59 protein-coding genes and 1 tRNA gene (1 of these 60 running past the window's edge) are annotated in these 55876 nt (G+C 63.8%); 20 read left to right on the forward strand and 40 right to left on the reverse strand.

All coding sequences use genetic code 11. From position 1 onward, the window contains the following. The 3 genes from U3648_RS10910 to U3648_RS10920 all read right to left on the reverse strand — a co-directional run. Window positions 1–31, reverse strand: partial view of an ABC-F family ATP-binding cassette domain-containing protein gene (locus U3648_RS10910; protein ID WP_420859262.1) — the beginning only. 1781 nt of this gene lie to the left of the window's left edge; the window shows 31 of its 1812 coding nt (coding positions 1–31); the start codon lies at window positions 29–31; the stop codon falls past the left edge of the window. Between the two features lie 42 nt (window positions 32–73). Beyond that, entirely contained in the window at window positions 74–763 is a 690-nt protein-coding gene (locus tag U3648_RS10915; protein ID WP_420859263.1) for a GNAT family N-acetyltransferase, read from the reverse strand. Window positions 764–841: 78 nt separating this feature from the next. Next, entirely contained in the window at window positions 842–1303 is a 462-nt protein-coding gene (locus U3648_RS10920; RefSeq protein ID WP_420859264.1) for an outer membrane protein assembly factor BamE, read from the reverse strand. A gap of 84 nt (window positions 1304–1387) precedes the next feature. Between U3648_RS10920 and U3648_RS10925 the strand changes: the two genes are divergently transcribed. The 9 genes from U3648_RS10925 (at window position 1388) to U3648_RS10965 (ending at window position 7766) form a co-directional block, all read left to right on the forward strand. Beyond that, window positions 1388–1918: a YceD family protein gene (locus tag U3648_RS10925; protein ID WP_420859265.1), complete on the forward strand. Its 531-nt coding sequence runs from the start codon at window positions 1388–1390 to the stop codon at window positions 1916–1918. 371 nt (window positions 1919–2289) lie between these two features. Then, on the forward strand, window positions 2290–2496 hold the full coding sequence (rpmF, locus tag U3648_RS10930) for a 50S ribosomal protein L32 (RefSeq protein ID WP_420859266.1): 207 nt from the start codon (window positions 2290–2292) through the stop codon (window positions 2494–2496). Between the two features lie 24 nt (window positions 2497–2520). Beyond that, the gene (gene plsX, locus U3648_RS10935) at window positions 2521–3663 is read left to right on the forward strand and encodes a phosphate acyltransferase PlsX (protein ID WP_420859267.1); all 1143 of its coding nucleotides are present in this window, start codon (window positions 2521–2523) and stop codon (window positions 3661–3663) included. Then, on the forward strand, window positions 3660–4631 hold the full coding sequence (locus U3648_RS10940) for a beta-ketoacyl-ACP synthase III (protein WP_420859268.1): 972 nt from the start codon (window positions 3660–3662) through the stop codon (window positions 4629–4631). Before plsX ends, U3648_RS10940 begins: the two co-directional genes overlap by 4 nt. Before the next feature lie 111 nt (window positions 4632–4742). Further along, window positions 4743–5045, forward strand: a complete 303-nt coding sequence (gene ihfA / locus U3648_RS10945; RefSeq protein ID WP_129681395.1) for an integration host factor subunit alpha — start codon at window positions 4743–4745, stop codon at window positions 5043–5045. A 10-nt stretch (window positions 5046–5055) separates the two neighbouring features. Continuing rightward, a complete protein-coding gene (locus U3648_RS10950) occupies window positions 5056–5787 on the forward strand; it encodes a MerR family transcriptional regulator (protein WP_420859269.1) in 732 nt (243 codons plus the stop codon). A 5-nt stretch (window positions 5788–5792) separates the two neighbouring features. Then, the gene (gph, locus tag U3648_RS10955) at window positions 5793–6440 is read left to right on the forward strand and encodes a phosphoglycolate phosphatase (RefSeq protein WP_420859270.1); all 648 of its coding nucleotides are present in this window, start codon (window positions 5793–5795) and stop codon (window positions 6438–6440) included. Window positions 6441–6517: 77 nt separating this feature from the next. Then, window positions 6518–6594: transfer RNA gene (locus U3648_RS10960), tRNA-Pro, on the forward strand. Between the two features lie 92 nt (window positions 6595–6686). Continuing rightward, window positions 6687–7766, forward strand: a complete 1080-nt coding sequence (locus U3648_RS10965) for a 2'-deoxycytidine 5'-triphosphate deaminase (RefSeq protein WP_420859271.1) — start codon at window positions 6687–6689, stop codon at window positions 7764–7766. A gap of 7 nt (window positions 7767–7773) precedes the next feature. Here U3648_RS10965 and scpB read toward each other — a convergent pair whose 3' ends face one another. The 7 genes from scpB to U3648_RS11000 form a co-directional block, all read right to left on the reverse strand. Beyond that, window positions 7774–8451, reverse strand: coding sequence for an SMC-Scp complex subunit ScpB (gene scpB, locus U3648_RS10970; RefSeq protein ID WP_420859272.1), 678 nt, complete (start codon window positions 8449–8451; stop codon window positions 7774–7776). Beyond that, window positions 8444–9235, reverse strand: a complete 792-nt coding sequence (locus U3648_RS10975; protein WP_420859273.1) for a segregation and condensation protein A — start codon at window positions 9233–9235, stop codon at window positions 8444–8446. The genes scpB and U3648_RS10975 overlap by 8 nt, the downstream gene beginning before the upstream one ends. A 7-nt stretch (window positions 9236–9242) precedes the next feature. Beyond that, window positions 9243–10226 (reverse strand): glycoside hydrolase family 3 N-terminal domain-containing protein, encoded by a 984-nt coding sequence (locus U3648_RS10980; RefSeq protein WP_420859393.1) that lies wholly within the window; start codon window positions 10224–10226, stop codon window positions 9243–9245. Window positions 10227–10228: 2 nt separating this feature from the next. Next, window positions 10229–11224, reverse strand: coding sequence for an SPOR domain-containing protein (locus U3648_RS10985; RefSeq protein WP_420859274.1), 996 nt, complete (start codon window positions 11222–11224; stop codon window positions 10229–10231). A gap of 81 nt (window positions 11225–11305) precedes the next feature. Beyond that, entirely contained in the window at window positions 11306–13048 is a 1743-nt protein-coding gene (gene argS, locus U3648_RS10990; protein ID WP_420859275.1) for an arginine--tRNA ligase, read from the reverse strand. Between the two features lie 272 nt (window positions 13049–13320). Next, entirely contained in the window at window positions 13321–14487 is a 1167-nt protein-coding gene (locus U3648_RS10995; protein ID WP_420859276.1) for a deoxyguanosinetriphosphate triphosphohydrolase, read from the reverse strand. A gap of 76 nt (window positions 14488–14563) precedes the next feature. Continuing rightward, entirely contained in the window at window positions 14564–15478 is a 915-nt protein-coding gene (locus tag U3648_RS11000) for a Hint domain-containing protein (protein ID WP_420859277.1), read from the reverse strand. 221 nt (window positions 15479–15699) lie between these two features. Between U3648_RS11000 and U3648_RS11005 the strand changes: the two genes are divergently transcribed. The 4 genes from U3648_RS11005 (at window position 15700) to U3648_RS11020 (ending at window position 19348) form a co-directional block, all read left to right on the forward strand. Continuing rightward, window positions 15700–16023 carry a HesB/IscA family protein gene (locus tag U3648_RS11005; protein ID WP_420859394.1) on the forward strand — a complete coding sequence of 108 codons (324 nt, stop codon included), beginning with the start codon at window positions 15700–15702 and terminating at the stop codon, window positions 16021–16023. Between the two features lie 81 nt (window positions 16024–16104). After that, entirely contained in the window at window positions 16105–17874 is a 1770-nt protein-coding gene (locus U3648_RS11010) for a tetratricopeptide repeat protein (protein ID WP_420859278.1), read from the forward strand. A gap of 22 nt (window positions 17875–17896) precedes the next feature. Continuing rightward, entirely contained in the window at window positions 17897–18700 is an 804-nt protein-coding gene (gene xth, locus U3648_RS11015) for an exodeoxyribonuclease III (RefSeq protein WP_420859279.1), read from the forward strand. 3 nt (window positions 18701–18703) lie between these two features. Continuing rightward, entirely contained in the window at window positions 18704–19348 is a 645-nt protein-coding gene (locus tag U3648_RS11020; protein ID WP_420859280.1) for a transglycosylase domain-containing protein, read from the forward strand. On the opposite strand, the gene U3648_RS11025 is transcribed toward U3648_RS11020, so the two are convergent. After that, window positions 19324–20496, reverse strand: coding sequence for an FAD-dependent monooxygenase (locus U3648_RS11025; protein WP_420859281.1), 1173 nt, complete (start codon window positions 20494–20496; stop codon window positions 19324–19326). The genes U3648_RS11020 and U3648_RS11025 overlap by 25 nt on opposite strands. A gap of 5 nt (window positions 20497–20501) precedes the next feature. Further along, window positions 20502–20924, reverse strand: coding sequence for an RNA polymerase-binding protein DksA (gene dksA, locus U3648_RS11030; RefSeq protein WP_129681426.1), 423 nt, complete (start codon window positions 20922–20924; stop codon window positions 20502–20504). 192 nt (window positions 20925–21116) lie between these two features. Between dksA and U3648_RS11035 the strand changes: the two genes are divergently transcribed. Further along, entirely contained in the window at window positions 21117–21956 is an 840-nt protein-coding gene (locus U3648_RS11035) for an AAA family ATPase (protein WP_420859282.1), read from the forward strand. 13 nt (window positions 21957–21969) lie between these two features. On the opposite strand, the gene U3648_RS11040 is transcribed toward U3648_RS11035, so the two are convergent. The 4 genes from U3648_RS11040 to U3648_RS11055 are packed head-to-tail and all read right to left on the reverse strand — an operon-like array spanning window position 21970 to window position 26213. Continuing rightward, on the reverse strand, window positions 21970–23181 hold the full coding sequence (locus U3648_RS11040) for a beta-ketoacyl-[acyl-carrier-protein] synthase family protein (RefSeq protein WP_420859283.1): 1212 nt from the start codon (window positions 23179–23181) through the stop codon (window positions 21970–21972). Continuing rightward, entirely contained in the window at window positions 23178–23435 is a 258-nt protein-coding gene (locus U3648_RS11045; protein WP_420859284.1) for an acyl carrier protein, read from the reverse strand. Before U3648_RS11045 ends, U3648_RS11040 begins: the two co-directional genes overlap by 4 nt. Before the next feature lie 39 nt (window positions 23436–23474). Next, on the reverse strand, window positions 23475–24569 hold the full coding sequence (locus tag U3648_RS11050; RefSeq protein ID WP_420859285.1) for a UDP-3-O-(3-hydroxymyristoyl)glucosamine N-acyltransferase: 1095 nt from the start codon (window positions 24567–24569) through the stop codon (window positions 23475–23477). A 30-nt stretch (window positions 24570–24599) separates the two neighbouring features. After that, window positions 24600–26213, reverse strand: a complete 1614-nt coding sequence (locus tag U3648_RS11055; RefSeq protein ID WP_420859286.1) for a L,D-transpeptidase family protein — start codon at window positions 26211–26213, stop codon at window positions 24600–24602. 319 nt (window positions 26214–26532) lie between these two features. Between U3648_RS11055 and mepK the strand changes: the two genes are divergently transcribed. Continuing rightward, window positions 26533–27099: a peptidoglycan L,D-endopeptidase MepK gene (gene mepK / locus U3648_RS11060; protein WP_420859287.1), complete on the forward strand. Its 567-nt coding sequence runs from the start codon at window positions 26533–26535 to the stop codon at window positions 27097–27099. Window positions 27100–27153: 54 nt separating this feature from the next. Here mepK and U3648_RS11065 read toward each other — a convergent pair whose 3' ends face one another. The 7 genes from U3648_RS11065 to U3648_RS11095 form a co-directional block, all read right to left on the reverse strand. Further along, on the reverse strand, window positions 27154–27369 hold the full coding sequence (locus U3648_RS11065; RefSeq protein ID WP_420859288.1) for a formate dehydrogenase subunit delta: 216 nt from the start codon (window positions 27367–27369) through the stop codon (window positions 27154–27156). Next, window positions 27359–28177 carry a formate dehydrogenase accessory sulfurtransferase FdhD gene (fdhD, locus tag U3648_RS11070; RefSeq protein WP_420859289.1) on the reverse strand — a complete coding sequence of 273 codons (819 nt, stop codon included), beginning with the start codon at window positions 28175–28177 and terminating at the stop codon, window positions 27359–27361. Before fdhD ends, U3648_RS11065 begins: the two co-directional genes overlap by 11 nt. 4 nt (window positions 28178–28181) lie before the next feature. After that, window positions 28182–31061 (reverse strand): formate dehydrogenase subunit alpha, encoded by a 2880-nt coding sequence (fdhF, locus tag U3648_RS11075; protein ID WP_420859290.1) that lies wholly within the window; start codon window positions 31059–31061, stop codon window positions 28182–28184. Beyond that, window positions 31058–31267 carry a DUF4287 domain-containing protein gene (locus U3648_RS11080; RefSeq protein WP_420859291.1) on the reverse strand — a complete coding sequence of 70 codons (210 nt, stop codon included), beginning with the start codon at window positions 31265–31267 and terminating at the stop codon, window positions 31058–31060. The genes fdhF and U3648_RS11080 overlap by 4 nt, the downstream gene beginning before the upstream one ends. Then, window positions 31264–32781, reverse strand: a complete 1518-nt coding sequence (locus tag U3648_RS11085; protein ID WP_420859292.1) for a formate dehydrogenase beta subunit — start codon at window positions 32779–32781, stop codon at window positions 31264–31266. Before U3648_RS11085 ends, U3648_RS11080 begins: the two co-directional genes overlap by 4 nt. Beyond that, a complete protein-coding gene (locus U3648_RS11090; RefSeq protein WP_420859293.1) occupies window positions 32778–33263 on the reverse strand; it encodes a formate dehydrogenase subunit gamma in 486 nt (161 codons plus the stop codon). The genes U3648_RS11085 and U3648_RS11090 overlap by 4 nt, the downstream gene beginning before the upstream one ends. A gap of 200 nt (window positions 33264–33463) precedes the next feature. Continuing rightward, on the reverse strand, window positions 33464–35719 hold the full coding sequence (locus U3648_RS11095; protein ID WP_420859294.1) for a hypothetical protein: 2256 nt from the start codon (window positions 35717–35719) through the stop codon (window positions 33464–33466). A gap of 148 nt (window positions 35720–35867) precedes the next feature. On the opposite strand from U3648_RS11095, the gene U3648_RS11100 reads away from it, so the two are divergent. Next, complete coding sequence (locus U3648_RS11100) at window positions 35868–36527, forward strand: thiamine diphosphokinase (RefSeq protein ID WP_420859295.1); 660 nt, start codon at window positions 35868–35870, stop codon at window positions 36525–36527. Here U3648_RS11100 and U3648_RS11105 read toward each other — a convergent pair. Both U3648_RS11105 and U3648_RS11110 read right to left on the reverse strand, forming a co-directional pair. Beyond that, complete coding sequence (locus tag U3648_RS11105) at window positions 36463–37380, reverse strand: DMT family transporter (RefSeq protein ID WP_420859296.1); 918 nt, start codon at window positions 37378–37380, stop codon at window positions 36463–36465. The two genes, U3648_RS11100 and U3648_RS11105, sit on opposite strands and share 65 nt — an antisense overlap. Window positions 37381–37389: 9 nt before the next feature. Further along, a complete protein-coding gene (locus U3648_RS11110; protein ID WP_420859297.1) occupies window positions 37390–38328 on the reverse strand; it encodes a DMT family transporter in 939 nt (312 codons plus the stop codon). A gap of 123 nt (window positions 38329–38451) precedes the next feature. Between U3648_RS11110 and U3648_RS11115 the strand changes: the two genes are divergently transcribed. Next, entirely contained in the window at window positions 38452–39144 is a 693-nt protein-coding gene (locus U3648_RS11115) for a nitroreductase family protein (protein ID WP_420859298.1), read from the forward strand. Window positions 39145–39218: 74 nt separating this feature from the next. Next, the gene (locus tag U3648_RS11120) at window positions 39219–40775 is read left to right on the forward strand and encodes a Ppx/GppA family phosphatase (protein WP_420859299.1); all 1557 of its coding nucleotides are present in this window, start codon (window positions 39219–39221) and stop codon (window positions 40773–40775) included. 74 nt (window positions 40776–40849) lie between these two features. Here U3648_RS11120 and U3648_RS11125 read toward each other — a convergent pair whose 3' ends face one another. The 6 genes from U3648_RS11125 to U3648_RS11150 form a co-directional block, all read right to left on the reverse strand. Then, complete coding sequence (locus tag U3648_RS11125) at window positions 40850–41179, reverse strand: hypothetical protein (RefSeq protein WP_420859300.1); 330 nt, start codon at window positions 41177–41179, stop codon at window positions 40850–40852. Window positions 41180–41297: 118 nt separating this feature from the next. Next, the gene (locus U3648_RS11130; RefSeq protein ID WP_420859301.1) at window positions 41298–41678 is read right to left on the reverse strand and encodes a hypothetical protein; all 381 of its coding nucleotides are present in this window, start codon (window positions 41676–41678) and stop codon (window positions 41298–41300) included. A 38-nt stretch (window positions 41679–41716) separates the two neighbouring features. Further along, the gene (locus tag U3648_RS11135) at window positions 41717–42742 is read right to left on the reverse strand and encodes an endonuclease/exonuclease/phosphatase family protein (protein ID WP_420859302.1); all 1026 of its coding nucleotides are present in this window, start codon (window positions 42740–42742) and stop codon (window positions 41717–41719) included. 17 nt (window positions 42743–42759) lie between these two features. Then, window positions 42760–43437 (reverse strand): TerB family tellurite resistance protein, encoded by a 678-nt coding sequence (locus U3648_RS11140; RefSeq protein ID WP_420859303.1) that lies wholly within the window; start codon window positions 43435–43437, stop codon window positions 42760–42762. A 31-nt stretch (window positions 43438–43468) separates the two neighbouring features. After that, window positions 43469–43939, reverse strand: a complete 471-nt coding sequence (locus tag U3648_RS11145) for a GNAT family N-acetyltransferase (protein WP_420859304.1) — start codon at window positions 43937–43939, stop codon at window positions 43469–43471. Then, window positions 43936–44550 (reverse strand): VOC family protein, encoded by a 615-nt coding sequence (locus U3648_RS11150; protein ID WP_420859305.1) that lies wholly within the window; start codon window positions 44548–44550, stop codon window positions 43936–43938. The genes U3648_RS11145 and U3648_RS11150 overlap by 4 nt, the downstream gene beginning before the upstream one ends. Before the next feature lie 108 nt (window positions 44551–44658). Here U3648_RS11150 and nhaA point away from each other — a divergent pair, with 108 nt between their 5' ends. Further along, entirely contained in the window at window positions 44659–45849 is a 1191-nt protein-coding gene (gene nhaA / locus U3648_RS11155; RefSeq protein ID WP_420859306.1) for a Na+/H+ antiporter NhaA, read from the forward strand. A 23-nt stretch (window positions 45850–45872) separates the two neighbouring features. Here the strand turns inward: nhaA and U3648_RS11160 are convergent, their stop codons facing one another. From U3648_RS11160 to U3648_RS11170, 3 genes are all read right to left on the reverse strand, one after another. Continuing rightward, window positions 45873–46370 (reverse strand): MAPEG family protein, encoded by a 498-nt coding sequence (locus U3648_RS11160; RefSeq protein WP_420859307.1) that lies wholly within the window; start codon window positions 46368–46370, stop codon window positions 45873–45875. A 96-nt stretch (window positions 46371–46466) separates the two neighbouring features. Beyond that, window positions 46467–48593, reverse strand: coding sequence for a methylmalonyl-CoA mutase (gene scpA / locus U3648_RS11165; protein ID WP_420859308.1), 2127 nt, complete (start codon window positions 48591–48593; stop codon window positions 46467–46469). Further along, on the reverse strand, window positions 48548–49642 hold the full coding sequence (locus tag U3648_RS11170) for a hypothetical protein (RefSeq protein ID WP_420859309.1): 1095 nt from the start codon (window positions 49640–49642) through the stop codon (window positions 48548–48550). The genes scpA and U3648_RS11170 overlap by 46 nt, the downstream gene beginning before the upstream one ends. Window positions 49643–49753: 111 nt before the next feature. Here U3648_RS11170 and U3648_RS11175 point away from each other — a divergent pair, with 111 nt between their 5' ends. Beyond that, on the forward strand, window positions 49754–50212 hold the full coding sequence (locus tag U3648_RS11175; protein ID WP_420859310.1) for a DUF4174 domain-containing protein: 459 nt from the start codon (window positions 49754–49756) through the stop codon (window positions 50210–50212). Between the two features lie 37 nt (window positions 50213–50249). On the opposite strand, the gene U3648_RS11180 is transcribed toward U3648_RS11175, so the two are convergent. From U3648_RS11180 to U3648_RS11205, 6 genes are all read right to left on the reverse strand, one after another. Continuing rightward, entirely contained in the window at window positions 50250–52250 is a 2001-nt protein-coding gene (locus U3648_RS11180) for an acetyl-CoA carboxylase biotin carboxylase subunit (RefSeq protein ID WP_420859311.1), read from the reverse strand. Window positions 52251–52343: 93 nt separating this feature from the next. Next, window positions 52344–52550, reverse strand: coding sequence for a hypothetical protein (locus U3648_RS11185; RefSeq protein ID WP_420859312.1), 207 nt, complete (start codon window positions 52548–52550; stop codon window positions 52344–52346). A 325-nt stretch (window positions 52551–52875) separates the two neighbouring features. Beyond that, a complete protein-coding gene (locus tag U3648_RS11190) occupies window positions 52876–53262 on the reverse strand; it encodes a hypothetical protein (protein ID WP_420859313.1) in 387 nt (128 codons plus the stop codon). A 72-nt stretch (window positions 53263–53334) separates the two neighbouring features. Continuing rightward, window positions 53335–53481, reverse strand: a complete 147-nt coding sequence (locus tag U3648_RS11195) for a hypothetical protein (RefSeq protein WP_420859314.1) — start codon at window positions 53479–53481, stop codon at window positions 53335–53337. A 217-nt stretch (window positions 53482–53698) separates the two neighbouring features. Next, window positions 53699–54085 carry a DUF6497 family protein gene (locus U3648_RS11200; RefSeq protein ID WP_420859315.1) on the reverse strand — a complete coding sequence of 129 codons (387 nt, stop codon included), beginning with the start codon at window positions 54083–54085 and terminating at the stop codon, window positions 53699–53701. A 187-nt stretch (window positions 54086–54272) separates the two neighbouring features. Further along, window positions 54273–55805, reverse strand: a complete 1533-nt coding sequence (locus U3648_RS11205) for an acyl-CoA carboxylase subunit beta (protein ID WP_420859316.1) — start codon at window positions 55803–55805, stop codon at window positions 54273–54275. Between the last annotated feature and the right edge of the window lie 71 nt (window positions 55806–55876).

Here is a 55876-nt window from a genome sequence, read left to right on the forward strand (position 1 = left end):
CGGAAAGCTGGAGAAGGGGTGCGCGTGCCATGGGTGCGAGTTATTGCCAAGCGCGGCGGCGTGCAAGGGGCTGCTAGGCTAGGCCCGCCAACATCCGCAGCGCGCGGGCCCGCGCGGGCGGGATTCGGGCGATTTCAACGGCGGTGAAGACATGGATCGTCTGCATGTCTGGGTCGATAACGGCGTGGTCAGACACCCAGCCGCCCATTTGCAGATAGCTGCGCAAGAGCGGCGGAAACGCGGCGGCGCCCCCCGCTTCGCCCAGCTCGGCAAGGTCGATCACCGCCGGGGACCGCCGCCGCACAGGCCAATCCGCCGGCCCCTGATGGTCCCGCCCCAACCGCGACAGGGCGGCCCGGTGCGGTGCCGGGTCGATCCCTGCAAAACTGGAGCAGCCGAACAGAAGGCCGACCCCTGCCGTATCGACGATCCGGGCCAGCGCCGCCCAACCGATCCGCAGCACATCGCTGTCGGGGCCAAGAGCCGGGTCAAGGCAAAAGCGGCCAAGCTCCAACACCGTGGCAGGATAGTGATCAAGCGCTGTCAGATCGTAGAATTGCCCTGCGTATCCGCCGGATGCCCCGCCCGACGACAGGCGGATCCGGAAGGTCCCCACCAGCGCCCCGTCCCGTTCGATCAAGATCTGGGGCCAGTCCACGTCGAAGGCATCGCAATCCCGGCCCGCACGCCCGTGAAAGGCCTTGTGGCGCAGCGCAAAACAAGCCTCGGCCTCTGCCTCTGTTCCTGCGAGGCGCACAGACACGCGGCCGCGGGCAAAGGGCAGCAAGGCGGCGATAGCCTCATGCCTCGTTCCCCCGTTCGGCATGTGCCGGGACAAAGGTTAGTTCGGGGCGAGGAACTGACCGGCGTCAAAACGGCCGATCGAACCAAGAAGCTGCCGGATCAGGGTGTTGTCCTCGACGTTCGAATCGGTGACGCGGCGGGACAGAACGACAACCCGGCCATCTTCCAGGCCGTAGCGGGCGATATCGCGCACGATTCCGTTTTCGTCGAAATAGATCGCCAGAACCTCGCGGCTGGTCTCCTTGGGCGCAAAGGGGCCAATCGTGCGATAGCTGGAGGCAACGTAATAGAACCCGCTGTCGTTCAGGAGGCCCGCCGCACCCGGCGGACCGATCAGTTCGGCCACGGTGTCGCGGCTATCCGCACCGACGATGATCTGGGCCAGCTCATCCTCGCGCGGGACATAGCCGTGGTTGCGCACGATCGGCGCGCAGGCCGACAGGGCGATCCCCATGGCCGCGGCGATGATCGCGCCGCGCAGTCCGGTCGGTTGTGGCATGTGGTGCCCCCTTGCCTTGCCCTGTTCTGCCTTCTATCGACGCTTACATCATGCGTGGCCCCCTGTTCAAGAATGGAAACCCCGATGGCTGACCCGACCCCCGCCCTGCCGACCCATCCGGTGCGCCTGGCCGATCTGGACGGCCGCCGGGACCGCACGTTCGACCTGATGCCAACGCCTGCCGAACGGGCGGCGATTGCTACGGCACTCGACATTCCCAAGGTCCGCAAGCTGCGCCTGACCGGTCGGCTGGTGCCGATCGGACGCAAGGACTGGCGGCTTGAGGCAGAACTGGGCGCGACCGTGGTACAGGACTGTGTCGTCACGCTGGAGCCGGTCACCACCCGCATCGACGAAGCGGTGAACCGCAGCTACCTGTCCGAACTGCCCGATCTGGGAACCGGAGAGGTCGAGATGCCCGAGGATGACGAGGCAGATCCGCTCCCCGCGGTGCTCGACCTTGCCGAGGTGATGATTGAGGCACTGGCACTGGCCCTGCCGCCCTTCCCCCGCGCCGAAGGGGCATCGCTGGAAGACCCCGATGACGACAACATTGCAGATGTCCGTCGCCCGTTTTCGGGATTGAAGGACCTTCTCGACCCAAAGGATGAATAGGGAGCGGTGGGTTAAAACCCACCTTACGAAGGGGCTCTGCCCCTCTGGCCCTTTCGGGCCATTCACCCCGGGATATTTATTGACCCAAAGAAGGGGGTGGCCTCAGCGTCCATTCTTCTTTGGGTTGGAGATTTGCTCGGGGGGTCCGGGCGGCGAAGCGCCCCCGGGTAAGGTGGGTCTTGACCCACCATTTCCCCCATCCTGTTTTCCGGTTGCGTTCTGGCGGAATCGCAGTATTTTCGCGGCCTCTTTCGGATCGGCACTCGACAGTCACAGCCCAATCGCTTAAACGGCGGCGAGTCAGATCAGGAACACGAAATCCGGGCCCCTGCCGCATGGCATGATTGCCCCCCAATACATAAGGTTGAGACATGGCCGTCCAACAGAACAAGGTTTCGAAGTCGCGCCGCAACATGCGCCGGGCCCACGATGCACTCGTGGCCGCGAACCCGAACGAATGCCCCTCCTGCGGTGAGCTGAAGCGTCCGCATCACGTCTGCCCCTCCTGTGGTCACTACGCCGACCGCGAAGTGGTTGCCGCTGCCGACGAAATCGATCTGGACGACGACGCGGCGTAAGCCGCCGTCTGTCTGGCACCGGTCATGGTTGATTCACCGCAGGCGTCAAACCCCGCAGCGACCTCCAAAAGACCAGTCGTGCTATCGGTCGACGCCATGGGCGGAGACAAAGGGCCTGCAACGGTTGTTGCGGGCCTTGCGCGTTTTCTGTCGGAAAACCCGGAGGCCCGCGCCCTGCTGCATGGTCCGCGCGACCAGCTGAACCCGATGGTGGCCAAGCGCCGCATCGGCGACCGGGTCGAGGTGTGCGACGCGCCCGACGTGGTGAAGATGACCGACAAGCCCAGCCATGCGCTGCGTCACGGCAAGACCACGTCGATGTGGTCGGCCATCGACGCCGTGCGCGACGGGTCGGCGGATGTTTGCATTTCCTGCGGCAACACCGGCGCGCTGATGGCGATGTCCATGCTGCGCCTGCGCAAGGCGGATGGGGTGAACCGGCCCGCGATTGCCGCGCTCTGGCCGTCACGCAACCCGTCCGGGTTCAACATGATGCTGGACGCGGGCGCCGATATCCGCGCCGATCAGGACGATCTTCTGACCTATGCGCTGATGGGCGCCTCCTATGCCCGCAACGGCATGGGGCTGGCCCGCCCCCGAATCGGCCTGCTGAATGTCGGGGTCGAAGAACATAAGGGCCGCGCTGAACTGAAGGTCGCGCATGACCTGATTTCCCGGGCCGCCGCGCGGGGCGACTACGAATACGTGGGATTCGTCGAAGGTGGCGATTTTCCCTCGGACCGGGTCGATGTGATCGTCACCGACGGGTTTACCGGCAACGTCGCCCTGAAAACCGGCGAAGGCACCGCCAACCTGATTTCGGAATTGTTGAAGGAAGCCTTCAACAAGACGCCCCTGTCCAAGATCGCGGCCCTTCTGGCGATGACATCCCTGCAGCGCTTGCGCAAACGGATCGACCCGCGCCGGGTCAATGGCGGGGTCTTCCTCGGGCTGAACAAGACCGTTGTGAAAAGCCACGGATCGGCCGACGCCACCGGCGTCGCCGCGGCGCTGGCACTTGGCCACCGACTGGCGCTGTCGGGTTTCTCGGACAAGCTGGCCGCGCGGGTTGCATCCGCCGCCGCCCTTGCGCAAGATGCCACGAATGACAGTGCGGCAGAGGGGGACACGGACTCTGCCGACAGCGGGGACAGGCAGGCAAAATGACGATACGCGCGGTGGTCAAAGGCGTTGGGCACTACCTGCCCGAACGCGTGGTTCCCAACAGCTATTTCGAAGAGATCGTCGATACGAGCAATGACTGGATCGTCAGCCGGTCCGGCATCGAACGGCGCCATTTCGCGGCCGAAGGCCAGACGACATCCGATCTTGCCACCCGGGCGGCACAGGCGGCGCTGGACAGTGCCGGGCTGACCGGGGCGGATGTGGATGCGATCATTCTTGCCACCTCCACCGCCGATCTGACCTTTCCCTCGGCCGCGACCATGGTGCAGGCAAACCTAGGGAATACAAAGGGTTATGCCTTTGATGTTCAGGCAGTTTGCGCCGGGTTTGTCTTTGCGCTGGCCAATGCCAACGCGCTAATCGTGTCCGGTCAGGCGCGCCGTGTTCTGGTCATCGGGGCCGAAACCTTCAGCCGAATCCTCGATTTCACCGACCGGTCCACCTGTGTCCTCTTCGGCGATGGCGCGGGCGCGGTTCTGTTGGAGGCGCAGGAGGGCACCGGCGACAATACCGACCGGGGCATCCTGTCCACCGACCTGAATTCCGACGGCACCTATCGCGACATCCTCTATGTCGATGGCGGGGTATCGACCCAGTCCACCGGCGTTCTGAAGATGGCCGGGAAAGAGGTGTTCCGCCACGCGGTCGAAAAGCTGGCCCAGACCGCGCATCATGCGCTTGAAAAGGTCGGGCTGAAGGATGACGCAGTTGATTGGGTGGTCCCTCATCAGGCGAATATCCGCATCATCCAGTCCACCGCGAAGAAACTGGGTGTCGGCATGGACCGGGTCGTGGTGACCGTTCAGGACCATGGCAATACCTCGGCCGCCTCGATCCCACTGGCGCTGTCGGTTGGCGTCGAACGCGGCCAGATCAAACAGGGCGATCTGATCGTGACCGAAGCGATCGGCGGCGGTCTGGCCTGGGGTTCTGTGGTTCTGCGCTGGTAGCGGAAACAGGTCTTTTCCCATTGGCTTGAACTTGCCTGTGCAAGTCCCTGTTATTGACTCTGAAATTGCGTCTCGCCTAAGGTCTTTCAAAACCAATCAGGGGGGACACCGATGGCCGAAAAGACGCTGACCCGGATGGATCTGGCCGAAGCCGTCCATGCCGAGGTGGGGCTGTCCCGAAACGACAGCGCCGATCTGGTCGAAAGCGTGCTGCAACATGTGTCTGATGCGCTCGTCCGCGGCGAGTCGGTCAAGATCAGTTCGTTTGGCACGTTCTCGATCCGGGACAAGGCCGCCCGCATGGGCCGCAATCCCAAGACCGGCGAAGAGGTTCCGATCAGTCCGCGCCGCGTTCTGACATTCCGGCCCAGCCACCTGATGAAAGACAAGGTCGCAGCTGGCAACAAGTCCTGAGGGGGGCCCGATGGCCAAATCCCGCGACGCATTCCGAACGATCTCCGAGGTTTCGGAGTGGCTTGATACGCCCGCACATGTGCTGCGGTTCTGGGAAAGCAAGTTCAGCCAGGTCAAACCCGTCAAACGCGCGGGTGGCCGCCGGTATTACCGGCCCGAAGACATGGAGCTTTTGGCCGGGATCAAGACGCTGCTGCATGAACAGGGCATGACCATCAAGGGCGCGCAAAAGCTGTTGCGCGAGAAGGGGGTCAAACATGTCGCTTCGTTGGGGCCGGGTCTTGATGACGAGGGTACCATCGACGCCAACCCGACACCGGATCCGGTAGCGACCCCGCCCAAGGTCGAGATTTCAGTGGGCCTGATGGCAACGCCCACCGGGGCCGACGACAGCGAAGCGGAAACACCGGACACCCCGAAAGACCCAGAGGACGAAGCGGCCCCGCCGGCCCGCGTGGGCCTAGGCATTGGCCTTGCCGCGCAGTTGCCCGAAAACCCGGCGGAGGCACCCGACAACGTGGTTCCTTTCGACGCCACCCCGGTTGCCACCCCGCCCCCTACCCATGCGTCCCCTCGCCCGACGGTTCCCGCCGACCCCGACGACATGGACTATAACCCGCCCAGCCGGGTGTTTTCCGCGCTGCAACGGGCGGACCGCGCGAAACTGGCCCGTAAGGCCTCCGCTATCGCGCCACTGATCGCCCGGCTTGACGCTGTCCGCGCGTCGATCAGCCGGGACTGATCCGCGTGCCATCCGCCATTGCCTTTGACCTTGACGGGACGCTGATCGACAGCCTGCCTGACATCCAGGCCACCGCGAACGCGGTGTTGAACCCGCGCAGCCTGCCGCCGCTGAGCTATGACGAAGTGCGGCAATTCACCGGCTGGGGCGTCGACCATTTCATCGGGCGTCTGTGCGACACCCGCGCTGTGCCAAGCGAGGGGCGCGATGGGTTACACGCCGAATTCATGGCCCGCTACCAGACCGCTCATGACGAAACCCGCCTCTATCCCGGCGTGGCAGAGGCCTTGACCGCCCTGCGCGCCGCCGGTCATCTGCTGGGTCTGTGCACCAACAAACCCAGCGGGCCGACCGCCGGGGTTCTGGCGGCGCTGGGGCTGTCCGACACCTTCGATGCGGTGATCTGTGGCGACAGCCTGCGGTCGCGCAAACCGGACCCGGCCCCGCTTCTGGCCTGTTTTGCCCGGATGGGGGCCAAGGGCGGCCTGTATGTCGGCGATTCAGAGGTGGACGCGGACACGGCAGAGGCCGCGGATATCCCGTTCCTGTTCTTCACCGAAGGCTATTGCAAGCGCCCCCAGTCCGAGATCAGGGCCGCGGCACGTTTTGCCGAATTCAGCGCCCTGCCCGGCCTTGTGGCGGAACTGGGCTAGCCCGCGGCCGATCCCCCGGAAAAACCGCATTCGGCACTTGCGCCGCCCGGGAAAACCGGTATCTAGGCGGCATTCGTCGGGCTATAGCGCAGCCTGGTAGCGCGTCCGTCTGGGGGACGGAAGGTCGCAGGTTCGAGTCCTGCTAGCCCGACCAATCACACCCCACCTGAAATTCCGCCGCGGGGCTTGCCCGCGCCCGTCGTTTTTGTCACCAAGCGGAAAGCATTTTTCCAAGGGGGCCCAAAGATGCACAAGGCGGGGGTTCTGGCCGATCACCAGATAGAGGGGCTGATTGCCGATGGGGCAATCTGGGCCGACCAACCCTTTGCCACGGGACAGGTGCAGCCGGCCTCGCTCGATCTGCGGCTGGGCCGGGTTGCCTATCGCGTCCGGGCGTCCTTCCTTGCCGGTCCCCTGCGGCGGGTCACCGACCGGCTGGCCGAGTTTACCATGCACGAGATCGACCTGACGCAGGGCGCGGTTCTAGAAAAGGGCTGTGTCTACGTCGTGCCGCTATTGGAATCACTCGCGCTTCCGGCGGGCATGTCGGGCGCGGCCAGCGCCAAAAGCTCGATCGGGCGGCTGGACATGCTGACCCGCGTCATCACCGACCGGGGCACCGAGTTTGACCGGGTGCCCGACGGATACGAAGGGCCGCTTTACGTCGAAATCTGCCCCCGGTCGTTTTCGGTCGTGGCGCAGACCGGCCAGATGTTGAATCAGGTGATCTTCCGTGTCGGCCAGACCATCCTGTCCGACGATGAACTGAAGGCGCTGCACGCCGCTTCGCCCATCGTGTCGGGGAATGCGGTCATCTCGGACGGGTTGGGCTTTTCCGTCGATCTGCAACCTGAACAGGGCACGCTGGTTGGCTACCGCGCGAAACCCCACACCGGGGTGATCGACCTGTCTCGGCTGGGCCACTACGTGCCGTCAGACTATTGGGAAGAGGTGCGCACGGACGACGGACATATCATCCTTGATCCCGGTGCCTTTTATATCCTTGTCAGCCGGGAGGCGATCGCCATTCCCCCGGACTGCGCCGCTGAAATGGCCCCCTATCTGGCGATGGTGGGCGAATTCCGGGTGCATTACGCGGGCTTCTTCGACCCCGGCTTTGGCTGGGACGGGGCCGGCGGGGCCGGATCGCGCGGTGTGCTCGAGGTGCGCTGCCACGAAGCGCCCTTTGTGCTGGAACACGGTCAGGTGGTGGGGCGGCTGGTCTATGAGCGGATGTCGGAAACGCCGACGGCGCTCTATGGTCGCGAGATCAAGTCTAACTATCAGGGACAGGGGCTGAAGCTGTCCAAGCACTTCCGCAGCTAGTCCTAACTTAGTCTTCGAACAGTTCCGACTGGTCCCCATCGTCGTCGTCCTCCCCGTCCTCGGTGGCCGAGAGGATCGCCCCCGGCGGCGGTCGGTTATCCAACAGGCCCGCGGCGCGCAGTTCCTTCAGCCCCGGCAGGTCGCGGGCGCTTTCCAGCCCGAAGTGATCAAGGAATTCCTGCGTGACGACAAAGGTCACCGGGCGGCCCGGGGTCATCTTGCGGCGGCCAAAGCGGATCCATTCCATCTCGAGCAGCTGATCGATGGTGCCCCGGCTGACGCTGACGCCCCGGATCTCTTCGATCTCGGCCCGGGTCACTGGCTGGTGATAGGCAATGATGGCAAGGGTCTCGATAGCGGCGCGGCTCAGTTTCTTGACCTCGACCGTCTCCTTTTGCATCAGGAACCCAAGGTCCGGCGCCGTGCGGATTGCCCAGGCATCCCCGACGCGCACGACACGCACCCCCCGACCCTCGTAGCGTTTGCGCAGATGCACCAATGCCTCGGCCGGGTCGCAGCCATGGGGCATCCGGCCCGCAAGATCGCGCACCGTGACCGGATCGGCGCTGGCAAACAGGATCGCCTCGACCATGCGTTCCTGTTCGCCCATGGGCGGGGCCTCGAACAGGCTGTCGTTGGGGGCTTTCACAGCGGCCTCGGGGGCGTCGGTGTCGTCTTCAGCCATCGGGCGTGGTCTTTCTGCGAAGTTGGATCGGGGCGAAGGTTTCGGACTGGCGTATCTCGACCCGGCCTTCCTTGGCCAGTTCAAGCGAGGCCGCAAAGGTCGATGCGGTGGCCGAGCGGCGGCGCTGCGGGTCCGCGTCCCAGCCGTCGGGGATATAGCTGGCGATGTCGGTCCAATCCCCCGCAAAACCAATCAGCCCGCGCATCCGGTCCAGCGCCTGTTCCATGGTGAAAATCGCGTCCCGGTCCATGACGAAGGGCCGGAATTCATCCTTGGTGCGCAGGCGGGCGTAGCCCTGCATCAGGTCCAAGAGCGTCGCCGTATAGGTAATCCGGCGCACGCGGGTCACGTCTTCGGTGATGCCACGGGCAAAGAAATCGCGGCCCTTCTGGTCGCGGGCCATCAGCTTGGCGGCATGGTCGCGCATGGCCTCCAGCCGCTCCAGCTGGAACGCAAGGTGCGCGGCCAGTTCCTCGCCCGATGGCCCCTCTTCCGAGGGGTCGGGCGGCAGCAGCAGCCGCGACTTCAGAAAGGCCAGCCATGCCGCCATGACAAGGTAGTCCGCCGCCAGTTCCAGCCGAAGCTGTTTGGCCTTTTCGACGAACAGAAGATATTGCTCGGCCAGCGCAAGAATCGAGATCTGCCGCAGGTCCACTTTTTGGGTCCGGGCCAGCATCAGCAACAGGTCCAGCGGCCCTTCATAGGCGCCCACGTCAACGATCAGCGCCTCGGCGGCAAGCCGGTCGCTGACACTGACCACATCTTCCTGAAACTCTTCAGCCATAAGGCCCCTATCCCAGCAGCGCCTCAAGTTCGGCGGAGAGGGCGGCAATGTCAACGTCCGGGGCCGGTTTGCGCAGGGAAAGTGCGGCACCCACCCGTTCACGGGCTGCATCGGTCAGGGGGCCGACCGCAGTGGCGACCGCCTCCATCTCTGGCCCTTTCCCGTTGCAGTGCAAGACCACGTCACAGCCCGCCGCGACCGAGGCGGCGGCACGGTCGGCAATACCGCCCGACAGGGCCTCCATCGACAGGTCGTCGGACAGTAGCAGCCCGCCAAAGCCAATGTCGGTCCGGATCAAGTCGATCATCTCAGGGTTCTGGGTGGCGGGCCTTGGCCCCGCTTCGGGAAAGACCATATGGGCGGTCATTCCAATTGGCAGGTCAGCCAGCGCGCGGAAGGGGGCGAAATCCCAAGCCCCTGCTTCGGACAGGGGGACGTCGGCGGTGGGCAGTTCCTTGTGACTGTCCAGCGTAGCGCGGCCATGACCCGGCATATGTTTCATCACCGGCAGAACGCCACCGGCCAGACAGCCCTCGGCCACGGCGCGGCCATTGCGGGCGACCTCCTCCGGTGTCGTGCCAAGGCAGCGGTTGCGCAGAAACGGATGGGTCTCTGGTCCCGCGATATCAAGGGTAGGAACGCAGTTCACATCAATTCCAACCGCACGAAGTTCAGCGGCTATCATCTTGTATCGAATGATAAATGCAGCTTCGGGATCGGAGGCGGTCTGCGCCTGATCAAGGGGCGGCAGGTATTCGCGCCAATGGGGGGCACGCATACGCTGGACACGGCCGCCTTCCTGGTCAATCAGGACCGGGGCATCCCAGCCGACACTGTCACGCAGGTCACCGGTCAGGCGGCGCAATTGGTCGGGCGTGTCCACATTGCGGGCGAACAGGATAAAGCCCACCGGGCCCGACTCCCGAAAAAACCCACGTTCCCAATCTGTTACAGACAGACCTTCAGGTCCAAAAATCGCCGCCGCTCGCACCGTCAGCGGACCACGACCGGAACGCAATCGGTGTTTTCGGCAACCAGCGCGGCGCAGAACCGACGGGCGTCGGCGACGTCTTCGAACCCCATTGCCCGCAGCCGATAGAAGGTGCGCCCGCCCCGGCTCGCCTCCTGGATCAGGCGTTCCTTGCCGGCAAGATAGTCGGTGAAGCGGCCATTGAAGCGGCGCCATTCTTCGGCTGCGATTTCCGGGCTGTCGTAGGCGCCCAATTGGGCAAGGCTGGTACCAACCGGGATTGTCGCGGTCGATACCAGAACCGTGGGATCAGCCGGGGCAAGCGGCGCAGCGGCGTCGGAGGAAGCCGCAGGGGCAGAGACCACCACCAGACCGGCAGGGCGCGTCACCGGGCGCAGGCTGACCGCGACGCCGGGCACGGTGCTGGGCACGATGTCGGCTATCACCTCGGACGGGACACCATTCACGGCGGTCTGCACGGGCGGGGTCGCGCCCTCCTCCAGATCGGTCAGCGGTTCGGCCCCGGCCGCAATCTGATCGGCAAGGGCAAGGATCTGTTCGGCGGTCAGCGGTGGTTCAGGCGTGGCAACGCCCGCAACCTCGATCTCCTGTTCCGGGGCTGCTTCGGCGACCGGCGGCGCGGAAATCACCGGGGCAACCTCTTGCGCCTCGGCGTTGGGCAGCACAACAATGTCCTCCTCGGCCAGACCGACCGTCGGCGGGGCCAGAACAACCGTGTCTTCGGGCGGGGCCGCCTGCCCCTGCGCCGCCACCGCGTTGACGGCAAGGCCCGTATGGTCGGCCACTTCGCCGCCGGGGTTTTCCGGTGCCATGCGCATCGGGCCTTCCATCGCCCGCACCACCGGAACGCCGCTGATGTCGCGCATCACAAGGTTATAGCCCCAGACGCCAACGCCAACGATCAGGCCAAGCGATACAATCGCGCCCGCCGCATTAACAACATTGCCTGCCCGAAGGGGGGCGCGCTGCTGCGCACCCTCAAGGGTATAATCTGCCATGTCTCGCCTCACTGCCTCCGAAGATACATCGCCTTCGGATGGTGTCTTGCGTTGCCTCAATCCACCCGACGAAACGTGCGTTTACCGCATCTCTGTCGCCGGAGTTACGCCCAAGATACCAAGACCGGCCGAAATAACAACGGAAACGGCCGAAATCAGTGCAATTTTCGCTTGCGTTGTGGCCGGATCGCCCTCTTGCAGGAACCGCAGCGTGGTGTCTTCGTTGCCCTTGTTCCACAGCCCGTGGAATTCGGACGCAAGCTCGTAGAGGTAAAACGCGACCTTGTGGGGCTCGTGTCCCTTGGCCGCGATTTCGACAAGGCGCGGCCATTCGGCCAGCTTCTTCATCAGCGCGATTTCGGCGTCATGGGTCAGCATGCCAAGATCAGCCGCCTGAAGGGTGGCATCATCCACGGCAATGCCGGCCTCTGTCGCCTTACGCAAAACCGAATGAATTCGGGCACTTGCATATTGTACGTAGAAAACTGGGTTGTCCTTCGACTGTTCCAGCACCTTGTCGAAATCGAAGTCCAGCGGCGCGTCGTTCTTGCGCGTCAGCATGTGGAACCGGGTCACGTCGGCACCGGCCTGTTCGACCACGTCGCGCAGGGTGACAAAGGTGCCCGCCCGTTTGGACATCTTGAACGGTTCGCCGTTTTTGTAGAGCTTCACCAGCTGGATCAGCTTGATATCGAGCGGCACCCGGTTGTTCGACAGGGCGGCCACGGCGGCCTTCATCCGCTTGACATAGCCGCCATGGTCGGCGCCGAAGACGTCGATCAACTGGTCAAAGCCCCGTTCGACCTTGTCGTAATGATAGGCGATGTCGGGCGCGAAATAGGTCCAGCCACCGTCGGATTTCTTCACCGGGCGGTCCACGTCGTCGCCATGGGCGGTGGATTTGAACAGGGTCTGTTCGCGCGGCTCCCAATCCTCGGGCGTCTTGCCCTTGGGGGGTTCCAGCACGCCTTCGTAGATCAGGCCCTGCGCCGCCAGCCGGTCGATCGCGCCTTCGATCTTTCCCGTGCCATAGAGCGCCTTTTCCGAGCTGAAGACATCCATCTTCACGCCCAGAAGCGCCAGATCGCCCCGGATCATCTCCATCATGGCCTCGGTCGCAAACTCGCGCACGTCCTCCAGCCAGACCTCTTCGGGCTGATCCAGCAGACTGTCGCCGTATTTCGCCTTCAGCGCCTCGCCCACCTCGATCAGGTAATCGCCGGGATACAGCCCCTCGGCAATCTGCGGCTCAAGGCCGTTGGCTTCGCGGTAGCGTTCAAAGGCCGACCGGGCCAGAACATCGACCTGCGCGCCGCCGTCGTTGATGTAATATTCACGGGTCACGTCATAGCCCGCGAAGTCGAGAAGGCTGGCCAGCGCATCGCCAAAGACCGCGCCACGGGTATGGCCAACATGCATCGGCCCCGTGGGGTTGGCGGACACGTATTCCACGTTCACCCGAACCCCCTGCCCCAGTGTGGAGCGGCCAAAGCCCGGATCGGTCAGCGCGGCACTGACCACGCCCTGCCAAAGGTCCGCCGACAGCCGCAGGTTCAGGAATCCCGGCCCCGCGACCTCTGCCGTGTCGACACGGGCATCGGCCACCAGCCGCGCGGCCAGAGCCTCGGCAATGTCGCGGGGTTTCATCCCGGCGGGCTTCGCCAGAACCATCGCCGCATTGGTCGCCATGTCCCCATGGGCCGCATCGCGGGGCGGTTCGACCGCCACATTGGCAAGGTCAAGTCCCGTGGGCAGCTGCCCGTCAGCCATCATCGCCTCTAGCGAGGAGACGACAAGCGCGCGGATATCGGCAAAGAGGTTCATTTCGGCGTCTTTCTTGTGGGATTGGGCGCGGTTTAGCAGCTATGCAGCCAAGGTCAACGGCGATGGCATCGGCGGCCCATGGGTCAAGACCCATGGTGACATCTGAGGGGCGCTGCCCCTCTGGCCCTTTGGGCCATTCACCCCGGGATATTTATTGACCCAAAGAAGGGGGTTGGGTTGAGGGTCGCTACTTCTTTGGGTCGAAAATATCCTCTGGGGGTCCGGGGGGCGAAGCGCCCCCGGGTAAGGTGGGTTTCAACCCACCACCCCGGTCAGGTCACACGAGTCTGTTCGATGATATCCGAGCCGGTCAGCCGCGCGTGTTCCTGAATGGCGAAGCGGTCGGTCATGCCGCTGATGTAATCTGCGACGATCCGGGCCAGCGCCGCATCGCCCGTCGCCTCGGCCACGTCCTTGCGCCATTGCTTGGGCAGGTATTCGGGGTTTGCCATAAACAGCGGGAACAGGTCGTTTATCGCCCCAGTTACGATCTTGCGCATCTCGACCACGGCGGGGGCGCGGTACATGCGCTGGAACAGGAAGGCGCGGATCACCTTGAGGTCGTCCCAAAGTGCCGGGGTGAACTGGATCACCATACGCCCCGCATGGCGGATGTCATGTACGGTCGCCGGGTCCAGATCGGCAAGGTTGCGGCGGCCGACCCGGATCACATCCTCGACCAGCACCCCAAAGAACCGGCGCAGCGCCTCGTGCCGACGACGGTAGTAGTTCAGGCCGGGGTAGGCGCGGTCCACCTCGGCGAAACATTCCCGCAGGATCGGCAGTTCGGCCAGTTCGTCGGTCGAAAACAGCTCGGCCCGCAGTCCGTCGTGCAGGTCGTGGTTGTTATAGGCGATATCGTCGGCAAGCGCCGCAACCTGCGCCTCGGCGCTGGCGTGAGTGTGCAACTCCAGATCGTGGCGCGCGTTGTAATCGGCCAGCGCATAGGGCCAGGGTTCGGCCACGGGGCCATTGTGTTTGGCGATCCCCTCGAGCGTTTCCCAGGTCAGGTTCAGCCCATCCCATTCGGCATAGTGCCGTTCCAGCGAGGTGACGATCCGCAGCGCCTGCGCATTGTGATCGAAGCCGCCATAGGGCTGCATCAGCGCGTCCAGCGCGTCCTCTCCGGTATGACCAAAGGGCGGATGACCAAGGTCGTGGGCCAGCGCCACCGCCTCGGTCAGTTCGACGTTCAGATCCAACGCGGCGGCGACCGTCCGGGCAACCTGCGCCACTTCGATCGAATGGGTCAGGCGGGTGCGGAAATAATCACCTTCATGTTCGATGAAGACCTGCGTCTTGTGTTTCAGCCGCCGGAAGGCGGAGGAATGGATGATCCTGTCCCGGTCCCGCTGGAACGGAGATCGGAATGTGCTTTCCTCTTCCGGGTACAGCCGTCCCCTGGCCGTGCCGGGCAAGGTCGCATAGGGGGCTGCCATGGGGCCTCCGCTTTGCCTGTGTTTTCTGCCTGCCCTGTCTATAGCGCGGGCAACGGTGGCGCGGTAGGGCAAACCGTCAGGGGGCAAGACCTGCCAGAATGCGCCCTTCGAACGGGCGCGCGACGGGGCGGGCGGCATCCATCGGTCTGATCGTGCGCATCATTTCGGGAAACAGCGCCGCAAGTTCACGCTGTAGCGCGGTCCCGGCGGCACAGATGTGCCCGCCCATCAGAAAGGATTCCGTCCAAAGCCCGTTCGACAGCACGACCTCGTGCCGGTCAAACATGACATGGTAATAATTGACGCGGGCACAGGGGGCGCGGTGCACCCGGTCCCCGTCCAGAAGCGCCACTGCTGGGCACAGCACCTCTTCTTCGCCCAAGACGAATTCGGCACGCCAGTCGTCCACCAGAACCCGGTGTTGCGGCGAGACGAACAGATCACGGGCATTGCCAAGCGCCCCGGCCGCGATCCGGATCGGGGCAAGGTCCCCCTGCCCCGCAACCTGCCGGTGCCCGATCCATCGGACGGGTTGTGGCCCGTGGTCGCGCGTGAGCACAAGATCGCCTGAACAAAGATCTTCGACCCGCCGTTCGGACCCGTCCCCCATGCGTAGCAACGTGCCCGCGACAAAACAGGGCGGGCCCAGATCATTCACGTCGAAGACGTTCGGCCCGTTGACCCAAGTTGCATTTGTGATTGTGCTGCCGTCCGTCAGAACTGTGCCGTCGGACGGTGTATAATAGGTCGATCCATCAGCCGTATAAAATGTGACCCCGACGACCGTGGTCCCGTCGATCACCACTTCGTCCCCAACATAAAGCCCGACAACTTCAATCCCGTTGATCGTGTCGCCAGTATTTGCACTGATCGTCCCGCTGTTGTCGGCGTCGTCAATCACGATCTGTTCGACCACCACCGTTTGCGGCAGCGGGCCTGTAAGAGAGGGATCAAAATTCCCGCCTATTGTCTGGTCCGTATAGGTCGCCATCGTGGCCAGCTTTCGTTCTTGTGTGCCCTTCGCAGTCAGGGCGTGCGGACTATTGTTCGGAATGCGCCTTAAATTCCGCTAATAAGAAGCCGGGAAATCTGAACGATTTACCCCAAATTCTTTCGGCCTGCGGATCGGGGACAGGTTAGAGGCGGGCCCTTGTTGCGCGGCGGCGAGCAGCCTATATTTCCGCCAGGACAAGACCAATGGACACCCAGATGCTGACCCTGCCCCCGACCGTGACAGACCGCGCTTTTACCCGCCTTGCCGAAATCGGTGCGGCGGCACAGGGCAAAGCGCTTCGCGTGGCCGTCGAAGGGGGCGGCTGTTCGGGATTCCAATATGAGATCGACCTCGACACCCCGAAGGACGATGATCTGATCCTCGAAGGGCGCGGCGAAACCGTGGTTGTGGACTCTGTCTCGCTTCCATTTCTGGCCGGGGCAACGATTGACTTCACCGAAGAGCTGATCGGCGCCCGCTTTGCGATTGACAACCCGAACGCAAGTTCGTCCTGCGGCTGCGGAACCTCGTTTTCGATCTAGACAAATCTCACTAGCGGGTTGCGCAAAGGGGGGGCGATCTGTCTATTGTTCCTGAAACGGAAATAATCCGGACAGGCACAGATGATTGACCCTCTTTCGAAACTCGCGATCCGGCACGGGACCGACAAGTTCGGCTATCACGATTACACGCCGAATTATCACAAGCTGTTCCAACACCTGCGCGACCAGCCGATCAAGCTGTTGGAGATCGGCGTGGGCGGGTATCAGGACGCGGACCGGGGCGGCCAATCGCTGGCAACCTGGCGCGACTATTTCCCGAATGCCGAAATCACCGGGATCGACATCCAGAAAAAGACGCTGGATCTTGGCGACCGGGTGAAGATCTTTCAGGGTAGCCAGGTCGACCCGGAGTTCCTGAAACAGGTCGTGGCCGAACGGGGGCCATTCGACATCATCATCGACGACGGCAGCCACCAGAACGCCCATGTGGTTGAAAGCTTTGGCTATCTCTGGCCGGACCTTGTGCCGGGCGGCATTTACGTTGCCGAGGACGTGCAGACCGCATTCATGCCGCGGTTCGGTGGGTCACTGACGCTCGAACACCCGAATTCTGTCGGCTATTTCGCGGATGTGTTCCTGCGAATGGGCCATGCGGCGGGCGACCCGCTGGTCGGCGATGTTGGCGGGGTCGAACGGTTTCACAACATCATTGCGCTGCACAAGACCGCGCCGGGCAGAGCCAACAGCTGCGCGGGGTCCAATGTGCTGCACTGGATCGACGGGGACCGCACCCTTGCGACGATCAAATCCGGGGCGGATCGGGCGACATGGGGGGCGGCAAAAACCGCCAAGAAACCCGGCGGCGCCAATATCATCGTGATCGGACCCGAGTCGCAGGATGAAAAGACAGTCATTGATGCCTTCCACGGCATGGCCGTCCCCGGTGTGCTGGTGCTGGAGGGCAATATCGGCCCCGAACACCCGCTTGCTGCGGTTCTGGAACGCAGTTGGGTGCAGGTCGATCACCGGGAAATGAAGATCCAATACCCAAATGCAGACATTTCAGATTTCGCGATGTGGATCTACGCGCTGGAAAAGCACCCTGACGGGGTGATCCTGTACAAGGCGCCCAATGACTACCCGTCGAACTTTGCCTTCGATCCCGAACAGCCGCAGGCAAAGGCCGCCATGGCCGCGATCGAGGCGGAACTGGCAGACTGCGACGAGGAGAACGGACTGGTCCAATATGCCGGGATGGTGACCACCCTGTTCGGACGCGAAGCCGCCGCGCCCTGGGTCGCGAGGCTGGACAAGGTCAACGCCACGTCGCGGACCTATTACCAGCTTGCCGGTGGACTTGCCCAGCGGGAACGCAGGTTCGAGGACGCGGCCAATCTGTTTCGCAAGGCCCTTGCGGCCTTTCCCGCCGATCAGCAATTCACCCTTGGCCTGTGCACGGTTCTGATGGCGCTTGGTGAATTCGACGAAGCCGCCGATGCCGTGTTCGAAGCCCGAGAAGAACAGCCCCGCAACCTGCCCCTGATGTTGATGGATGCCCGGATCAAGGGCCGCATGGGGGACTACGGCGGCGCCATTGCCATCGCCAGCGAGGCCGTCGACCTGTCGACCGGAAATCGCAAGCCTCCCGCCCAGATCGCGCTTGCCGAACTGCTGGAGGCGGATGGCCAGATTGACGAGGCGCGCAGGGTTATAGCCGACCTGGCCGAAGGGCCCGCGAACTTTGCCGCACGGGGATTCCGGCTCTTGTCCAAGATCGAAGCGGCCGCCGGCAATACCGAAGCGGCGATCGTCGCGGTTGACAAAGCGCTTGAAGGCAACCCGCAAAGCGGCGAGTACAAGAAATGGCGCGGTCAACTGGCCGCCGAATAGGCACGACCAGACCGGGGGGCCCATGAAGATTGCAACCTTCAACATCAATGGCGTGAAGGCGCGGATTGAAACCGTCCTACGCTGGCTGGATGAAAGCGCGCCCGATGTGGCGCTGCTGCAAGAGATCAAATCGGTCGACGAGAATTTCCCCCGCGAGGTCTTTGAAGAACGAGGGTATAACGTCGAAACCCACGGGCAGAAGGGGTTCAACGGGGTCGCGATCCTGTCGAAACTGCCGCTGGAGGATGTCACGCGCGGCCTGCCCGGCGCCGAGGGTGCGGGCCGCGACGGCGTGGACGATGAGGAGGCCCGCCTGATCGAGGCGACGGTGGTTGGCGATCATGGTGCGCTGCGACTGATCGGGATCTATCTGCCCAATGGCAACCCTGCCCCCGGCCCGAAATATGACTACAAACTGCGCTGGATGGAGCGTCTAAAGGCGCGGGCCAAGGATCTTCTGGCGCAGGAAATGCCCGCCCTGATCGCCGGGGATTTCAACATCATCCCGCAGGACGAAGACGCCAAGCGGCCAGAGGCATGGACCGAAGACGCATTGGCCCGTCCCGAAAGCCGCGCGGCCTTTCGCCGGATCGTGAACCTTGGCTTTACCGAGGCCTTCCGCACCCGCACCCACGGCGACGGCCATTATTCCTTCTGGGATTATCAGGCCGGGGCATGGGACCGGAACGACGGTATCCGGATCGACCATTTCCTGCTGACCCCGCAGGCCGCCGACTGCCTGCACGACTGCTGGATCGAGGCGGATATGCGCGGGCGCGACAAACCATCTGACCACGTGCCCGTCTGGGTCGATCTGGCGATCTGATCCATGGTGCGTCTGCTTTGGGTTCTGGTTCTGGGGCTGGGCGCCCTGCTTTTGTTCGAAGGGTGGCGGCTGGTTCAAGCATCGTCGAAGACCGCCGACCTGTTCGCCCCCTATCAAAGCGCCGATTACGCAGGCCCCAGATGGGATGACCTGCCCACCACCCAATTGACTGCGTGGATTGCTGTGGAAGACCCGGCGTTCTTCTCCCATCCCGGCGTGGACCTGCGCACAGATGGCGCGGGGCTGACAACGATCACGCAGGCGCTGGTGAAGCGGATGTATTTCGACGAGTTCCGCCCCGGGTTTTCCAAGCTGGAACAGACGCTGATTGCCGCGCTGGTCGTCAACCCACGCATCCCGAAAGAGGTGCAGTTGACCGCCGCGCTGGACCGGATGTATTTCGGCACCGTCGAAGGCGTTGAGATCATCGGGTTCGACAATGCCGCGCGGGAATTCTTTGGCCGCCCGCTGCTGGACCTGACCGACGCGGAATTCATCGCCCTTGTGGCGACCCTGATCGGGCCTGACCGGTTCCGCCCCGGTAGCGCAGAGCATGACACGCGGCTGACCCGTATCCGGCGGCTCTTGTCCGGGGATTGCCAGCCCGCAGGGGTCCGCGATGTCTACCTGTCGGATTGCGACGCATAGCCCGGCACGGTCACGTCATGCCGGTACAGCCAGTCATAGCGCCCAAGGAACGCGCCCGGCGCGACCCGTCCGATCCCGGCCAAAACCCTGTGTGACAGGCTGCGCCGCAGCCCGGAGAGGTGAAAGTTGACCGCATTTGCGTTGGCCGCTGCGATAGCCCGGCAGGCCCGGTCGCGGCGCAACGCCTGATAGCGGCGCAGACCGCTTGACAGGTCGTCCAATTCGTCACAGGCCGCCGCCAGCACCCAGGCGTCTTCCAGCGCGAGGGTCGCCCCCTGCGCCATGAAGGGCAATGTCGGATGGGCCGCGTCCCCGAGGATCGCCATTCCCTGCCCATCCTGCCAGACAGGCGCGACCGGATGCCGGAACAAGCCCCAAAGGCGCACCGTCTGAATCTCCGACAAAATGGCCCGCAGTTCGGGCGCACAATGGGCAAAAGCCGCCTGCACCACCGACGGGTCGTCAAAGAAATTCCACCCCTCGGCAGCCCAGTCTGCCCGCTCTTGCACGGCGACAATGTTCAGCTTGCCGCCCAGCAGCGGATAGGTGACCACATGGCACCCGGGCGCCATCCAGGTTCGGGCAACCGGTGCTGCATCCTTGGCCCGGATCGTTGCGCGCCAGGCCACCTGCCCGGTGAAAAACGCCGCGTCCTTGCCATTCAGCTCTGGCCGAATGACGGAATGGATCCCGTCCGCCCCAACCACCAGATCGGCCCGGATCGGGGTTCCGTCGTTCAAATGGGGGCGGCCACCGCGCAGGTCGATCTTGACGCCCGTGCGCAGCGCAACGCCCGCGTCGGCACAGCCGCCGGCCAGCAGGTCAATCAAATCGGGGCGATAGAAAAACCGGTAGGGCGGCCCGTCCAGCCGGGTCCGGTCAAAGCGGGTAATCCGGCGCCCGGTCAGCGCGTCCATCGGCTCTACCGCCGTGGCGGGGATCGACGCGGCCGCTGCATCCAGCCCAAGCGCCTCCAGAACCCGCCCACCGTTGGGCGAAATCTGTAGGCCTGCGCCAACTTCGCGCAGTTCCGCGGCCTGTTCATAGACGGTGACGGTGGCGCCCCTGCGGGCAAAGGCAAGCGCGGCAGCAAGGCCGCCGATCCCGCCACCGATGACGGCGACATCGCGGCCCTGCATCCTGCCCATCGGGATCAGTCGTCCCGGTGAACTTTTTCGCGGCGTTCGTGGCGTTCCTGCGCCTCAAGGCTCATCGTGGCGATCGGACGCGCATCCAGCCGCTTGAGGCTGATCGGCTCGCCGGTGATCTCGCAATAGCCGTATTCGCCGTTGTCGATCCGGCGCAGGGCGCTGTCGATCTTGGCGACCAGCTTGCGCTGGCGGTCGCGGGTGCGCAGTTCCAGCGCCCGGTCGGTCTCCTCGCTTGCGCGGTCGGCAAGGTCGGGGATGTTGCGGGTGGAATCCTTCATGCCTTCGATGGTGTCACGGCTGTCCTCCAACAGTTCCGCGCGCCAGTTGATCAGCTTGCGCCGGAAATATTCCAGCTGCCGGTCATTCATAAAGGGTTCGTCTTCGGCGGGACGGTAATCGTCCGTCAGGAAAACCTCGGCTTTCATTTGGTTGCTACCCTTGCTACCGCCAGAAACCTCAACTTTTTGGGTATCGGCCATCTGGCTCTCCCTTTTCTGGGGGTCGTTTACTCTGCCCACGGGGGAGTGTCACCCCCCGAAATTCACGAGCACATCGAGTTGAAGCCCCCCCAAGACCTGATACTGTCCGCCGCGACAGTTTCAGACGGCGAGGCGGGAATGCAGTTTACCGGAACCAAGGATTATGTGGCCACCGAGGACCTGAAGGTCGCGGTCAATGCCGCGGTGACACTGGAACGCCCGCTGCTGGTCAAGGGCGAACCGGGCACAGGCAAAACGGAACTGGCCAAACAGGTGGCCGCGGCCCTTGGGCTGCAAATGATCGAATGGCACATCAAATCGACGACCAAAGCGCAGCAGGGCCTGTACGAATACGATGCGGTCAGCCGGTTGCGCGACAGCCAGCTGGGCGATGAACGCGTTCACGACGTCAAGAACTACATCCGCAAGGGCAAGCTTTGGCAGGCGTTCGAGGCAGAGGGCAAGGTCGTTCTGCTGATCGACGAGATCGACAAGGCGGATATCGAATTTCCCAACGACCTTTTGCAGGAACTCGACCGGATGGAGTTCCACGTCTACGAAACCGGCGAAACCATCCGCGCCCGCGTCCGGCCCATCGTCATCATCACGTCGAACAACGAAAAGGAACTGCCCGACGCCTTCCTGCGTCGCTGTTTCTTCCACTACATCCGTTTCCCGGACACCGATGTGCTGCGCAAGATCGTCGAAGTGCACCATCCCGGGATCAAGGAACAGTTGCTGACCACCGCCCTGACCCAGTTTTACGAAATTCGCGAGACGCCGGGGTTGAAGAAGAAGCCCTCGACGTCAGAGGTGATCGACTGGCTGAAACTGCTTCTGGCCGAGGACATGGACCCTGCCGATCTGAAACGCGAGGGCGGGTCGCTGCTGCCCAAGCTGCACGGGGCGCTGTTGAAGAACGAACAGGATGTGGCGCTGTTCGAACGGCTGGCCTTCATGTCGCGGGGGCAGCGGTAGACGGGCGGGCCGCTTATCCCGCCTTGCGCAGGGCCAGAACCGCGTTCAGCCCGCCAAAGGCAAAGGCATTGGACAGAACCACGTCCACATTCGCCTCGCGCGCCTCGTTTGGCACCACGTCCAGCGCGCATTCCGGATCGGGTTCTTCATAATTGATCGTCGGCGCGATCACCCCGTCGCGCAGGGCCATGATGCAGGCCAGCAGTTCCACCGCTCCGGTTCCGCCGATCAGATGGCCGTGCATCGACTTTGTCGACGAGATCATCAGCCGGTCCGCATGGGTGCCGAACACATCGGCCACGGCGGCGCATTCGGTCTTGTCATTCGCGGCGGTGCCGGTGCCATGGGCGTTGATATATCCCACCTGCCCCCGGTCCAGACCCGCATCAGCCAGCGCCCCGGCAATCGCCCGCGCCGCCCCCTGTTTCGACGGCATCACGATGTCCGACGCGTCCGAGGACATGGCAAATCCCACCACCTCGGCCAGAATTTCGGCCCCGCGGGCGCGGGCGGCCTCGTATTCCTCGAAGATGAAAACCCCGGCCCCTTCGCCCTGCACCATGCCGTTGCGGGTGGCGCAGAACGGGCGGCAGGCGTCCTTGGACATGACCCGCAGCCCTTCCCAGGCCTTGACCCCGCCAAAGACCAGCATCGATTCCGACCCGCCGGTGATCATCGCATCTGCCATGCCCGACCGGATCATCTGGAACGCCAGCCCCATCGCGTGGTTGGACGAGGCGCAGGCCGTCGCCACGGTGAAGGACGGGCCGCGCAGGTTCCATTCCATGCTGACGTGGCTTGCCGCGGCGTTGTTCATCAGCTTGGGCACGATGAAGGGGTGAACGCGGTTCTTCCCCTCTTCATAAACGACCCGGTAATTCTCGTCCTGCGTGGTCAGCCCGCCGCCCGAGGTGCCCAGAACCACCCCCGACCGGTCGGCCAGCGCACCGCGAAATTCCAGCCCCGACTGGGCCATCGCCTGGCGGGCGGCAAGGATGGTGAACTGGGTGAACCGATCATAAAGCGCGATCTGCTGACGGTTGAAATGCTCGGTCTCGTCAAATCCCTTGACCTGCCCACCGATCTTTACGGCCAGCCGGTCCACATCGCGGATCTCCAGCGGACCGATCCCGCAGCGCCCTTCGCGCATTGCCTCGAGCGTGGTCGGCACATCATGCCCAAGGGCGTTAATCGTGCCTGCGCCGGTGATGACGACCCGTCTCATGCCTGCTGCGAAACCAGCCCGGTGACGGCGTCGATGATCGCCTCGACCGAAGAAATGTCAAACTCGCTCTCCTCGGGGGCGTTGGCATTGAAGGGCACGGAGATGTCAAAGGCCTCTTCAATGGCGAAAATGCTTTCGACAAGGCCAAGGCTGTCGATCCCGAGGTCTTCCAGCGTATGTTCCGGCTTGACATCGGACGGTTCAAGAACCGCCTGTTCGGCAATGATTTCAATGACTTTTTCGCGCACGTTCATCTGGAACACCATCCTGTGGCCAACCCGCTTGGGCGTGATTTAGTCACTCTGCCCCGGATTTGAAACCGAATTCTGACGCTTTGCCAGATCGCGCAGGATGCGCGGCAGGCGGCGCAGCGCCTTGTAGCTGTCGAGGTGGCTTTGCATCTTCACCGCCGGAAAGCCCATCATCACCCGCCCATCGGGCACATTGGACAGCACGATGCTGGCCCCGGTGATCACGCAATCCGTGCCGACGGTCACATTGTCCGCCACCCCGGATTTGCCGCCCAGAACCGTTCGGTCGCCAATCACCGATGACCCGGCCACGGCCGATTGCGCGGCCAGCAGGCAATAATCGCCCAGCACCACGTTATGGCCGACCTGCACAAGGTTGTCGATCTTGGTGCCATGGCCCACGCGGGTGGGCCGGATCGTGCCCGCGTCCACGGTCGAATTCGCCCCGATCTCAACATCATCCCCGATCACCACCCCGCCAAGGCTGTGAATGCGGTGGTGGGTCGGATCGTCGGGCGCGGTCAGGGGGGCGGCGCCGAGGGTTTCCTTGACCCGCTCCACATTCGAAGGCTCTGCCGTGACAAAGGAAAACCCGTCGGCGCCGATCACCACGTTCGGATGCAGGATGACATTGGCCCCGATGGTCACGTTGCGGCATAGGCGCACCCCGTCATGCAGCCGCGCATTGGCCCCAAGTGCTGCGCCACCGGCAATGGTGACATGGGCGCCGATCCGGCTGCCCGCGCCGATCTGTGCCCCCGCGCCGACAATGCTGAACGGGCCGACACTGACCCCCGGCCCGAGCGTCGCGCCCTCCGAAATGAGCGCCGTGGGGTGGATGCCCGCCTCTGCCGGGTCATCGTCCAGCATCTGCGTCAGCCGGGCCATGGCCAGTCGCCCGCGCGGGGCAAAGATCGCCGCCTTCACCCCCAATGCCTGCCAATCCGCGCCAGGCCAAAGGACCGCCGCACGCGCTGCGCCCTCCGGCAGTCGGTCCGCATAGGCGGGCGACAAGGCCAGCGCCAATTGGTCAGCGGTAGCTGTGGCCGGCTCTGACGCGCCGGTGACGGTCAGAGACACATCGCCCACGGCCTCGGCCCCCAATGCGGCGGCAATCTCCTTGATTGTGTGTGCCATCTGGCGGTCCTTCCCCTAATCGAGGAAGAATTAGCCCTGAACGGCCCGCACCGCCACCCCTTCACGCGCCAGCGCATTCCAGATGCGCCCATCGCGACCATAGACATCGCGGCGGAACTGCAGGCTGCCCGTCACATTGGTGAAGGCCGTCCGATAGACGATATGCACGGGCACCGGATCGGCCAGATCCACGCGGGTTTCATTCCCGGTCCGCAGGATCGACTGGAAATATTCCTCGGGATTGTTGGTCTGACGGGCCAGCAGCGCATAGGCGAAATCGAACGGGTCGTTCAGGCGGATGCAGCCGTGGCTATAGGCCCGAACCTCGCGCGAAAACAGGCTCTTGGCCGGGGTGTCGTGCAGGTAGATGTTATAGGGGTTGGGGAACATGAACTTCACCAGACCCAGTGCGTTGCCGTTCGACGGCGGCTGGCGCATGGAGAAGGGGAAGGTCCGGGCGTTATACTGCGTGAAATCCACAGACCCGCGGTTTACGGCGCGGCCCCGGCTGTCGGTGATCAGAAGCTGCCCGGCGGCATTCGGGTTCCGCTGCAGCTGCGGCAGGTATTCGTTCACGATGATCGAGCGGGGGACATACCAGCTGGGGTTGACCACCATGAATTCCATCACGTCGGAGAACTCCGGGCTGCGCCGGTCGGAACTGTTTGCACCGACGACCGAACGGGTGACAAAGCTGACCCGGTCGTTGTCAACGATGGCGGCGGTGAAATCGGTCAGGTTGACCCAGATGTGGCGGGCGCCGCGCGGCCGGTTCAGCCAGCGTTCCCGCTCCATCGCGACGATCACGGATTGCAGCCGCTGTTCAAGCTGGACGTTAATTTCAACCATGGTGGACTGACCGGCCACACCATCGGCGTTCAGCCCGTGCGATTGCTGGAACCGCTGGACCGCGGACTGCACCGAGGCATCATAGGTCTGCGTGGCGGACCGGTCCATGAACCCCATGAGAATCAACCGGTTGCGCAGCGCGACCACGGCATTTCCACTATCACCGGGTTCCAGCGAGCGGGCCGGAACCGCCGGGCCCCAGCCGCCATTTGCCAACAGTCGTTCCAAGCGGATCTTCTCGCGCAGAAGACGGGCGTATTCGGGCGAAGACGGGGGCAAGGATCGCAGGAATGCCTGCGGATTGGACTGGGCAAAGGCTTGAATCGTGCCCAGACGGGGGCGCAGCGGCACCTCACGCACAAGTCCGCTGTCGATGCTACGCGGGGTCAACATGCCGGTCTGGATGTCACGGGCGTATTGCAGGAACAGGCGGGACAGTTCCACCTCCATCGCGCCCTTTTCGGCCGGGGTTTGCGCTGCTTCCAGACGGGCCATGATCGCGTCGGCGTCATAGCGGCCCATCGGCAGGCCATGATCGCCCGCGCCCGCAAAGGCCCGCATCAGCGCGTTGCGGCGGTTCCGGTCGGCTGCGGTCGATCCGGTCCAGATCCCCTCGAACTCTCGCCCACGGTAGAAAGTGGCAAGGTCGTCATCCCGCGCCGCGGCTTCGGCCACGGCCTGGCGGAACGCAGTGACCTGTGCCTCGACCGGGCTGGACAGAGACACGAAGGACAGGAAAAGCGCGAACACGGCGCAGAGAAACGAAATTGGCCGCAGGCCGGCGGTGGACAGCATGGCTCCCCCAAGGAACATGAAAACAGGTTTTCCCAACTATCCCCGACTACCCGCGAAGGTCCATTCACAATTGCCTCAGCAGCAGCCTTGGCGATTGACTGTTGCAGCATCACCCGCACCACCCCCCCGTTGCGCAAAAGACGCGGGTGCAAATTTGCGCAAAATCCCGCCGATTTCCCCTTTGTTCACCATGGTCTTGGTAAACATGGGTTGGCCCACGAATCATCTTATGCCATAACGCCCATACATCTGGGGATGAGATGGCAGGTAGCGGGCCGAAAAGGCGCGTGAACAGGTAAGCGACGGGACAGCGCTGATTATGACGAACAGCTCTTCGGGCATTTCGCGACGCGGGCTATTGACCGCTTTTGCCGCGACCGCGATTTCTGCGGCCCCCACATTCTCCAACGCAGCAAGCTTCCTTCGGGGGGCAGGCGATATTCGCAGACTGCGGATGTATTCGGGCCGGACCGGCGAAAAGATCGACATGATCTACTGGATCGAAGGCGAATATATCCCCGAAGCGATGAACCAAATCACCCATTTTATGCGGGACTGGCGGACCGGGACGACGATCCAGATCGACAGCCGCACGGTCGATATCATGGCTGCCGCACACAATCTTCTGGATGTCAGCGAACCCTACACCCTGCTGTCGGGCTATCGGTCGCCCCAGACCAACGCGATGCTGCGCAGCCGGTCGTCGGGCGTGGCCCGCAATTCCCTGCACATGCGCGGACAGGCCGCCGACCTACGGCTTGCCAGCCGGTCAACCAGCCAGATGGCCCGCGCCGCCCAATCCTGTAACGCGGGCGGGGTCGGGCGCTACGCCGGATCGAATTTCGTCCATATGGACTGCGGACCGATCCGCACCTGGAACGGATAACGACAAAGCCCCGGTTTCCCGGGGCTTTCTTTTTCTGTCAGGGTTCAGGTCTGGTCAGGCAGGTTCGCGGACATGGCCGATTGCGGACACCACCAGCGGATCAAGCCCTTCTCCCCCGGCCTTTGCATGATCCAAAAGCTGGGCGCGCATCCGGGGTTCCCAGAAATCGTTGATATGGGCGGCCACCTTTTCGGCCTGGTCTTCACCGGGCTGCGAGGAAAAGAACTTGGCGATCTGGTTGGCCATCATGACCATTTTTTCAGGCGACATCAAAGGCTCCGGTCTGGATACGGTCGGGGTGGGAATATAGGTCAAATCCGCCGCCACGGGCAAAGGCGGCGACGGTGAGGTTGGCAGCATCGGCCTGCCGCAGGGCATGGGCCGTGGGGGCCGAGACAGCGATCAGAACCGGGCATCCGGCGATCACCGTCTTCTGCACCATCTCAAGCGACACGCGCGAGGTCAGGACAAAGGCCCCCTGCCCGGCGTCGATCCCGGCAAGGGCCAGTGCGCCGATCAGCTTGTCCAGCGCATTGTGGCGGCCCACATCTTCGCGGGCCAGAACGATCCCCTGTCCGGGCATCAGGAAACCAGCCGCATGGACGGCATGGGTCTGGTCGTGCAGCGGTTGGAAGGCGCGAAGGGCATCCGTGGCCCCCGCCACATCCGCCGAGGTCAGAAGCGGCCCGGTTTCGGGCAGAACCGGCAGCGCGCGGGCGGCTTCCTCAAGGCTGTCGATCCCGCAAAGGCCACAGCCGACCGGCCCCGCCATGCGGCGGCGGCGCTTGGCCAGCGCCTCGGCCCGGTCGGCGGACAGCCAGAACCGCGCCTCGATACCGGTCTCATGCTCAGCGATCTCGAACTCTTCGATCTGATCGAGGGTTTCGATGAACCCCTCGGTCACGGCAAAGCCATGCGCGAAATCCGTCAGATCCTGCGGGCTGGCCATCATCACCGCCTGCGTGGTCCCGTCAAAGACCATCGCCACGGGCGTTTCCTCCGGCAGGCTGCGCAGCACCCTGCGCTGCCCGTCCCGCTGGACGGACAGCCCGGGCCAGTGTGTGACCGGCCCGGTCATTGTCTTACTCCGCCGCCGGCAGGATACGGCGCGACCGTTCGGCCTGCGCGGCATAGTCTTCCTGCCATTCGGTGGGCCCGTTCGACGGGCTGACCTGAACCGCGGTCACCTTGTATTCAGGACAGTTGGTCGCCCAGTCGCTGAAGTCGGTGGTGATCACGTTGGCCTGCGTGTCCGGGTGGTGGAAGGTGGTATAGACCACGCCGGGGCTGACCCGGTCGGTGATCGTCGCCCGCAGGGTGGTTTCCCCCGACCGCGACGCCAGCTTGACATAGTCGCCGTCCTTCACCCCGCGCACCTCGGCGTCATGCGGGTGAATTTCCAGCACGTCCTGATCGTGCCAGACCACGTTCGCCGTGCGGCGGGTCTGGGCGCCCACGTTGTACTGCGACAGGATCCGGCCCGTTGTCAGCAGAAGCGGGAAGCGCGGTCCGGTCTTTTCATCGGTCGCCACATATTCGGTAACGATGAACCGGCCCTTGCCCCGGACAAACCCATCCACGTGCATCAGCGGCGTGCCGTCCGGGTTGGCGTCGTTGCAAGGCCACTGCACCGATCCGCGCTCTTCCAGCATCTCGTAGGTCACATTGGCGAAGGACGGCGTCGTCGCGGCGATTTCCGCCATGATCTGGCTGGGATGGGTATAGGTCCAGCCCGCGCCCATTGCGTTGGCCAGCATCATCGTCACTTCCCAGTCGGCATAGCCGTTCTTGGGCGCCATCACCTTGCGGACCCGGTTGATCCGGCGCTCGGCGTTGGTAAAGGTCCCGTCCTTTTCAAGGAAGGTCGAGCCGGGCAGGAACACGTGGGCGTAGTTGGCGGTTTCGTTCAGGAACAGGTCGTGGACGATCACGCATTCCATCGCGGCCAGACCGGCAGCGACGTGCTTGGTATCCGGGTCCGACTGCAGGATGTCCTCACCCTGACAGTAGAGGCCCTTGAAGGTGCCTTCGACAGCGGCATCCAGCATGTTGGGAATGCGCAGGCCCGGTTCCGGGTCGATGGTCACACCCCATGCGGTTTCAAAGATGTTACGCACTTCGTCGCCCTTGACGTGGCGATAGCCGGGCAGTTCGTGCGGGAACGACCCCATGTCGCAGGACCCTTGCACGTTGTTCTGCCCCCGCAGCGGGTTCACGCCCACGCCCTTTCGGCCGACGTTGCCGGTCAGCATGGCAAGGTTGGCGATACCGATAACGGTGGTCGACCCTTGGCTATGTTCGGTGACGCCGAGGCCATAGTAGATGGCCCCGTTGCCGCCCTTGGCGAACAGCCGCGCGGCGGCCCGCAGTTCATCGGCCGGAACACCGGTCAGCAGTTCGGTCGCTTCCGGGCTGTGGCGCGGGTCGGACACGAATTCAGCGTATTCCTGGAATTCGTCCCAATCGCAGCGGTCACGGATATAGGCCTCGTCCATCAGACCCTCGGTCACGATGGTATGGGCCAGGGCGGTGACCACGGCGACGTTGGTGCCGGGGCGCAGCGCAAGGTGGTGCGACGCCTTGATATGGGCCGATTTCACAAGGTCCGTGCGGCGCGGGTCGATCACGATCAGCTTGGCCCCGGCGCGCAGGCGCTTTTTCAGCCGGCTGGCGAACACCGGGTGGCCGTCGGTCGGGTTGGCCCCGATGACGATCACCACGTCGGTATGTTCGACACTGTCGAAATCCTGTGTCCCCGCCGAGGTGCCGAAGGTCTGGCCAAGGCCATAGCCGGTGGGCGAATGGCAGACGCGGGCGCAGGTGTCGGTGTTGTTGTTCATGAACACACCACGCGCCAGTTTCTGCACGAGGTAGGTTTCCTCGTTCGTGCAGCGGCTGGAGGTGATCACACCGATCGACCGGCGGCCGTATTTTTCCTGCAGGCCGCGCATGCGGTCAGCGGCAAAGCTCAGCGCTTCGTCCCAGGACACCTCTTTCCACGGCTGGTCGATACTGTCGCGGATCATCGGGTTCAGGATGCGGTCCTGATGGGTGGCATAGCCATAGGCAAAGCGACCCTTGACGCAGGAATGACCCCGGTTGGCCTTGCCGTGCTTGTAGGGGACCATGCGGACCAGTTCGTCGCCGTTCAGCTCGGCCTTGAAGGAACAGCCGACGCCGCAATAGGCGCAGGTGGTCACGACAGAGCGCTCCGGTGTACCAAGTTCGATCACCGATTTTTCCTGCAGCGTCGCGGTCGGGCAGGCCTGCACGCAGGCACCGCAGGACACGCAGTCGGACGACAGGAAATCGTCGCCCATCGCGCCCGCAGACACGCGGCTTTCAAACCCGCGGCCTTCGATGGTCAGGGCGAAGGTGCCCTGTACCTCTTCACAGGCGCGAACGCAGCGCGAGCAGACGATGCATTTCTGCGGGTCATAGGTGAAATAGGGGTTCGAGGTGTCGGCGGGAATGTATTCCGGGTTCGCCCCGGTCGCGCCGCGCACTTCGAAATGGTTGCGGCCCGGTTCATAGCGCACATCGCGCAGACCCACGGCCCCGGCCATGTCCTGCAATTCGCAATCGCCGTTGGCCGCACAGGTCAGGCAATCCAGCGGGTGGTCGGAGATATAAAGCTCCATCACGCCCTTACGGATCTTCTTGACCTTCGACGACTGGGTGTGAACGACCATGCCCGGCGCAACCGGCGTGGTGCAGGACGCGGGCGTGCCGCGGCGACCTTCGATTTCCACGACGCACAGACGGCAGGACCCGAAGGCCTCTAGACTGTCGGTGGCGCAAAGCTTCGGGATGGACAGCCCGGCCTCGGCCGCGGCCCGCATGACCGATGTGCCTTCGGGCACGGTCACATCGAAGCCGTCGATGGTCAGGGTGACGGGCGCACCTTCCTTGGCGGGGGTGCCCATATCCTTGTCGTCCCAAGGGATAATGAAGTCTTTCATTTCGCGCCTCCGTTCAGGACATGCGCCACAATCGCGTTCGCGTGTCCGTGGCCCAATGCGTGTTCGGTCTTCAGAAAGCTTACAATTTCCATGTGCTTGTCCCCAGACCGGGATTTCACAAGGTCAAACCAATGGGTCATCGGCTGGCCATATTTCTTTTCGATCGACGGGAAGTAGGACGCGGGGCCCTTCACCTTCTCGGTCATTCCGCCGCCTCCTTCGTGGTCGCGAAGTCATCGGGGAAATGGGTCAGCGCCGACATCACCGGGAAGGGGGTGAACCCGCCAAGCGCGCACAGCGACCCGTCTTTCATCGTCTCGCACAGGTCGGTCAGGATCTCGACCGCGCCTGCGTCGCCCCGACCGATCCGGTCGATGGTTTCAACGCCACGCACTGCGCCGATCCGGCAGGGCGTGCATTTGCCACAGCTTTCCACGGCGCAGAATTCCATCGCGAAGCGCGCCATTTGTAGCATATCCGCCGAGTCGTCGAAAATCACGACCCCGGCATGGCCGATCAGACCGCCCTGCCCGTCGAATTCCTCGTAGGCGAAGGGCGTGTCGAATTTCGACAGGGGCATATAGGCGCCCAGGGGGCCGCCGACCTGAACCGCCTTGACCGGGCGGCCCGTCGCGGTGCCGCCAGCAATGTCGTTGACCAGCTCGCCCAGTGGCATCCCAAAGGCGGTTTCGAACAGCCCGCCGAATTTCACGTTGCCCGCGATCTGGATCGGCATCGTGCCCTTGGACCGGCCAAGGCCGAAGTTGGCGTAGTGCTCGGCGCCCTTTTCAAAGATCACCGGAACCGTGGCCAGGGAGATGACGTTGTTCACCACCGTCGGCTTGCCCAGGAACCCTTCGAGCGCCGGAAGCGGCGGCTTGGCCCGGACGATGCCGCGCTTGCCTTCGAGCGAGTTCAGGAGCGAGGTTTCCTCGCCGCAGACGTAGGCGCCCGCGCCGACCCGGATTTCCATGTCGAAGGCCCGGCCCGATCCCAGCACGTCGGCGCCAAGAAGGCCCCGCGCCCGGCCGATGCGGACGGCTTCGTTCATCACCTCGATCGCGTCGGGGTATTCGGACCGCAGGTAGACATAGCCCTTCGTCGCGCCCACGCCGAGGCCCGCAATCGCCATGCCCTCGATCAGGGTGAAGGGGTCGCCTTCCATGATCATCCGGTCGGCGAAGGTGCCGCTGTCGCCCTCGTCGGCGTTGCACACGATGTATTTCTGATCGGCCTTGGCCCCCAGAACGGTGTTCCACTTGATGCCCGTCGGGAACCCGGCCCCGCCACGGCCGCGCAGACCGGACTTGGTGACTTCCTCGACGATCTCGGCCCCGGTCATGGCGATGGCACGGCGCAGGCCGGACAGGCCGCCGTGCGCTTCGTAGGCGTCCAGATCCAGCGGGTCGATCAGCCCGCAGCGGGCAAAGGTCAGGCGGGTCTGGCGGGCAAAGAACGGCATGTCCTCGACCGCGCCCAGCCCTTCCAGCTTGCCATCCAGCAGCGCGGGAACGTCCGCGACAGAGACCGGACCATAGGCGCGGCGGCCCGCGTCGTCTTCGATCTCGACCAGCGGTTCCAGCCACAGCATGCCGCGCGACCCGTTGCGGATCACGGTCACATCGGCGCCGCGCTTGTCCGCCTCTGCCCGGATTGCGGCGGCGACATCATCGGCGCCAACTGCCTTGGCGGCGCTGTCACGGGGGACGTAGATTTTCATGCGCCTGCCTCCGCCAAAAGGGTTTCAAGTTTCGCTTCGTCCAGACGGCCCACAACGCGATTGTCGACCATCGCCGCCGGGCCGCTGGCACAGAGGCCAAGGCAATAGACCGGTTCGATCGTCACATTGCCATTGGCCGTCGTGCCGTGCCATTCAAGGCCCAGCTTGGCCAGCGCCGCATCGGCAAGCGCCTTGGCCCCAACGGCCTGACAGGCCTCGGCCCGGCAGATTTTGACCACGTGGCGGCCCGCCGGAACCTCGCGGAAGTCGTGGTAGAAGGACATGACCCCGTGCACTTCCGCCTTCGAGATATTCAGCGCATCGGCAATCAGCGGCACGGCGGCCTGTGGCACATGGCCGTGGGCGTGCTGGATGGCGTGCAGAATGGGCAAAAGCGGCCCTTCAAGGTGCATCTGGCTGTCGATCAGGGCCTTAAGGTCCTCGACCGGCACCTGGGGCGCGGATGTGGATTGGGCGGGCATGGGTATCCTTCCTTCGCGAATGTGCGCCTTATCCCCTTCGGCGATTGATACTTCAATGTCGAATTATCGTTCTTTAATAGATATTATCTATCACAAATCCGCAGATCAAAGCCGACCGACCAGCCACCAGAACCGACCATTCCAACAGCAAAAAGGGGCGAAGCTTTCGCTCCGCCCCTGTTACTCGAACGAACTTCGACTTACCGTCCGGCTGCCATCCGCTGATCCGGGCGATAACGGGTATCGTCGGCGATCTGGAATCGGCCGTTGCGCACCTTGCTGATCCGGCCCTCGCGCAGCAGCGTGCCGAAGGACCGCAGCCCGTCTTCGCGGCTGAATTCCTCGGGCACGATTTCGCGGACCTTGTTCATGATCTGCGGGCGCGAGAAGTCGTCCATGCCCTCCACGAAAGAGGTATAGGCAGCAGCGGCTTCGAGCAGTTCAGCCAGCCCGTTTGCACCAACGCTTTCCGCGAATTCGGCAAAGTTGTCCGCCCCTGCCGTTTCACGCACGGCGGGTTCGGCCACCGGGCGACGCGGGCGAACCGGGGTCACCGGCGCGACCGCAGCGGCGGGGGCTGCCTGTTCGGGCGCGTCAACACGCTGCGACGCAACCAGCTTAAGCGGGGCCGGACGCGGACGTTCCGTGCGGCGCTCGACCGGACGCTCCGGCTTGACCGGGGCGGCAGGGCGGGCCGGACGGACAACGCGGCTCAGGTCCTCGCGGAAATTGCGCGCGGCCTTTTCGTCCTGATCGTCTTCGTCGCCCAGCTGACGGGCAGCCTCGGTTGCGGCGACGGCGGCCTTGAGGTGCGAAATCGCTTCGCGGCGACGGCTGCCGTCGGGTTCGGACATCTGGGCATCGGCCCGGGACATCAGACGCGACAGGGCGTCGTCATCCGCCTCCGGCTCGCGCCCCAGCAGGGCCCGGCCCGGACGTTCCTTGGCGGCCACGGGGGCAACCTCGTCTTCGTCCTCGTCGTCATCGACAAGGTCGTTGTCTACGAAGGCGTTGGTCATCTCGTCGTCAAGATCATCCTCGTCCTCATAGTCATCGGACAGGGACAGATCTTCGTCCTCGGCGTCCTCATCTTCATCCTGTTCGGCCTCGGCAAGATCGGCCAGCAGTTCGGCTTCATCCTCGTCCGACAGGACGCCGTGTGCGATGCTGTCATAGCTGGAAAACTCGTCGATCCCGTCAAGCGCGGCAAAGTCGATCCCCGACTCCTCGGCCTGATCCTCGACATCGTCCTCGGGCGCGTCCGGTGCAGAGGCGGCGGCGATAACGTCGTCAAGGCGGCCCTCGGCCACGGCGGCGTCATAGTCGCGGCGCGACATGCGCAGAACGCGGGCCGCGATTGCGGGCTGCGGAGCGGGCGTTTCGTCCAGATCCGAGTCCTCGGCATAGACGTCACTGTCGTCTTCGGCCTCGGCTTCGGCGCTCTCTTCTGTCAGGGTTTCCAGAACAAGGGGTTCCGCCTCGTCAACACTGTCTTCCGCGTCGAAGTCGGCAAGGCTGAAGGCGTCGATATCATCGCTATCCTCCGCCTCGACGTCGGCCACCGGTTTTTCCTCCGCGGTGTCCTCTGCGCTGGTCGCGGCCATGACGGCGGCAAGGCGCTCTGCCTCGTCGTCCTCAACCTCGGCCTCAGGCTCGACCATCGGTTCGACCGCGGCCTCTTCCTGACGCAGCAGCGCCTCTTCGAAGGCGTCGCTGAAATCGTCGCCGTCTTCGTCGTCAAAGCTATCGATCACGCCCGACGACAGATCTTCGGCAAAGTCCTCGGTTTCCGTCACCGGGGCCGTGGACCGACCGACGACCGCGCGGATACGCTGCAACTTGGCGGCGACGCTTTCGCTGTCGGGGTGGGCGGGTGCCTCGGCAATGGTCGTGTCGATATCTTCCCAGATCTCGGCCGGTGCTTCCGCTTCGGCGATCTCTGCCTCCGGCGCCACCTGGGCCATTTCCGGCTCCGGCGCGACCTCGGGGTCGACGTGTTCTTCCACTACCGGACCGGCGGCCGCGAGCGGTGGGGCCTCATCGGCCCCGGCCCCCGGCCCGGCAATGGTCCCGGTATCAAAGGCCGTCGCCTCGTCTCCGGTATTCGGTGTCTGGGTTGCGGGAACCGAGGGCGCGGGCGGCATCGCCGGGGCCTCCGCCCGGACAGGCTCGGCCACGGGTTGCGGTGCGGCCTCCAGTGCGCCGGTTGCCCGCAGGACAAGGCCCGAGGATTCCATCCGCGCTTCGACCCGGCGTGCGATCTCCTTCTCGGCGATCCGCGCCAGCATCTCTGCATCGGGGGTCGGGGGTTCTGCCCCGAAATATCTGTCATCCGCCGCCAGATCGCGGAAATACTCCGCGATGGCCTTCATCGTGTCGAAGGATTCATCGAATCCCTCGAGCGTGCACGAGAAGGTGCCATAGGAAACGGTAAGAATCTTATTCGATCCAACCATGTTTTGCTCGCTTTCTCCCCAGCCCAGCGACGTTTTGTTTACCAGCAATTGGTTCGCAATCGGGAACGGAATAGGGTTATTGGGGGTATTATTTCATGACCCTTTTGGGGAATGTCGCCAAATCGGGATCAATGGGGCAAAGGCGTAAATGATTGTTTCATCTCGGGCCGCAGTAACGCTTGTCGGTGGAGGCCATTGTGGCCCAACGGATATTAACAGCGCCTTGCGCCATGCGCCAAACCTCGTGGCTGCCGATGGCGGGGCCGGGCGAGTCCTTGCCGAAGGGCTGCGCCCCCTGGCCGTGATCGGTGACATGGACAGCCTGAGCGCAGAGGCGCACGCGGCTTTTGCGGACCTGCTTCAGATTGTCCCTGAACAGGACACAACGGATTTCGAGAAGTGCCTGACCCGCATCAGCGCCCCCCTGGTCCTTGGGGTCGGGTTTCTGGGCGGCCGGGTGGATCACGAATTGGCGGTCTTCAACACGATGACCCGTCACGCCGGCCGGGCGATTGTCCTTCTGGGCAGCGACGATGTTGTCACGCTTCTGCCCCCGGCCCTGACGCTGGACCTGTCCGCCGGGTCGCGGTTGTCGCTGATGCCACTGGGCCCGGCGCGGGTCTGGTCGTCCGGCCTGCGCTGGGATCTGTCCGGACAGGACATGGCGCCGGACGGGTTCTTGTCTATCTCGAACGAAGTTGCCGGGCCCGTCATGTTGCGCTGCGAAGGGCCGGTCCTGCTGATCACGCCGCGGGCGGCGCTTGCCCCGGTTGTGGCTGCCGTGACAGGTGCCGTTCGCGGGCAATGATGTAAAGCCCGGCCCCGATTGTCACGCTGATCCCAAGGGCGGCCGGCCCGTTGGGCAGATCGCGGAAGATCAGCCAGCCAATCAGCGTGCCAAAGGGGATCTCCAAGTATTGCATCGGCGCCAGCGTAGCCGAAGGCGCGAAGCGCAGGGACCACGTCATCAGCAGGTGCGCCAGCGTCCCGATCAGCCCCAGCGCCAGCACCATGCCCAGACCCACGCCGCCGACCCCGTCAAGCGACAGCGGCGGCCAGTCCGGAAAGATAATCGCGACCGGGCCCAGAACCGCGAGCGCCATCGCCCCCGACACCGCCTGCATCGAGATCGGGTCCACATCCTTGGCCATCATCCGCGTCACCAGCATGAAGCCGACAAAGGTCACTGCCACCCCCAATGGCAAAAGCGCGGGCCAGCCCACGGCGGCAAAGTTCGGCTGGATCACCAGAAGCGTCCCGACAAACCCCACCGCGCAGGCGCTCAGCCGGTGCGGCCCCACCTCTTCGCCCAGAAACAACCAGCCGGCCAGCAGCATCAGGAAGGGCATGACAAACGCAATCGCCAGAGCGTCCGCCAGCGGCAGATATTTCAGGGCGGAAAACATCATGGCGATCCCGGCGATATGCAGGACCGTCCGCACCGCGATCAGCGACAAAACCCTGCGCCCCACCGGAATGGGCAGGCGGAACAGCAAAGCCAGCGGAAACAGGAACAGGGCCTGCGCGCCGAAGCGGATCATCACCATCGCGCCAACAGACATCACCGAGCCAAGCAGTTTCGCAATCGCGTCCCCCATGGGCGCGAGAATGCAAAACCCCACCATCAGGAGCATGCCAAGAAAGGGACGATCCGCCTGCATGTTCGCAGGCTATGCGCGCCGCCGCCTTGGGGCAACCGCAGGAAGGGTCACCGACCCGCGCCGCGCGTTCACCCGTTCGCGATGGATGATGTAGAGGCCCGACAGGACGATGATCCCGATCCCGGTCCAGGTCAGCGCATTGGGGAAGTCACTGAAGATCACATAGCCAAGGATCGCCGCGCTGACGATTTCCAGATAATGCAGCGGCGCCAGCGTGGCCGAGGGCGCGAACCGCAGTGCGAAGGTCATCATCAGATGCGCCACCGCCGCCGCCGCGCCAACCCCGAACAGCCAGACCCACTCCAGCCCGGCGGGCATCTGCGGGTCCAGCGTCGGCCAATGGGTCCAATCTGCCACCACAAGCACCGGGATGCAGATCACCATGGCGACCGTGGCCGTGTGATACTGCATCGCGACCGGGTGCATCTGGCGGCCAAGGCTGCGCGTGACCAGCATATAAGCGGCAAAGGAAAACGCGGTGCCCAGCGGGAACAGCGCGACCAGCCCGAAGGCCACGAGGCTGGGCTGGATCACCAGAAGCGACCCGCAGAACCCCACGACCGAGGCCCCGATCCGCCGCGCGCCCACCTCGTCGCCAAAGATGACTCGCCCGAGGATCAGCAGGATGAAGGGCTCGACAAAGGCGATGGCCAGCGCGTCGGCAATTGGCATGACCTGCACCGCCGCGACAAAGCAATAGGTCGACAGGATCAGGAACATCGCCCGCAGGATCAACCGGCCGAGAACCCCCGGCCCCATCCGCACCCCCTGCCCCATCCACAGGCAGACCGGCAGCATCAGCGCCGCCTGCACCACGAAACGGGCCGTGGTGATCTGGCCCACTGGCAGGGTCTGCGCGGCCAGCTTCGACGCCACGTCGATCAGCGGCGCGGTCACGCAGAAGCCCAGCATGAGGGCGACACCAAGAAGGATACGATCGCTATTCATGCCCCCCGGATAGGACGCGGGTTCGAGCCCGTCCATCCTGAAACCGACATCCCCGATCCCAAGTGATTGCACCGCGCCGATTTTCCGGCCACGATCCCGGCAACCACGGATCAGGAGACCCCCATGTTCGCCCGCGAAAAGATCAACTATGCGCCGATCCCCCTGCCCGACCGCGCCGATATGACCGATGATCAGATGATCGCGGCGGCCCGTGCCTTCTATGACCAGATGAAGAAACGGCATTCGGTGCGGGATTTCTGCGACCGGCCGGTGCCGCGACAGGTGATCGAGGATTGCGTGCGCACCGCCGGGTCCGCCCCGTCTGGCGCCAACCACCAGCCCTGGCATTTCGTGGCCATTTCAAACCCGGCGATCAAGGCGCAGATTCGCGCGGCTGCCGAGGAAGAGGAAAAGAAATTCTACGAAGGCGGCGGCGGCGACGAGTGGATCAAGGCGCTGGAGCCGATCGGCACGACAGCGGACAAGCCGCATCTGGATATCGCCCCCTGGCTGATCGTGATCTTCGCCCAACGCTGGGGCGAATTCGATGACGGCACCCGCTACAAGAACTATTACGTCCCCGAAAGCACCGGGATCGCCACCGGGTTCCTTCTGGCCGCGTTGCATCAGGCGGGGTTGGTGTCGTTGACCCATACGCCCAATCCGATGAGCTTTCTCAACGACCTTCTGGGCCGCCCGAAGTCGGAAAAACCGATCATGATCGTCGCGGTTGGGCACCCGTCAGACGACGCGACCGTGCCCTCTGTCGCCAAGCTGAAGAAACCGCTGGCCGAGATCCTGACCGTCGCCGACTGACCCGCCGCGACATATCCCACCGTTGACACGCGCGGTTTGCCCGGCCAAAGGTCGGGCAACCTGACGGAGCACCGATGACAGACGCACCTGCCGATATCCCGCCAGAAGAATTCAATGAATGGGGGCCGTTCGGACGGCCGATCTTCGACGATCCGCAGGCGCGGGCGCTGTCGCGCGTGGGCGTGGTCGATGTCGGGTCGAACTCTGTCCGGCTAGTGGTATTTGACGGGGCCGCACGCAGCCCCGCCTATTTCTACAACGAAAAGATCATGTGCGCCCTTGGCGCGGGATTGCAGGAAACCGGGCGGCTGAACCCCGAAGGCCGGGTGCGGGCGTTGAACGCGATCCGCCGTTTCGCGGCCCTTGCCGAAGGGATGGGCATCGCCCCCCTGACCGCCGTCGCCACCGCCGCCGTGCGCGAGGCCACCGACGGGGCCGAGTTCCGGGCCGAGGTGGAACGCGAAACCGGAATCCGCCTTTATGTCATTGACGGCGAGGAAGAGGCGCGACTGTCGGCGCAGGGGGTGCTCTTGGGCTGGCCCGGGTCCTATGGTCTGGTCTGCGACATCGGCGGATCGTCGATGGAACTGGCCGATCTCGACAAGGGAGAGGTCGGGCGTCGCCTGACATCGCCACTGGGGCCGCTGAAGCTGCGGGGGTTTGCCTCTAAGAAGGCGCTCAAGGCCCATGTCCGCGACATCATGGCCGACCTCCACGACCGGATGGGCAATGAAACCGGCAAGCGACTGTTCCTTGTGGGGGGCAGTTGGCGGGCCATTGCCCGGGTCGACATGGAACGACGGGGCTATCCGCTGACCGTGCTGCACGAATACCGGATGACGAAACAGCAGGTCGCGGCGACCAGCGAGTATATCAGCGTCAGCAACCTTGAAACCCTGCGCGGGCGCACCGGCACCTCCGCCGATCGGATGGCGCTGGTGCCCATCGCATCGGTTGTGCTGCGCGAGCTGGTCAACACCTTCAAGCCCAAGGATATCACCATTTCGTCCTACGGGATTCGCGAAGGGATGCTGTATCAGCAGATGCCGCAGGAATTGCGGATGCGCGACCCGCTGATCGAGGCCTGCCGCTTTGCCGAGGCAAAGGACGCCCGCCTGCCCGGTTTTGGCAAGACGCTCTATGATTTCGTCTCGCCCCTGTTTCCCCGCGCCGATTGGCAGAAACAGCGGATCATCAAGGCCGCCTGCCTGCTGCACGACGTGACCTGGCGGGCGCACCCCGACTACCGCGACGAGGCGGCGTTCGACAACGTGACCCGCGCCAACCTTGGCGGGCTGAAGCACCGGGAGCGGGTGTTCCTCGGGCTTGCGCTGCTGCATCGCTATACCAACAAACGCGAAGGATCGCGGTTCGAACCGATCTTCCAACTGCTTGAAGCGGAACGTCAGCGCGAGGCGGAGGTGCTGGGCAAGGCCATGCGGCTGGGCGCGATGTTGTGGCTGCAGGCTGATGAACCGCCGGGCGTCCTGAAATGGAAGCCCAAGAAACGGCACCTGATCCTTGAACTAACCGACCACGCCCGCCCCTTGTTCGGTGAAGTGGCCGAGGCCCGGCTGAACGCACTGGCCAGCGCGCTGAACGCCACATCCGAGGTGCGGTTCGCAAGCTAGGGCCTGTCGTCCTGATTTAGCGGCGGCGCGACCGGGCATAGGGAGCGGTTCTGGCGCTGCCTAGCAAAGCTATCTCAACGATTGCGCGAGATCGCCGCCTCGGTCTGGTTTCGTTGCAGCGAAAAACACGCCCATTCGATCCCCGAAACCGAAAAGCTGCTACTCACTAGTGTAAGTTCTTCATCCGCGAATCCCGAAACTTGCCAGCCGGATCCGATGGACTGGGCCAACTTCAGTCCCGCCAGGATCGCCCCTGACCAGACAGTTTCGGGCAATTCCTTCTCAAGACTGACCTTTGTGCCGCCCTTGTCGTATTTTTCGAATGTGGGGTGACCAGCTTGGATAATCTTGTTCACCCGATTCACAACCGAACGAGCATTTCCCTCTTTCTCGGTCGTGAGCACCAAAGAAATACCTAGACGCACAAATCCTCCATTTCTGACAATGGCAATTGGCGGAACAAGTTTTGCGCAATGCTACGCCCATTTCCCCGCTTCTACAGCCCTCGCAACCTCTTTGCCGTCAAAGGTCGATTTCTTCCCCATCCGGCGGCACCCATTCCGGGGCCTCGTCCCGGCGGCGCAGGATGATGTCGCCGTTGGGCATCACCTCGGGCGGGTGGTAGTTGGAAAAGCTGTCCACGGTTTCCAGAAGCTCGATCAGGGCCGGGCCCATCTCGACCGCCAGTTCCCGGAAGGCGGGGCGCAATTCCTCGGCCAGACCTTCGAATTCCTCGATGGCCGGTTCCATTTCTTCCATGATGCCCTTCAGGATCAGGCGGGCGCCTTCCTCCATCAGGGAAAACCCGTCTTCCTCTGACTCCTCAATCTCTTGCGCGGGCAGGCCCACGGGCAGCAGGGACAAGGACAGGGCGAAGGCGGCACTGGGGATGATCCGTTTCATGGGACCAATATAGGGGCAACCCTGCCCCCGCCCAAGGGTCAAAGGTCGATATCGATCGACACCGGGAAATGGTCCGAGGCGATCAGCAGAGACTCGCGCAGGGCCGGGTCTTCGTAACAGCGGCAATCGTCGAAAGGGTGCCAGATGCGCCATTCCGGCCCGATCCGTTCCAGCCCCGGCGACACCATCACGTAATCCAACAGCGCCGAGAGATAGCGCCCGTCGCGCGGCAGGCGGAACCGCGCGGTGGTCGGCATCGCGCCCACACGCTGGCCAAGTGCCATCTTGGCGTGGGGGTCAAACAGCGTCGTCGCGCCGTTTTCCCCCAGAACGATTTCGATACTCGACCGGCCGAACAGCTTTTCATATTCATCCAGCCCCGGCCCATCGTTGAAATCGCCCAGAACGATCAGGTCTTCGCCCGCTTCCAGATGTTGTTCAACGCGCTGACGCAGCCAGATGCATTGGGCCAGTTGCTTGCGCCGGTTTTCGATCGACACGCGCATGATCTCTTCGCGGCTGCGGGCACCGTGGGGGGCCTTGGATTTGGCATGGACCCCGATCAGGCGAAATTCGCGCCCCGCCGTGGTGCGGGCCGCAACCTCCAGCGGTGGCTTGGACCAGCGGATCAGGTCCGGGTCGGCGTCCACGTCCAGATCAATCCGAAACACGCTGTCGAACCGGGGCGCGTGCCGGTCGCCCTTCTTGCCCGTCTCGTCGCCCTGCGGGTCGTGAAACACCACCAGCCGGTCCGGGTCATAGAGCAGCATGATCTCCTGCTGGGTATCGTTCTGAAATCCAAGAAGGGCCTTGCGCGCCCGCAGATCGAACCGCGCGGCGAAGTTTTCCAGCGCGGCGACCCCGTCACGGCCCCGGTGCACATCGGGGGCCTCGATCACCATGACGGCGTCGGCGTCCAGCGCGGTGAACACATGGCCAAGGGCCGCGATCTGTTCGTCGCGGCGCACGTCCTGACGGCCCGACCATGTGTGATCCTCGATCAGCTTGCCGGCGTCGTCGAACAGATTGTCGAACCATTCGACGTTATAGGTCGCAATGCGCATTCCGCCCCCCTTTTCGGTCAGGCTGCCTGATTGATCTCTTCCCAGGCGCGATTGATGGCGATCATCCGTTTTTCGGCAAGTTTCACCGCCTCTTCCGGCAGGCCACGGGCTATCATCTGGTCGGGGTGACTGTCGCGGACCGCCTGCCGCCATGCCTTGCGGACCTCTTCCATTGGCGCACCATGAGGCACACCCAGCACATCATAGGGGTCACGCTCCGCCTCCGGGACGAACCGGGCGCGGATGGATTTGAACCGGGCCGGGTCAAAGCCGAAAATCTCGGCCACGCGGGACAGGAACACATCCTCGTTCGGGTGGTATTCCCCGTCGGCCATGGCGATATGGAACAGCCCCTCCATTAGGTCGCACATCGGTTCGGTTTCATCCCCGAACATGGACTTGATGCGGGCAGCGTAGTCTTCAAACCCTGCCACGTCCTGACGGGCAAGGTTGAATACCTTTGCCGCCTGCGCCTCGTCCTGGGCCGAGATATGAAACACCTCGCGAAAGGCGGTCACCTCGTCGCGGGTCACCTGCCCGTCGGCCTTGGCCATCTTGGCCCCCAGCGCGATCACGGCGATGGTAAAGGCCACCGACCGTTCCGGCGGGGTGCGCAGGCGTTCGAAAACCGCCGACAGGCTTTCGCCTTTGGCCAGCGCTGCGATGGCTTCGGATATGCGGGTCCAGATCGACATGGGGGCACCTTAGCGGGTCGTGTGGGGAATGTCAGAGCCGTTTCTGCATCAGCACAAGGTCAATCCAGCGGCCGAACTTGAACCCGACCTCGGGCAGGGTCGCAACGGTGTCAAAGCCGCAGGCGGCATGAAAGGCGACAGCGCCCGTGTTTTCGCCGCTGACCCCGGCAAAGATCGAATGCATCCCCGCCTTGGCCGCCGCCTCACAGACCGCGTTCAGCAGCGCCCGGCCCCGACCTGCCCCGGACCGGCCCGGCGCGAACAGAACGGTATGTTCCGCCGTATGAGCATACCCTCGCCCGCCCCGGAACTGGAAGAACCGGCCAAAGCCCGTGACCTCGCCCGCCTCCTCCCAGACAAGGCAGGGGTCCGTGGACAGCATTTTTTCAACGTCGCCGATCGTCTTTTCGTCCGGCAGGAAGGTCACCGTGGTCTCGCGGATGTAGTGGTTCCATATGGCGGCGATGGCAGCGGCATCGGCGGGGGTGGCGGCACGGATCATTCAAGCACCTTTGGTCCTTGGGGGCTGTCTATCTCGGCCCGCAGGCCGGGGGTGGGACCGGGTTCGAAGGTGATGCGCGGGTCGTCCAGCAGGCCCGCCAACCGCTGCGCGAAGTCCTCGGCCTGCGGGTGCCGGACGATCAACCGGCGCAGGCGCAGCCCGCTGTCTGGCAGGCGCTGTGCCGGGTGCTGGGTTCCCGCGCCCCATTCGATCAGGGTCGGCCAGCCGCCGCCCATCGGCAGGCTGCCATCCTCGGGCACGGCGATACGCCAGCGCAGGTCGCCCCGTTCAAGGTCAGCGGGGCGGCCCGCCCCATCAGGGGCCGCACGCAGCGCCTGATCGATATCCACAGTGCGGCAAATCCAATTGCCAAGGCGGGGCGACTGGGGCGGAGTGTCCAGCCCGAACCAGCGCGGCGCCTGCGGCACGGCGTCGGGGTTCGGCGCGATGACCTCTAGATACAGGTCGCCCATGCCCAGCAGCAGGTTGTGGGTGCCGTAGCGAGCATGTTCCCCGCCCGGACCAAATGCCACCCCAAGCCGGGATTCGGCCCAATCCCGCCCGACGGTCAGGTCGGCGGCACAGACCGCAAGGTGATCCAACTGCCACATCGGGCATCCTTTCGACATTTCCCGCGCAGAATGCCCGGCTGGAACCTTGATGCAAGCGCGATTAACCCTAGGTTTGACCAAACATAACTCAAACACTCAGGATTACCCATGTCCCTGCGCGCAAGCATCGACCGGTTCTTTCAACACGACGCCTTTGGCGGCATTCTTCTGATGGTGTCGGCGCTTGCCGCGCTGATGGTGGCCAATTCATCGCTGCAACCGCTGTACGACGGGGCGCTGTCGTCCTATCTGGCGGTTACCCTGAATGGCGAAGGGCTGGAAAAACCGCTGATCCTGTGGATCAACGACGGGCTTATGGCCGTATTCTTCTTCCTCATCGGCCTGGAACTGAAGCGCGAGATGCTGGAAGGCAAGCTGAAGAACCCGCGCGACGTGGTGCTGCCGGGCATGGCGGCGGTGGGCGGCATGGCGGTGCCCGCGATTGTCTTTGCGATCTTCAACTGGGGTCTGCCGACGATGGAAGGCTGGGCGATCCCGGCCGCGACCGACATTGCCTTTGCGCTGGGTATCCTTGCGCTGGTGGGGGCGCGGGCGCCCTCCTCGCTCAAGGTGTTCCTGCTGACGCTGGCGATCCTTGATGACCTTGGGGCCATCGTGATCATCGCGCTGTTCTACACCGCCGAACTGAAGATCGACTACCTGATGCTCGCGGCGATCCCGCTGGCGGCGCTGGTCTGGCGCAATTTTCAGGGCGCGCATCGGATCGCCCCGGCGATCCTGCTGGGCACGATCATGTGGTTCCTTGTGCTGAAATCCGGGGTCCACGCGACGCTTGCCGGGGTGATCACCGCCTTCACCATCCCGCTGAAGGACAAATACGGCAAATCGCCCCTGCACGCGCTGGAACACGGGCTGACTCCTTACGTCCTTTACGGGATCGTGCCGATCTTTGCCTTCGCCAACGCTGGCGTGGTCCTGACCGGGATTTCCCTGTCCGACCTTCTGGCGCCCCTGCCGCTGGGCATCGCGCTGGGTCTGATCGTCGGCAAGCAGATCGGTGTCTTCGGCGTGACCTTCGCGATGGTGAAATTCGGCATGGCCCGCCTGCCCCATGGTGCGAACTGGATGCATATCTACGGCATCGCCTGTCTCGCCGGGATCGGCTTTACCATGTCGCTGTTCATCGGCGGGCTCAGCTTTGCGGACCCGGCCTTGATGAACGAGGTGCGGCTGGGTGTCCTGTCGGGGTCGCTGGTATCTGCGGTGATCGGTTTCGCGGTGCTGATGCTGGCCAGCCGGACCGCCCCGGCAAGCGCGGCCACCGCCCCGGCAGAGTAAGCCAAAGGACAGATGGGCGCCGGTCAGGCGCCCATCGCCCGTACAGCCCCCCAAATACCCAGCGCCATAGTCGGATAGAAGGTCGCGGCAAAGCCAAAGGCGCGCAGTGCCGGGCGCAGGTGATAGCCCGCCCAGAACAACAGCCGGGCCAAGACGAAACTGCAGGACATGGCTATCAGGATTTCCGGACCGCGCTCGCCCAGTTGCAGGGCGGCGGCGGGCCAGATCGCCAGCGCCAGTACCGTCTGTTCGGTCGAGTTGATCAGCACCCGTTGATTGATCTTGGCGCGCGGGCCGTGAAACCCGCCCCCTTCCGGCGCGTCATTGCCCAGAAAGCGGTGCAGCCCGACCGCCATGACCATGACCCCCAGCACAAGACCCGGACCCAGAAACGCCAGCATCGCCGTTTCCACGAATGGGCCCTGCGGCACCGGCAACCAGCCCGGCACAGCGGTGAACAAGATGGCCGTCCATAGGGCCGCAAAGCCCATTTCGACCACGATAATAACTCTGTCGGACATACCCCACTCCCCTACTGCCCCAACACAAAGGGGCCGCGCCCAAACTGACGCGGCCCCCTTTGCCCGGCAACGCGGGTATTCCTTACTTTTCTGGCACTAGCCCCGCGCGTCGCGGATCAGGCGCAGGATGTCCTGCGCGGCCTCAGGGATATTGGTGCCCGGCCCGAAGATCGCCTTGACCCCGGCCTTCTTCAGGAAATCGTAGTCCTGCTGCGGGATCACCCCGCCACAGATCACGATGATATCCTCGGCGCCCTGGTCCTTCAGCGCTTCGATCAGTTTGGGCGCAAGGGTCTTGTGACCCGCCGCCTGAGAGCTGATGCCGACCACATGCACATCGTTGTCGATGGCATCCTGTGCGGCCTCTTCCGGGGTCTGGAACAGCGGGCCGACATCCACGTCGAATCCGATATCGGCAAAGGCCGTGGCGATCACCTTGGCGCCCCGGTCGTGCCCGTCCTGCCCCATCTTCACGACCAGCATCCGGGGGCGGCGGCCCTCGGCCTCGGCGAAATCCTCGACCGATTTCTGGATCGCGGCAAAGCCCTCGTCGCCCTCATAGGCGGCGCCGTAGACCCCGGCGAGTGTCTTGACCTCGGCCCGGTGGCGGCCGAATTCCTTTTCCATCGCCATGCTGATCTCTCCTACGGTTGCGCGCTGGCGGGCGGCTTCGACAGCGGCCTCCAGCAGGTTGCCGCCTTCGCTGGCGCGGCGGGTCAGTTCGGCAAGGGCCGCGTCGCAGGCGGCCTGATCGCGACCGGCGCGGGTGCGTTCGATCCGGGCGATCTGGGCGTCGCGGACCTGCGCATTGTCGATCTCAAGGATGTCGATCGGGTCTTCCTTGTCCTTGCGGTATTTGTTGACCCCGACGATCACCTCTTCGCCCCGGTCGATCATCGCCTGACGGCGGGCGGCGGTTTCCTCGATCCGCAGCTTGGGCATGCCAGAGGCCACGGCCTTGGTCATGCCGCCCATCTCCTCGACCTCTTCGATCAGGGCCCAGGCCCGTTCCGCGAGATCGGCGGTCAGCTTCTCGACATAGTAGGACCCGGCCAGCGGATCGACCACATTGGTGATCCCGGTTTCTTCCTGCAGGATCAACTGGGTGTTGCGGGCAATGCGGGCGCTGAATTCCGTCGGAAGCGCAATCGCTTCGTCCAGCGCGTTGGTGTGCAGCGACTGGGTGCCACCAAGGGCCGCCGCCATCGCCTCGTAAGCCGTGCGGATGACGTTGTTATAGGGATCCTGTTCCTGCAAGGACACGCCGGAGGTCTGGCAATGGGTGCGCAACATCGACGACTGCGGCTTCTTCGGCTCGAATTCGGCCATGATCCGGTGCCAGAGCAGGCGGGCGGCGCGCAGTTTCGCGGCCTCCATGAAGAAGTTCATGCCGATGGCAAAGAAGAACGACAGGCGTGGGGCGAATTTGTCCACGTCCATCCCGGCCTTGATCGCGGTGCGCACGTATTCGCGCCCATCGGCCAGCGTATAGGCCAGTTCCTGCACAAGGTTCGCGCCCGCCTCTTGCATGTGATAGCCCGAGATCGAGATCGAGTTGAACTTGGGCATGTGGTCCGAGGTGTATTCGATGATATCCGCGATGATCCGCATCGACGGTTCGGGCGGATAGACATAGGTATTGCGGACCATGAATTCCTTCAGAATGTCATTCTGAATGGTCCCGGCCAGCAGGGATTTGTCGTGGCCCTGTTCCTCTCCAGTTACAATAAAATTTGCGAGAATGGGGATAACGGCGCCGTTCATGGTCATCGAGACGCTGATCTGGTCCAGCGGGATGCCGTCGAACAGGATCTTCATGTCCTCGACGCTGTCGATCGCCACGCCGGCCTTGCCCACGTCACCGACTACGCGGGGGTGGTCACTGTCATAGCCGCGGTGGGTGGCCAGATCGAAGGCCACCGAAACGCCCTGCTGCCCTGCGGCCAGCGCCTTGCGGTAGAAGGCGTTTGATTCCTCGGCGGTCGAGAACCCGGCGTATTGCCGGATGGTCCAGGGGCGGCCCGCATACATGGTCGCGCGGGGGCCACGGGTAAAGGGCGCCTCGCCCGGAAGGCTGCCCAGATGGTCCAGCCCGGCGATGTCTTCAGCGGTATAAAGTGGCTGAACCGGAATACCTTCCAGCGTATTCCATGTCAGCTCTGCCGGGTCGCGACCCTTCAGTTCAGCGCTGGCGCGCTTGGCCCAATCATCCTTGGTGCCCATGTCTCTTGTCCTCCAGTTCCGGTCCGGGCGCGGGATGTTTCCCTTGTCGCCGCCGGACGCGTGTTGTGGTTCATCTCTGTCAGGTCGGGGGCCGCGGGGGCGGCAAACGGGTTGGTCGGGGCGGTTTCGACCAGACGGGCAAGCCCATCCGCGCCGCGCCGCAGCCATTGCAGATCTTCGCGGTACTTGCCGCGCAGGGTCGCCTGTTGGGCTGCGTCAAAGGGCATCCAGCGGCCGTTCCCGGCGGGAAGCTGCGCGGCACGGTCCGCACCGCCCGCCGATACGATCTCGCGCAGTTTGGCAAGGCGCGGCGACGGGTTGTGCCAGTCGTTCTCGGGCCGGACAGTGGCGCCGGGCACCACCCCGCCCATCAGCATGGCCAATTCGTCCGCCGCCCTGCCTGCGAAACGCTCGAACGGCCAGATCACGAGGTCTGCATTCGGGAAAATCTTCGCCACGTCCCGGATCAGCTCGCGCCACCTGCGGGGGTGCGTCACAAGCCGGTCCAACTGCGCGGACGTCGGTATTGCGTGACCACGGGCCACGGCATAGGCCAGTGCCGAGGCCCAGTAGCTGTCGTAGGACCGGATCGACAGGCCAATCCGGGTGCAGCGCCGACCGAAGGGAAGCGCCATCGCTTCCAGCCGGGTGCGCAGGTCCGGATACAGCGCCCCGCGCCGCAGGTTGTCGCGCGAATTTCCGATCAGGTTCTCTTCGGCCACCAAAAGCGTCGTGGTCCCTGCATCCGCCAGCCGCGTACATTCCATCGCGACCCGTCCGGCCGCGCGAACCCGGCCCCGGTTCTGCATCAAGGGCACCCGGTCCGGTGTATCCATCAACCCCGCAAACAGGCCGGCGCGGGTCAGGCGCGGCGTCCAGAGGGCGATGTGGCTTTGGGCAAGCCGGGCTTCGTTCGCTTGCAGGAACATTTGCAGGGTCGTCGTGCCCGTCCGATGGGCACCAAGATGAAGGATCACGTCCACGGCGCGTACTGCCTTTTTGATCAGGGCCGCACAGGGGCGCACGGCGAGGGATATCGCCGCGATCATTGGACCGTGTTCCTTGGGATTGGATTAAACGTAAAATTGTTGCGGCCATGGGGCGCAGTCCCCTTCGCAACCGGCGATGGCCGCCCTATATTCACCTTTATGAAACGGATCATGAGCGGGCTGTTGGCCCTTGGAATTCTTGGGTTTTCAGCCCCCGCGCTACAGGCGCAGGACGATGACACCCGCCCGTTGGCAGAGGTCTGGGCAGAAGAGCCGACCCGAATTTTCGAGGCACAAGGCATCAATTTGAACGAGTTTCGGTTCATCGCCCGGCCTGTCATCGTCTTTGCCGACAGCCCTAATGACCCGAACTTCCGCCACCAGATGGAGCTTCTGGCCGAACGGCCCGAAGACCTTGCGGAACGGGACGTGATCCTGATCACCGATACCGACCCGGCTAATCCATCCGCGCTGCGGCTCGAATTGCGGCCAAGGGGGTTCATGCTGGTGCTGATCGACAAGGAAGGCGGGGTTGGCCTGCGCAAGCCGCAACCCTGGGACCTGCGCGAGCTGACCCGGTCGATCGACAAATTCCCGCTCCGGCAACAAGAGATCGAGGACCGGCGCTGAGGCACCGGCCCTGAAATGACCATGCCCGGTCGGGCGGTCACTCGAACTCCATGATCACGTCGTCGACGGCAAGGCTGTCGCCCGCGCCCGCGTTGATCTTGGACACGACCCCGGTCCGTTCGGCGCGCAGGATGTTTTCCATCTTCATCGCCTCAACGGTGCAGAGCGCCTGACCTTCCTGCACCTCCTGCCCCACTTCGACATCGACCTTCACGATCAGGCCGGGCATCGGGCAGAGCAGCAGTTTCGACGTATCTGGCGGCAGTTTTTCCGGCATCAACTGCGCCAGTTCCGCCTGGCGCGGGGTCCGCACCGTCACCTTCAGGTCCGCGCCCCGGAACCGGATGCGGAAGCCCTGGGTGATCTTGCCGGTCTTGAGGACAAGCATCTCTCCGCCCACGGTCAGCCGCGCGATGCTATCGCCCGGGGTCCAGTCGCTTTCCACCCGCAGGCAGGCACCATTGATGGTCACATCCGCGCCTGCCTTATCGGCGGCGATGGAAACGGGAAAATCCTGTCCCTGAACCGAGACAACCCAATCCGCGCCGACGTGGCGTTCATGGTTGTCCATCCGGCCAGAAATCCGGGCGCGGCGAATCTCGGCAACCCGGTGCATGGCGGCGGCAGCGGCCGCAACGCGGACCAAGGCATCACCGGGCAGCGTTACCCCTTCGAACCCGTCGGGGTATTCTTCGGCAATAAAGGCCGTAGTCATGTCGCCCGAGACGAATTTAGGGTGGTCCATTACGGCGGCGACAAACGGCAGGTTGTGGCCGATCCCCTCGACCTCGAACGTATCCAGCGCGACGCGCATTTCCTCGATCGCCTGCGCGCGGGTCGGGGCCCATGTGCACAGTTTGGCGATCATCGGGTCGTAATACATCGAAATCTCGCCGCCCTCGTAGACGCCGGTATCATTACGGACGACCCCGCCGGTCAGGGTCTCCCCTTCGACCGGGGGGCGATAGCGGGTCAGCCGCCCGATGGAGGGCAGGAAGTTGCGATAGGGGTCTTCCGCATAAAGGCGGTTTTCGATGGCCCAACCGTTGATCTTCAGATCGTCCTGCTTGAACGGCAGCTTCTCGCCCGCCGCGACGCGGATCATTTGTTCGACCAGATCGACCCCGGTGATCAGTTCGGTGACCGGGTGTTCCACCTGAAGGCGGGTGTTCATTTCAAGGAAATAGAAGTTCCGGTCGCCATCGACGATGAATTCCACGGTGCCCGCGCTGGCATAGCCCACCGCATGGGCCAGCGCGACGGCCTGTTCGCCCATGGCCTTGCGGGTCGCCTCGTCCAGGAACGGCGACGGGGCCTCTTCCACGACCTTTTGGTTTCGGCGCTGGATCGAACATTCCCGTTCGTGCAGATAGACGCCATTGCCGTGGCTGTCGCAGAGCACCTGAATTTCGATGTGGCGCGGCTGGGTCACGAATTTTTCGATGAATATCCGATCATCGCCAAAGCTACTGGCGGCCTCATTCTTGGACGACTGGAACCCCTCGCGGGCCTCCGTGTCGTTCCAGGCGATGCGCATCCCCTTGCCGCCGCCGCCGGCGCTGGCCTTGATCATCACCGGATAGCCGATCTCGTTCGATATCTTCACCGCCTCTTCGGCGTCATCGATCAGCCCCATGTAGCCGGGAACGGTGCTGACTTTGGCCTCCTGCGCGATCTTCTTTGAGGTGATCTTGTCGCCCATGCTTTCGATCGCACCCACCGGCGGCCCGATAAAGGCAACGCCCGCGGCAGACAGCGCCTCGGCGAACTTCGAGTTCTCGGACAGGAAGCCATAACCGGGATGGACGGCCTCGGCCCCCGTGGCCTTGATCGCCTCCATGATCTTGTCGATCACGATATAGGACTGGTTCGCCGGGGGCGGCCCGATGTGATAGGCCTCGTCCGCCATCTGCACATGCAGGGCGTTCTTATCCGCATCGGAATAGACCGCGACAGTCTGGATACCCATCTTGCGGGCGGTCTTGATGACACGGCAGGCGATCTCGCCCCGGTTGGCGATCAGGATCTTCTTGAACATCAGATGCAGTCCTTTTCATGCAAAACCGCCGCAGGGGCGGACATGCCCCCACGGCGGTTCAAAGTGTTCAGGCGCCCCGAAGGGCGGCGGGAATTAGTTACAGGCCGAAACGCCGAAATCGTCGCAGGTTGCGCCAGCCGCACCACCGATAAGCGCACCGGTGACGACATTGCCGCCCGTGGCATCGGCAACCACCGCACCGGCAGCCGCGCCGGCAAGGCCGCGTTCGAGATCGCTGTCCAGACAGGCCGACAGGCCGGTGATGGCAATGGCTGCGAGAGCGAGAGAAATTTTACGCATTGGGAACTGCCCTTGTTTTTGTTGAGACAGGCAGAATCTTCCGTGCAATCGCGATGATATTCAATATCAATTCGACCTTGCCGTTCCTCATACGCGGCATTTCGCGCAGCAGGGAAAAGGGATGCCGGCCCGGTTCCAATGGAACCAGACCGGCTAGGGGAAGGGTAACGGTATTGACAATGTGTCCCGGACAACATGCTGGTGTCGCCCCGGACAAGACCGAGATTGGACCGGAAATCCGGACGCGCAAACCCGGCGCGCGGCAGGCGCCGATTTTGGGCATTTTCCCGCCCAAATTGCATGTCGCCCGGCATATTCCCGCCCATCAGTCCCAATCGTCGTCCTCCGCCTCTTCAAAGGGGCTGGGGCCGAAGAATACCTCGGGGTAGCTGGCCTGCGCGCGCTTCACGTCGATCCGCAGAAGCGCCTCGTAACTTTCGGGGTCAAACGGGTCTTCGGCGGGCACAACCTCGCGACCGAACAGCCAGGACAGGCGGCCCGCATCAAGGTTGCCGCGCTCGAACGGCTCCTCCCCGAAATGGTGCCAGAGGGCCGCCATGAAGCCTTCATCGGCCTTGCGATCGGCCTGCTTGCGGTCACGGAACCGTTCACGCGCAATCAGTTTCGTCGCGCCGGCCTTATTGGCGCGGCGGATCGTGAACTGGAAATCGCTGGAAGGAAGACGGCCGGGGAAGCCACGGTGTTTCAGCATCACGCGCCCTCCTTGACGGTCAGGGCGCGGAGGGAACGGTCGGGCGCTTGGGGGACCCGTCCGTGCGCGGTATCAGTTGTATTTGCCGGTGTAGACCGGTTCGACCGTGACCGGAGTCGGATCGACGACAACGTATTCTTCGACATCGCCCTGTTTGCTGCAGGCGGCGACGACGGCAAGGATTCCAAAGGCCAGAAGGGCCTTGAGGCTGTTCGACATGGGATGCTCCTGTTTCTGCCCACCCGGACCGGACAGGGTTGATCCCCACCTCGGGCCGAAGTCTTGTTATTATCGGCCGTAGATGAACGACCTTGGGTCAGATTACCGGAATCATTGGAAAAAAGATACGCGGCGGTTGCGCATGCGGCGCGCTGTGGCCGGGCTGCATCAAACTGGGTCATGGCGGGTTGGGGCCTCGCAAGATGTTGTGGGTGCATCAGAACTGCTCCCATATGCAGGCGGTGCCGTCCAGCGTGAAAGGCTCGAAAAACTGGGTGGCTTCGGGGTCGGCCTCGCCAAAGGGGACGACCCGGTCCGACAGGGACACGACCACCTCGACCACCTCGACCCCGGCCTCCTGCAGCGCCGGAACCGCCAGCGCCTCGCACAGCCAGGGAAAGTCGTCCAGCACCTCTTCATAGGTGCGGCCGCCCGCCCCGATTTCTGGCGCAAGGAACCGGAACCGCGCCACCGACGGCATGTCCTCAAGGATCACGTCGATCAGGGTGACAGACTGGCCCGAGGGCAGCACGACGGCATCCGCTGCCGGAGCCATGCCCGGCAGGACCATCCATCCCGCTACGATCCAGCCAAACCTTGCCATTGCCGTGCCTTTGTCCCTTCTTTGGGTCTCAAATATCCTCGGGGGTGAATTGGCCCCCCGGGCCAAGAGGGGGCAGACAGCCCCCTGCCCCGCCTGATGTTACCGGAACGGGCGGCGGTCCCCGATCTTTTGGCCCCAACCGGGGGCCGCCCGCGCCGTTCCTTCCGCTCGTCTGCTCCTCCAAACGTCAGAGCGGAATATTGTCGTGCTTCTTCCACGGGTTCTGTAGCTTCTTGCCGCGCAGGGACGCAAAGGCCCGCGCCACCCGCTTGCGGGTCGAATGCGGCATGATCACCTCGTCGATGAAGCCCTTCTCGGCGGCGACGAAAGGATTGGCGAAACGATCTTCGTAGTCCTTCGTCCGGGCTGCGATCTTGTCCTTGTCGCCCAGTTCCGACCGGTAGAGGATTTCCACCGCGCCCTTGGCGCCCATCACCGCGATCTCGGCGGTGGGCCAGGCATAGTTGAAATCGCCGCGCAGGTGCTTGGACGCCATCACGTCATAGGCCCCGCCATAGGCCTTGCGGGTAATGACCGTGACCTTGGGCACCGTTGCCTCGCCATAGGCGAACAGCAGCTTGGCGCCGTGCTTGATGACGCCGCCGTATTCCTGGCTGGTCCCCGGCAGGAAGCCCGGCACATCCACCAGCGTCAGGATCGGAATCTCAAAGGCATCGCAGAACCGGACAAAGCGGGCGGCCTTGCGGCTGCTGTCGATGTCCAGACAACCGGCCAACACCATCGGCTGGTTCGCCACCACGCCCACCGACCGGCCTTCCAACCGAATGAAGCCGGTGATGATGTTCTTGGCATAGTCCTGCTGGATCTCGAAGAAATCGCCTTCGTCGGCCAGCTTATGGATCAGTTCCTTCATGTCATAGGGGGTGTTCGGATTGTCCGGCACCAGCGTATCAAGACTGTCCTCGATCCGGTTCACATCATCGAAGAAGGGCCGCACGGGGGGCTTTTCGCGGTTGTTGAGCGGCAGGAAATCCACAAGACGGCGAATCTCGGCCAGCGCTTCGACGTCGTTTTCAAAGGCACCGTCGGCCACGCTCGATTTCTTGGTGTGGGTCGATGCGCCGCCCAGCTCCTCGGCGGTGACGACCTCGTTGGTGACGGTCTTCACCACATCCGGGCCGGTGACGAACATGTAGCTGCTGTCTTTCACCATGAAGATGAAATCGGTCATTGCGGGCGAATAAACCGCGCCCCCCGCACAGGGCCCCATGATCACCGAGATTTGCGGCACCACGCCCGAAGCCATGATGTTGCGCTGGAACACCTCGGCATAGCCGGCAAGCGAGGCGACCCCTTCCTGAATCCGCGCCCCGCCGGAATCGTTGATCCCGATCACCGGCGCGCCATTCTGCATCGCCATATCCATGATCTTACAGATCTTTTCGGCGTGGGTTTCCGACAGAGAGCCGCCGAAGACCGTGAAATCCTGACTGAAGACATAGACCATCCGGCCATTAACCGTGCCCCAGCCGGTCACAACCCCATCGCCGGGCATCTGGCTGTCCTGCATCCCGAAATCGGTGCAGCGGTGGGCCTTGAACATGTCGAACTCTTCGAACGATCCTTCGTCCAAAAGGAGTTCGATCCGTTCGCGCGCGGTCAGCTTGCCCTTGGAGTGCTGGGCGTCGATCCGCTTTTGCCCGCCACCCTGTCGGGCGACGGCTCGGCGGCCTTCCAGCTCTTGCAGGATATCCTTCATGGGTGGTCTCCTTCACGTCCAATGGGGCCTTGGTTGCCGGACCATAAGGGCAGCGGGGGTGGAATGCGAAG

The sequence above is a fragment of the Marivivens marinus genome (assembly GCF_035969385.1).
Taxonomy (GTDB): domain Bacteria; phylum Pseudomonadota; class Alphaproteobacteria; order Rhodobacterales; family Rhodobacteraceae; genus SELP01.

Bases quoted from the DNA above. Each gene is read 5' to 3' on its own strand.
- U3648_RS10920 (WP_420859264.1), bottom strand. From the start codon at position 1,303: ATGCCACAACCGACCGGACTGCGCGGCGCGATCATCGCCGCGGCCATG.
- U3648_RS10925 (WP_420859265.1), top strand. From the start codon at position 1,388: ATGGCTGACCCGACCCCCGCCCTGCCGACCCATCCGGTGCGCCTGGCC.
- rpmF (WP_420859266.1), top strand. From the start codon at position 2,290: ATGGCCGTCCAACAGAACAAGGTTTCGAAGTCGCGCCGCAACATGCGC.
- plsX (WP_420859267.1), top strand. From the start codon at position 2,521: ATGGTTGATTCACCGCAGGCGTCAAACCCCGCAGCGACCTCCAAAAGA.
- U3648_RS10940 (WP_420859268.1), top strand. From the start codon at position 3,660: ATGACGATACGCGCGGTGGTCAAAGGCGTTGGGCACTACCTGCCCGAA.
- ihfA (WP_129681395.1), top strand. From the start codon at position 4,743: ATGGCCGAAAAGACGCTGACCCGGATGGATCTGGCCGAAGCCGTCCAT.
- U3648_RS10950 (WP_420859269.1), top strand. From the start codon at position 5,056: ATGGCCAAATCCCGCGACGCATTCCGAACGATCTCCGAGGTTTCGGAG.
- U3648_RS10965 (WP_420859271.1), top strand. From the start codon at position 6,687: ATGCACAAGGCGGGGGTTCTGGCCGATCACCAGATAGAGGGGCTGATT.
- scpB (WP_420859272.1), bottom strand. From the start codon at position 8,451: ATGGCTGAAGACGACACCGACGCCCCCGAGGCCGCTGTGAAAGCCCCC.
- U3648_RS10975 (WP_420859273.1), bottom strand. From the start codon at position 9,235: ATGGCTGAAGAGTTTCAGGAAGATGTGGTCAGTGTCAGCGACCGGCTT.
- U3648_RS10985 (WP_420859274.1), bottom strand. From the start codon at position 11,224: ATGGCAGATTATACCCTTGAGGGTGCGCAGCAGCGCGCCCCCCTTCGG.
- argS (WP_420859275.1), bottom strand. From the start codon at position 13,048: ATGAACCTCTTTGCCGATATCCGCGCGCTTGTCGTCTCCTCGCTAGAG.
- U3648_RS10995 (WP_420859276.1), bottom strand. From the start codon at position 14,487: ATGGCAGCCCCCTATGCGACCTTGCCCGGCACGGCCAGGGGACGGCTG.
- U3648_RS11000 (WP_420859277.1), bottom strand. From the start codon at position 15,478: ATGGCGACCTATACGGACCAGACAATAGGCGGGAATTTTGATCCCTCT.
- U3648_RS11010 (WP_420859278.1), top strand. From the start codon at position 16,105: ATGATTGACCCTCTTTCGAAACTCGCGATCCGGCACGGGACCGACAAG.
- xth (WP_420859279.1), top strand. From the start codon at position 17,897: ATGAAGATTGCAACCTTCAACATCAATGGCGTGAAGGCGCGGATTGAA.
- U3648_RS11020 (WP_420859280.1), top strand. From the start codon at position 18,704: ATGGTGCGTCTGCTTTGGGTTCTGGTTCTGGGGCTGGGCGCCCTGCTT.
- U3648_RS11025 (WP_420859281.1), bottom strand. From the start codon at position 20,496: ATGGGCAGGATGCAGGGCCGCGATGTCGCCGTCATCGGTGGCGGGATC.
- dksA (WP_129681426.1), bottom strand. From the start codon at position 20,924: ATGAAAGCCGAGGTTTTCCTGACGGACGATTACCGTCCCGCCGAAGAC.
- U3648_RS11035 (WP_420859282.1), top strand. From the start codon at position 21,117: ATGCAGTTTACCGGAACCAAGGATTATGTGGCCACCGAGGACCTGAAG.
- U3648_RS11040 (WP_420859283.1), bottom strand. From the start codon at position 23,181: ATGAGACGGGTCGTCATCACCGGCGCAGGCACGATTAACGCCCTTGGG.
- U3648_RS11045 (WP_420859284.1), bottom strand. From the start codon at position 23,435: ATGAACGTGCGCGAAAAAGTCATTGAAATCATTGCCGAACAGGCGGTT.
- U3648_RS11050 (WP_420859285.1), bottom strand. From the start codon at position 24,569: ATGGCACACACAATCAAGGAGATTGCCGCCGCATTGGGGGCCGAGGCC.
- U3648_RS11055 (WP_420859286.1), bottom strand. From the start codon at position 26,213: ATGCTGTCCACCGCCGGCCTGCGGCCAATTTCGTTTCTCTGCGCCGTG.
- mepK (WP_420859287.1), top strand. From the start codon at position 26,533: ATGACGAACAGCTCTTCGGGCATTTCGCGACGCGGGCTATTGACCGCT.
- U3648_RS11065 (WP_420859288.1), bottom strand. From the start codon at position 27,369: ATGTCGCCTGAAAAAATGGTCATGATGGCCAACCAGATCGCCAAGTTC.
- fdhD (WP_420859289.1), bottom strand. From the start codon at position 28,177: ATGACCGGGCCGGTCACACACTGGCCCGGGCTGTCCGTCCAGCGGGAC.
- fdhF (WP_420859290.1), bottom strand. From the start codon at position 31,061: ATGAAAGACTTCATTATCCCTTGGGACGACAAGGATATGGGCACCCCC.
- U3648_RS11080 (WP_420859291.1), bottom strand. From the start codon at position 31,267: ATGACCGAGAAGGTGAAGGGCCCCGCGTCCTACTTCCCGTCGATCGAA.
- U3648_RS11085 (WP_420859292.1), bottom strand. From the start codon at position 32,781: ATGAAAATCTACGTCCCCCGTGACAGCGCCGCCAAGGCAGTTGGCGCC.
- U3648_RS11090 (WP_420859293.1), bottom strand. From the start codon at position 33,263: ATGCCCGCCCAATCCACATCCGCGCCCCAGGTGCCGGTCGAGGACCTT.
- U3648_RS11095 (WP_420859294.1), bottom strand. From the start codon at position 35,719: ATGGTTGGATCGAATAAGATTCTTACCGTTTCCTATGGCACCTTCTCG.
- U3648_RS11100 (WP_420859295.1), top strand. From the start codon at position 35,868: ATGATTGTTTCATCTCGGGCCGCAGTAACGCTTGTCGGTGGAGGCCAT.
- U3648_RS11105 (WP_420859296.1), bottom strand. From the start codon at position 37,380: ATGCAGGCGGATCGTCCCTTTCTTGGCATGCTCCTGATGGTGGGGTTT.
- U3648_RS11110 (WP_420859297.1), bottom strand. From the start codon at position 38,328: ATGAATAGCGATCGTATCCTTCTTGGTGTCGCCCTCATGCTGGGCTTC.
- U3648_RS11115 (WP_420859298.1), top strand. From the start codon at position 38,452: ATGTTCGCCCGCGAAAAGATCAACTATGCGCCGATCCCCCTGCCCGAC.
- U3648_RS11120 (WP_420859299.1), top strand. From the start codon at position 39,219: ATGACAGACGCACCTGCCGATATCCCGCCAGAAGAATTCAATGAATGG.
- U3648_RS11130 (WP_420859301.1), bottom strand. From the start codon at position 41,678: ATGAAACGGATCATCCCCAGTGCCGCCTTCGCCCTGTCCTTGTCCCTG.
- U3648_RS11135 (WP_420859302.1), bottom strand. From the start codon at position 42,742: ATGCGCATTGCGACCTATAACGTCGAATGGTTCGACAATCTGTTCGAC.
- U3648_RS11140 (WP_420859303.1), bottom strand. From the start codon at position 43,437: ATGTCGATCTGGACCCGCATATCCGAAGCCATCGCAGCGCTGGCCAAA.
- U3648_RS11145 (WP_420859304.1), bottom strand. From the start codon at position 43,939: ATGATCCGTGCCGCCACCCCCGCCGATGCCGCTGCCATCGCCGCCATA.
- U3648_RS11150 (WP_420859305.1), bottom strand. From the start codon at position 44,550: ATGTGGCAGTTGGATCACCTTGCGGTCTGTGCCGCCGACCTGACCGTC.
- nhaA (WP_420859306.1), top strand. From the start codon at position 44,659: ATGTCCCTGCGCGCAAGCATCGACCGGTTCTTTCAACACGACGCCTTT.
- U3648_RS11160 (WP_420859307.1), bottom strand. From the start codon at position 46,370: ATGTCCGACAGAGTTATTATCGTGGTCGAAATGGGCTTTGCGGCCCTA.
- scpA (WP_420859308.1), bottom strand. From the start codon at position 48,593: ATGGGCACCAAGGATGATTGGGCCAAGCGCGCCAGCGCTGAACTGAAG.
- U3648_RS11170 (WP_420859309.1), bottom strand. From the start codon at position 49,642: ATGATCGCGGCGATATCCCTCGCCGTGCGCCCCTGTGCGGCCCTGATC.
- U3648_RS11175 (WP_420859310.1), top strand. From the start codon at position 49,754: ATGAGCGGGCTGTTGGCCCTTGGAATTCTTGGGTTTTCAGCCCCCGCG.
- U3648_RS11180 (WP_420859311.1), bottom strand. From the start codon at position 52,250: ATGTTCAAGAAGATCCTGATCGCCAACCGGGGCGAGATCGCCTGCCGT.
- U3648_RS11185 (WP_420859312.1), bottom strand. From the start codon at position 52,550: ATGCGTAAAATTTCTCTCGCTCTCGCAGCCATTGCCATCACCGGCCTG.
- U3648_RS11190 (WP_420859313.1), bottom strand. From the start codon at position 53,262: ATGCTGAAACACCGTGGCTTCCCCGGCCGTCTTCCTTCCAGCGATTTC.
- U3648_RS11195 (WP_420859314.1), bottom strand. From the start codon at position 53,481: ATGTCGAACAGCCTCAAGGCCCTTCTGGCCTTTGGAATCCTTGCCGTC.
- U3648_RS11200 (WP_420859315.1), bottom strand. From the start codon at position 54,085: ATGGCAAGGTTTGGCTGGATCGTAGCGGGATGGATGGTCCTGCCGGGC.
- U3648_RS11205 (WP_420859316.1), bottom strand. From the start codon at position 55,805: ATGAAGGATATCCTGCAAGAGCTGGAAGGCCGCCGAGCCGTCGCCCGA.